The 57,671-nt window shown below is 48.8% G+C and carries 34 protein-coding genes (1 of these 34 running past the window's edge); 21 read left to right on the plus strand and 13 right to left on the minus strand.

Translation table 11 applies throughout. From position 1 onward, the window contains the following. Positions 1 to 365 precede the first annotated feature (365 nt). Complete coding sequence (locus CRENPOLYSF2_RS16540) at positions 366 to 1,913, plus strand: radical SAM protein (RefSeq protein ID WP_176371153.1); 1,548 nt, start codon at positions 366 to 368, stop codon at positions 1,911 to 1,913. A 79-nt stretch (positions 1,914 to 1,992) separates the two neighbouring features. Here the strand turns inward: CRENPOLYSF2_RS16540 and egtD are convergent, their stop codons facing one another. The 3 genes from egtD to CRENPOLYSF2_RS16555 all read right to left on the minus strand — a co-directional run bounded on the left by egtD (position 1,993) and on the right by CRENPOLYSF2_RS16555 (position 6,376). Beyond that, positions 1,993 to 2,940, minus strand: a complete 948-nt coding sequence (gene egtD, locus CRENPOLYSF2_RS16545; RefSeq protein WP_087145057.1) for an L-histidine N(alpha)-methyltransferase — start codon at positions 2,938 to 2,940, stop codon at positions 1,993 to 1,995. Between the two features lie 12 nt (positions 2,941 to 2,952). Beyond that, complete coding sequence (gene egtB, locus CRENPOLYSF2_RS16550; protein ID WP_087145058.1) at positions 2,953 to 4,215, minus strand: ergothioneine biosynthesis protein EgtB; 1,263 nt, start codon at positions 4,213 to 4,215, stop codon at positions 2,953 to 2,955. Positions 4,216 to 4,297: 82 nt separating this feature from the next. After that, complete coding sequence (locus CRENPOLYSF2_RS16555; RefSeq protein WP_087145059.1) at positions 4,298 to 6,376, minus strand: heavy metal translocating P-type ATPase; 2,079 nt, start codon at positions 6,374 to 6,376, stop codon at positions 4,298 to 4,300. 156 nt (positions 6,377 to 6,532) lie between these two features. Here CRENPOLYSF2_RS16555 and CRENPOLYSF2_RS16560 point away from each other — a divergent pair, with 156 nt between their 5' ends. After that, the gene (locus CRENPOLYSF2_RS16560) at positions 6,533 to 7,663 is read left to right on the plus strand and encodes an aminotransferase class V-fold PLP-dependent enzyme (protein ID WP_087145060.1); all 1,131 of its coding nucleotides are present in this window, start codon (positions 6,533 to 6,535) and stop codon (positions 7,661 to 7,663) included. Here CRENPOLYSF2_RS16560 and CRENPOLYSF2_RS16565 read toward each other — a convergent pair. From CRENPOLYSF2_RS16565 to CRENPOLYSF2_RS16575, 3 genes are all read right to left on the minus strand, one after another. After that, complete coding sequence (locus CRENPOLYSF2_RS16565; RefSeq protein ID WP_087145061.1) at positions 7,603 to 9,015, minus strand: HAD family hydrolase; 1,413 nt, start codon at positions 9,013 to 9,015, stop codon at positions 7,603 to 7,605. The two genes, CRENPOLYSF2_RS16560 and CRENPOLYSF2_RS16565, sit on opposite strands and share 61 nt — an antisense overlap. A 642-nt stretch (positions 9,016 to 9,657) precedes the next feature. Continuing rightward, complete coding sequence (locus CRENPOLYSF2_RS16570) at positions 9,658 to 10,512, minus strand: ABC transporter six-transmembrane domain-containing protein (RefSeq protein ID WP_087145062.1); 855 nt, start codon at positions 10,510 to 10,512, stop codon at positions 9,658 to 9,660. 161 nt (positions 10,513 to 10,673) lie between these two features. Beyond that, positions 10,674 to 11,078 carry a hypothetical protein gene (locus CRENPOLYSF2_RS16575; RefSeq protein WP_087145063.1) on the minus strand — a complete coding sequence of 135 codons (405 nt, stop codon included), beginning with the start codon at positions 11,076 to 11,078 and terminating at the stop codon, positions 10,674 to 10,676. A gap of 336 nt (positions 11,079 to 11,414) precedes the next feature. Between CRENPOLYSF2_RS16575 and CRENPOLYSF2_RS16580 the strand changes: the two genes are divergently transcribed. From CRENPOLYSF2_RS16580 to CRENPOLYSF2_RS16660, 16 genes are all read left to right on the plus strand, one after another. Then, positions 11,415 to 13,064 carry a cyclic peptide export ABC transporter gene (locus CRENPOLYSF2_RS16580; RefSeq protein WP_087145064.1) on the plus strand — a complete coding sequence of 550 codons (1,650 nt, stop codon included), beginning with the start codon at positions 11,415 to 11,417 and terminating at the stop codon, positions 13,062 to 13,064. A 236-nt stretch (positions 13,065 to 13,300) separates the two neighbouring features. Then, positions 13,301 to 13,789, plus strand: coding sequence for a hypothetical protein (locus CRENPOLYSF2_RS16585; protein WP_176371154.1), 489 nt, complete (start codon positions 13,301 to 13,303; stop codon positions 13,787 to 13,789). Positions 13,790 to 13,804: 15 nt separating this feature from the next. Then, positions 13,805 to 14,908: a hypothetical protein gene (locus CRENPOLYSF2_RS16590; protein WP_087145066.1), complete on the plus strand. Its 1,104-nt coding sequence runs from the start codon at positions 13,805 to 13,807 to the stop codon at positions 14,906 to 14,908. Positions 14,909 to 14,950: 42 nt separating this feature from the next. Continuing rightward, positions 14,951 to 15,337 carry an ACT domain-containing protein gene (locus CRENPOLYSF2_RS16595; protein WP_087145067.1) on the plus strand — a complete coding sequence of 129 codons (387 nt, stop codon included), beginning with the start codon at positions 14,951 to 14,953 and terminating at the stop codon, positions 15,335 to 15,337. A 154-nt stretch (positions 15,338 to 15,491) separates the two neighbouring features. Continuing rightward, positions 15,492 to 16,724: a porin gene (locus CRENPOLYSF2_RS16600; RefSeq protein ID WP_245808037.1), complete on the plus strand. Its 1,233-nt coding sequence runs from the start codon at positions 15,492 to 15,494 to the stop codon at positions 16,722 to 16,724. 293 nt (positions 16,725 to 17,017) lie between these two features. After that, the gene (locus CRENPOLYSF2_RS16605; RefSeq protein WP_087145069.1) at positions 17,018 to 18,289 is read left to right on the plus strand and encodes a D-alanine--D-alanine ligase family protein; all 1,272 of its coding nucleotides are present in this window, start codon (positions 17,018 to 17,020) and stop codon (positions 18,287 to 18,289) included. Positions 18,290 to 18,350: 61 nt separating this feature from the next. Next, positions 18,351 to 20,375 carry a heavy metal translocating P-type ATPase gene (locus CRENPOLYSF2_RS16610; RefSeq protein ID WP_087145070.1) on the plus strand — a complete coding sequence of 675 codons (2,025 nt, stop codon included), beginning with the start codon at positions 18,351 to 18,353 and terminating at the stop codon, positions 20,373 to 20,375. Between the two features lie 341 nt (positions 20,376 to 20,716). After that, complete coding sequence (gntD, locus tag CRENPOLYSF2_RS16620; RefSeq protein WP_087145072.1) at positions 20,717 to 21,769, plus strand: guanitoxin biosynthesis L-enduracididine beta-hydroxylase GntD; 1,053 nt, start codon at positions 20,717 to 20,719, stop codon at positions 21,767 to 21,769. Positions 21,770 to 21,782: 13 nt separating this feature from the next. Next, positions 21,783 to 23,627, plus strand: coding sequence for an HAL/PAL/TAL family ammonia-lyase (locus CRENPOLYSF2_RS16625; protein ID WP_087145073.1), 1,845 nt, complete (start codon positions 21,783 to 21,785; stop codon positions 23,625 to 23,627). Positions 23,628 to 23,630: 3 nt separating this feature from the next. Further along, positions 23,631 to 30,980 carry a type I polyketide synthase gene (locus tag CRENPOLYSF2_RS16630; RefSeq protein WP_087145074.1) on the plus strand — a complete coding sequence of 2,450 codons (7,350 nt, stop codon included), beginning with the start codon at positions 23,631 to 23,633 and terminating at the stop codon, positions 30,978 to 30,980. Positions 30,981 to 30,996: 16 nt separating this feature from the next. Next, on the plus strand, positions 30,997 to 38,736 hold the full coding sequence (locus tag CRENPOLYSF2_RS16635; RefSeq protein WP_087145075.1) for a type I polyketide synthase: 7,740 nt from the start codon (positions 30,997 to 30,999) through the stop codon (positions 38,734 to 38,736). Further along, positions 38,720 to 40,870 carry a heavy metal translocating P-type ATPase gene (locus CRENPOLYSF2_RS16640; protein WP_140396890.1) on the plus strand — a complete coding sequence of 717 codons (2,151 nt, stop codon included), beginning with the start codon at positions 38,720 to 38,722 and terminating at the stop codon, positions 40,868 to 40,870. Before CRENPOLYSF2_RS16635 ends, CRENPOLYSF2_RS16640 begins: the two co-directional genes overlap by 17 nt. Continuing rightward, on the plus strand, positions 40,870 to 41,673 hold the full coding sequence (locus CRENPOLYSF2_RS16645) for an SDR family NAD(P)-dependent oxidoreductase (protein WP_087145077.1): 804 nt from the start codon (positions 40,870 to 40,872) through the stop codon (positions 41,671 to 41,673). The genes CRENPOLYSF2_RS16640 and CRENPOLYSF2_RS16645 overlap by 1 nt, the downstream gene beginning before the upstream one ends. A gap of 5 nt (positions 41,674 to 41,678) precedes the next feature. Continuing rightward, positions 41,679 to 42,563: a class I SAM-dependent methyltransferase gene (locus CRENPOLYSF2_RS16650; RefSeq protein ID WP_176371155.1), complete on the plus strand. Its 885-nt coding sequence runs from the start codon at positions 41,679 to 41,681 to the stop codon at positions 42,561 to 42,563. Positions 42,564 to 42,572: 9 nt separating this feature from the next. Next, positions 42,573 to 43,829 (plus strand): hypothetical protein, encoded by a 1,257-nt coding sequence (locus tag CRENPOLYSF2_RS16655; protein WP_140396891.1) that lies wholly within the window; start codon positions 42,573 to 42,575, stop codon positions 43,827 to 43,829. Positions 43,830 to 44,036: 207 nt separating this feature from the next. Then, the gene (locus CRENPOLYSF2_RS16660; RefSeq protein ID WP_087145080.1) at positions 44,037 to 46,175 is read left to right on the plus strand and encodes a leucine-rich repeat domain-containing protein; all 2,139 of its coding nucleotides are present in this window, start codon (positions 44,037 to 44,039) and stop codon (positions 46,173 to 46,175) included. Positions 46,176 to 46,232: 57 nt separating this feature from the next. On the opposite strand, the gene CRENPOLYSF2_RS16665 is transcribed toward CRENPOLYSF2_RS16660, so the two are convergent. From CRENPOLYSF2_RS16665 to CRENPOLYSF2_RS16675, 3 genes are all read right to left on the minus strand, one after another. Next, a complete protein-coding gene (locus CRENPOLYSF2_RS16665) occupies positions 46,233 to 46,610 on the minus strand; it encodes a DoxX family protein (RefSeq protein WP_087145081.1) in 378 nt (125 codons plus the stop codon). A gap of 72 nt (positions 46,611 to 46,682) precedes the next feature. Then, a complete protein-coding gene (locus CRENPOLYSF2_RS16670) occupies positions 46,683 to 46,988 on the minus strand; it encodes a hypothetical protein (RefSeq protein WP_087145082.1) in 306 nt (101 codons plus the stop codon). 329 nt (positions 46,989 to 47,317) lie between these two features. Next, positions 47,318 to 48,892 (minus strand): amidohydrolase family protein, encoded by a 1,575-nt coding sequence (locus CRENPOLYSF2_RS16675; protein ID WP_087145083.1) that lies wholly within the window; start codon positions 48,890 to 48,892, stop codon positions 47,318 to 47,320. 381 nt (positions 48,893 to 49,273) lie between these two features. Between CRENPOLYSF2_RS16675 and CRENPOLYSF2_RS16680 the strand changes: the two genes are divergently transcribed. From CRENPOLYSF2_RS16680 to argA, 3 genes are read left to right on the plus strand one after another with little or no spacing between them, the layout of a single operon-like run. Beyond that, positions 49,274 to 51,601 (plus strand): iron-containing redox enzyme family protein, encoded by a 2,328-nt coding sequence (locus tag CRENPOLYSF2_RS16680; protein WP_087145084.1) that lies wholly within the window; start codon positions 49,274 to 49,276, stop codon positions 51,599 to 51,601. A gap of 8 nt (positions 51,602 to 51,609) precedes the next feature. Beyond that, positions 51,610 to 52,098 (plus strand): SRPBCC family protein, encoded by a 489-nt coding sequence (locus CRENPOLYSF2_RS16685; protein WP_087145085.1) that lies wholly within the window; start codon positions 51,610 to 51,612, stop codon positions 52,096 to 52,098. Next, positions 52,091 to 52,978, plus strand: a complete 888-nt coding sequence (gene argA, locus CRENPOLYSF2_RS16690) for an amino-acid N-acetyltransferase (RefSeq protein ID WP_336469738.1) — start codon at positions 52,091 to 52,093, stop codon at positions 52,976 to 52,978. Before CRENPOLYSF2_RS16685 ends, argA begins: the two co-directional genes overlap by 8 nt. Positions 52,979 to 52,988: 10 nt before the next feature. Here argA and CRENPOLYSF2_RS16695 read toward each other — a convergent pair whose 3' ends face one another. The 4 genes from CRENPOLYSF2_RS16695 to CRENPOLYSF2_RS16710 form a co-directional block, all read right to left on the minus strand. Next, positions 52,989 to 54,389, minus strand: coding sequence for a vanadium-dependent haloperoxidase (locus tag CRENPOLYSF2_RS16695; protein ID WP_087145086.1), 1,401 nt, complete (start codon positions 54,387 to 54,389; stop codon positions 52,989 to 52,991). Positions 54,390 to 54,708: 319 nt separating this feature from the next. Continuing rightward, entirely contained in the window at positions 54,709 to 55,986 is a 1,278-nt protein-coding gene (locus CRENPOLYSF2_RS16700) for a hypothetical protein (protein ID WP_087145087.1), read from the minus strand. A gap of 15 nt (positions 55,987 to 56,001) precedes the next feature. After that, positions 56,002 to 56,487, minus strand: a complete 486-nt coding sequence (locus tag CRENPOLYSF2_RS16705) for a DUF1579 family protein (RefSeq protein ID WP_087145088.1) — start codon at positions 56,485 to 56,487, stop codon at positions 56,002 to 56,004. A 109-nt stretch (positions 56,488 to 56,596) separates the two neighbouring features. Beyond that, a protein-coding gene (locus CRENPOLYSF2_RS16710) for an aromatic ring-hydroxylating oxygenase subunit alpha (protein WP_176371156.1) crosses the window boundary here: on the minus strand, positions 56,597 to 57,671 show its 3' portion. It continues 167 nt past the right edge of the window; 1,075 of the gene's 1,242 nt are visible here — the last part of the coding sequence; its start codon lies beyond the right edge, outside the window; the stop codon is at positions 56,597 to 56,599.

A 57,671-nucleotide genomic window follows, 5' to 3' on the forward strand; every position in this document is an offset into this window, starting at 1 on the left:
CCTGCTCAGGAAACTCTTCCAAGTAGGCCAAAAGACTATCTCCGAAGAGATCCGGGAATATCTACTCAAAATTTCCGGTGATACTGACGATGATTGAATCCAATATCGCTTCATAGCGGTAATTGTTTGATAATAAATCCTATTTCCACGTTGCTGAAAACCTGGGGCATGGGTGGTTTTACACCGTGCATTTAGCGAACTTACGACTGACGAGTTCCTGATAACAGCTTAAGAGCTGCCATTTTGCCGCAAATGACAGCTGCTATGGAGGATGCGTGGCGCTATATCTCCGAAATCTAATGGCTTTGAGTTATTGAGATTAAGGAGCCAAATATTGCTAAATTTTACTAGAGAGAATATACATTATGATGCGCCGCACAGCTACAATTGGTTTAATTGAATTACCTGAACTGGGTTTATTTGATAGTTATGGTCGTAACCGCGCGTCAGTTCGCCGTGGTTCAACCCTGATTAGTAAGCAGGTATTGTTAGCCAATCTGCAAAATTACGGCTACGATGCCCAGCTTGTCAATTTAAAGGACGGCGATTATGAAGGGGCTTATGGCGAGGTAACCTGGGGCGGCACTAAACTTACCAAGGTCTATGTCGGCCGTAATATTTTTGAATTAAAAGCCGATGAATATGATATTTGGGGGGTCACCAATAATTTCTCCCAACACAGGGAAGTCGCTTGTTTTACCATCCAGCATCTGGTGCGGCAAGGAAAACCCGTTATTGTCGGTGGCTCTGATGCTATTGCTGAACCCGAAATGTATTTGCAAGCCGGTGCCAGTGCTATTATTACTGACAAATCGGGGGGGTCTAATCGCTCGGCAATCGAATACCTGCTTGGCAATATACCCAAAGAAGAATTGGGTGGGGTAATTTTAGCGGATGGCAGCCACTACAGCCAACGTGGGCATGTGCTAAGACCAGAAGACTGGGCATTACCCTCCGTAGAGGTTGCGCGGGCGTGCTTAGGGACAGAATATTGGAGCGCAGAATACCCCGGCGAACTATTGGCCATTGGCTCGGTGTTCTCTGATATTGGTTGCGACCGCAAGTGTGATTTCTGCCAAACGCCTAACTACGGCCTGGGTTACCGGCGTATGTCGCCCCAGCGTACGCTTGAATGGCTGGCAAAGCAGAAAGAAGCCGGTGCAAGGTCGGTGGTAGGATCTTCAGATCAGTTTATGGCGCGGGTGCTTCGGGAGGAAGGTCGTGATGAGATACTGGAAATTATGAAAGGGGCGCGTGAGCTTGGCTTGGCAATGCTGTGGCCCAATGGTCTGGAATTACGTAAGGCCACTATAGGCCGAGGGCTAAACCGTCCAGGCACTGATTTGACACCGGATGAGGAACTTATCAATGCCGTGTGGGGCTGGGATGGCAACGCCGGGACATTCCATGCTTACATGCCTGCCGAACGTCCTCTTGACGGGCGTGACAATTATGCCAAGTTACTGCCGTGGCAGGAACATTGTGAGCTGTTAAGAGCCATTGTTCGCTCTGGTTTACCGGCACTGTCTTATGGCATAATTATCGGTTTTGAAGATGAGACAGAGAGCAGTTTATTGCGTCTTGAGGAAGCCATTATGCAAGTCCATGCAGATTTGATGAGCATCAATCCCAACCTTATTTTTCAGGTGTCGCCTTTTGCTATTTCACCTATTCCTGGGACGGGACAAGGAAAATCTTTGCGTGAATTGGGCTTACTGCGTTTTGATGACCCTGTGCTCTATGGTGGCCTTTGGACACCCAGTGTCGATACCCGTTGCCTTAGCTATGAAAGGATTGCTGAATGGCAAATTCGGCTCTTGAATATTGGCAGCGAGAAAGGCAAGTCGGCATTTATCAATACCGATTTTTCACCCGCGCCCGATGCAGTAAGGTCGCAGCAGCGTGTCTGGTAATTTTGCCCTCCATAATTTAAAAAATAAACAGACCAAAAAACAGGGTATTTTTTAATTATGGGGGCAATGGGTTTGGTGTCTACCGACGCAATAAATGGACACTAAAATATTTTTTGGTGTCCTGCCAAACCTGCGCACTCTTCCACCCGGCCTGTTGCGCTAATGCTTTAAATTCATCCACGGTGTATTTATAAGAGTTTTCGGTATGGATGGACTCTCCCGGTTTAAAGGTGAACGTGCTGCCATTGACGCGTAATTTCTGTTCCTTGTGGCTAAACAAGTGCATTTCAATTCGACCTTCGGGTTCGTTGTAAAAAGCGTGGTGGTAGAAACCCGCGACATCGATTTCGCTGTCCAGTTCATTATCAATACGTTTTAGCAAGTTAAGGTTGAAATCGGCGGTTACCCCAGCGGCATCGTTATAGGCGCGGTTCAGCACCTCCACCGGTTTTTTGGTATCAATGCCAATTAACAAAGAACCATCTTGCCCCGCCTTATCACGAATGTCTCGCAAGAAATGAATGGCATCGCCAGGGTCAAAATTACCTAAACTGGAACCAGGGTAAAAAAACACCCGCTTATGGCAAGGTATCTCCGAGGGCAAATCATACGGTTTGGTATGGTCAACGCACACGGCATGAATGGGCAAATGCGGGTAATCTTGCGCCAGGTTCTGTGCCGAGGCGCGTAAATACTCGGCAGAAATATCCATCGGCACATACATGGCCGGCTGCATTCTATCCAACAGGAAACGGATTTTTTTGCTGCTGCCAGCCCCAGGTTCAATAATATGGCAACCCTTCCCAAGGCAGGCAATGATTTCATCGGCGTAGGTCTCGCAAATGTCGCGCTCCACATCGGGCACATAATATTCGGGCTGATCGCAAATCTGATCAAAAATGTGCGAACCTTCCTTGTCATAAAAAAACTTGGGGTGCAGTCGCTTGGGGGTTTGTTGCAGGCCACTGATAACAGCGGTATGCAAATCCTCAAACTCAGGTTGATAGTTATGAAAATAAAATTTCATAGTAGTGTTCCTTTAACAGTCATCAGCTAAACGGATACCGCTGAATTGCCAGCGGTCGTGGGGGTAAAAAAAGTTGCGGTAACTCGGTCGCATATGCTCCAATGAGGTGGCACAACAGCCACCGCGTAATACCATCTGGTTGCACATAAACTTGCCGTTGTATTCTCCCGCAGAACCCACCAAGGGTCGGAATTTTGGGTAAGGGTGATAGGCCGTTGTTGTCCACGCCCACAAATCACCATACCATTGCCCGTTTGCATTTGCCGGTTGGGGGTGCAGGCTGTCGGTATCAAAAAAATTGCCGGTCATCGGCTGGCCTGCCAGTACCACCTCGATTTCTGCTTCGGTCGGCAGGCGCTTGCCCGCCCAGCGTGCATAGGCTTCGGCTTCATAATAACTAATGTGGCACACGGGCTCATGCAAATGCAGTGGCCGCAAACCACCCAAGGTCATCTGCAGCCAGTTTGCGCCATCTCGCTCCCAGTACAAAGGCTGTTGCCAGTTGTGTTGGTTAATACAATGCCAGCCATCTGCCAGCCATAGCTCAGGCCGCTGGTAGCCCTTATCTTCCATAAAAGCCAAGTATTCACCGTTGGTGGTCAAGCGGTTTGCCAACCTAAAATCAGGCACGTAATGCGGATGGCGGGGTGCTTCATTATCATAGGAAAAACTGCCGCCACTGTGGCCAATATCATATAGGCCAGCGACCTGTTCGTGCCATTGTATAGCACAGGTATGATTGGTTGGGCTTATCGCCAAATCATTGCGATAGGCGGGTTTTAAAGGGTTGACCGAAAAATTATATTTAATGTCCATGCACAACAGTTCCTGGTGTTGTTGTTCATGGTTCAGCCCCAGTTCAATAAAAGACTGATGTTGTGCATCAGGAGATTGTTCCAAGACATTAAAAAAAGCTTCCATGCCGGCATCTACTGCACGGCGGTAAGCATAGATTTCATCAACACTCGGACGTGCTAACAAACCCCGCTTGGCGCGTGGGTGAAATTTGCCGATGGTTTCATAATATGAATTAAATAGCACCTCGTATTGAGGGTGGAGAGGACGGTAATCTGTAGCGTGCGGCTTGAGTAAAAAAGTCTCAAAAAACCAAGACACATGCGCGATATGCCACTTGGGTGGACTTGTTTCCACAATAGATTGAATTTGATAATCTTCGGTGTTCAAGGGGCTGCAAATGTTTTCGGATACCTTACGCACCCGTTGGTAACGCGCCCTAAGCTGTTGCACTGCGGTTTTCTCATCTAACATTGTCATAGATTCTCTTTTAGTAATCACTATTTGCTCCGCCTAATCTGAGGGGCTAACGTGTTGCGTAAGATATAAAAAGCAACTGGCTTCAGTTGTCATGATTTTTAAGATTGCTTAACTGAATAGGCTGTATGGCATTTCTGACACTCAATCCCATGCCTAAATAAAACATGACCGCCGCCAAAGCAAGACCGCCATGCAGTAACATAATGCCGCTAATGCTGATGGCCGCAGGAACAACCGAAATCCACATATTTTGATGCTGGGTTTTCTGGAACTGCTGCCCCATGTCGATCAAGGTGGGAAGATGGCTTAAGTCCCCATCCATAAAGATAATTTGCGCGGTGTCGGTGGCGGCCGTTGTTGCACCTTTGAGTGACACAGAGATATCGGCCTGTTTAAGCGCAATCGCATCGTTGATGCCATCGCCGATAAAACAAACGGTGCGACCTTCCGCTTGTAATCTTTGTGCAATCTGGGCTTTTTGTTCCGGCAAAGTATTGGCAAAATAGTCATCAATACCCAGTTTTTCAGCCAGGTTGCGGGTGGGCGTTTCCCGATCACCGGAAATGATGCAGGTATGGATGCCGCGCGCTTTCAAAGCCTGGACGGTTGCATGGGCGGATGGCCGCAGTTGTGGGCGCAGCTCTATTGCTCCCGCCAACAGGCCACCTATCGCCAGCATGACCACAGAATGGCCCTGGGATTCGGCTTGTGTTTGTATGTGGATGGCCATTTCAGGGAGGGCGATGCCCACACTTTCCATAAAACGAGTGCTACCAATGTGGGTGGCCTGGCCAGCAATGCAGACTTCTATGCCATAGCCTACCTGGCAATGGCTGTGTTCAGCAAGCGGTAAAGATAAGCCTTGCTGTTGTGCCGCCGTAATAATGGCACTGGCAATGGGGTGGCTCTGGCGGTGTTCGGCGGCAGCGGCAAAGGCCAGTATGTCATTGTCAGTATGTTGGGCAAAACGATGGATTAAGTGTAGTTCAGGTTGTTCTTCAGTTAACGTGCCAGTCTTGTCAAAGATAACGGTGTCAATCCCTGGCAGCACATCCAAAGCCATGCCATCCTTAATTAAAATTTGTTGCTCGGAGGCATGGCGCAAAAAATTCATCACACTCATTGGCGAGCTGATTCGCATGGTGTATCCAAAACAAGACCATAGCACACCGATAGCACCCGACATACCACTGATTGGTAAAGCTAGCACACTCAACAACAGGGTCGGTGCCACGGCACGGTCGGCTATTTGCTCGGCACGGCATTCATGCTGGTTTTTATAGTCGGCAGTTTTTTGCAAAATATCACCGATACGGGCGGCTACTGTCTGCTGACCTGATTTGCACACTTTAAGTTCAAGTCGACCACTGAGTAGCAGTGTAAAAGCAAATACGTCATCACCCCCCTGCTTTTCAGCAGGTTGGGATTCGCCGGTCAAGATACGCTGATCGACCAATGCGATACCTTGCAAAATAATGCCATCAACTGGGATAATTTCCCCAGAACGCACAACGACAACGTCATCTTCCTGCAAATCCGCTATGTTAATTTCAGTCTCTACACCACCGCGTTGTACCCACACACAGGTAGATACCCGCATAAACAGGCCGCCCAGTTGCTGACGTGATTTCTGCTTGCTGGTATTAAGCAATTTCAGGGCAACGGCATAAAGGAACAGGCCGATTGCGGTTACTTGCCAAAAACCTGCCAAAATAGCAGCACTTACGGCAATGGCATCGACTAAAGCCACTGTCATGCGACGCTCATGCACCAGACTTTGCCATGCGTCTTGAAACGGGCGGCGCACCAGGTACAAAGACAGTGGTACGGTCAGTATTAACCATAAAGGCGCTACTGCCCCTAATGCAATGGTAATACCTGCATTTAAGGCCGCTACCACTAGGTAGCGGTTATCTTGCTTGGTCGCTTCGGAAATTTGCCGAGGGGCGAAACCGTTCAGGGTTTCTAGGTGTTGTTCACGACGTGTGCCCAGTAAACTGTCTATTTTTTGTTCAAAAGCGGCATGGCAATCTTCGGCCAAAGTTTGCTGTGGTTGTGGCAAAAGATAGGCATGCAGGGGCTTTTCTTTATGATTGCTCACTTTTGCTAAGCGGGCAGTTAAATAAGAGACGGTAACAACCGCCAACAAGCTTGCTATCATGATGATGTGCCGTGCTGTTGTTATGTTTTTTTACAAAATATTATTATAAAACAGAAAATAGGACCTTATTGTTAAGAAATGTAAGTAAACATTGCTATTGCCCTTAATCCTATTGTGGCTTATAGTCAGACTTTAATACTGAATAAAAACTGAGCGATGCTGCCCTTATTTCCTGTAGTCGAAAATTGTATTTACCTAAACCATGCTGCCGTAGCACCCTGGCCGCAGCCTACTGTTGATGCCCTTCAGCAATTTGCCCAGCAAAATCTTAATTTTGGCGCGAGCTATTACCCGACCTGGTTGACAGTTGAGCAGGCATTGCGTGAAAAAGTCGTCACATTATTAAATGCCGATTCCATCGATAATATTGCCCTGGTAAAAAACACCTCCGAAGGCTTATCTTTTGTGGCCTATGGCTACCCGTGGCATTCAGGCGACAATGTGGTAGGCATCCGGCAGGAATTTCCATCCAATCGTTTCGTTTGGCAATCATTGGCCAATAAAAACGTGGCCTTTCGTCCGCTTGATCTGCAAACCTTAGGCGGGCTTACAGCTGAACACGCCTTGATGGCGTTGTGCGACAGCCACACCCGAATTTTGGCGGTCAGCTCCGTGCAATACACCACAGGCTTGCGCTTAAATCTTCCCCTGTTGGGTGAATTCTGCCGCCAACACGGCATACTGTTTTGTGTGGATGCCATACAGCAATTGGGCGTTATACCGTTTGATGTGGTGGCCTGCCAGGCGGATATTGTTGTTGCGGATGGCCATAAATGGTTGATGGGGCCAGAAGGCTTGGCTATTTTTTATGTCAGTGATGCAGCAAGAAATTGTTTGCAGTTGACGCAATACGGTTGGCACATGGTCGAGCACAGCGGCGATTATCAGGCAGAAACATTTACCCCAGCGGCATCTGCCCGCCGCTTTGAGTGTGGCAGCCCCAATATGCTCGGCATACACGCGCTCAATGCCAGTTTGGGACTGCTGCTGGATACTGGCATAGAGCGTATTTGGCGGCAAGTTTCAGCCAAGATTGACCTGCTGGCCGACCAGCTTAGGCAAGTTACTTCGGTAAGCGTGTTGAGTGATCTCGCTGTAGAACGCCGTTCTGGCATTTTAACGTTTACCGCCGGCGCAGAAAACAACACCCGTATTATGGAATCTTTTAAGCAATACCCCGTCATTGCTGCCGAACGCGGTGGCGGAATACGCTTATCGCCGCATTTTTATACGCCTGATTCGCAGTTACTGGCCACCGTAGGCGTAATCGCCGCCGCTGTGTTTTGATCTTGATAATCTTGTTTTAAATTATGGCTATTGGCCATACCCAATAGTAAGCCGCTGTAGGTAAATAATACCGAATAAATCAGGCCAAAATCCAACAACAGCGTGGTGGATATATCAATCAGATCGACACCTGTCGGCGCGATAAGGTTGAAATGCTGCTTGGCCTTAAAGCTGGCGGCGAGGTCAAAGACTTGCGGTAACGGCTGTAAGCCATTACCAAATAAAATAATATCTGGCGATGCCATCTTACCGTTCGTCAGTGGGTGCGCGGCAAACGTTAACGACAGCGTTGGCCTTGCCGCGTCGTGGCGCGTGTCGATATCGACATAACACACCGTCCGGCCTTCGGCTTGCAATTGTAAAAGCGCATCGGCTAGCGGCTGATCTGGACTTGTGCGGATATAGCCGTCCATTCCCAGATCAGCTAACCACGCCAACTGCAAAATAGTCTTATCCGCCAGGGCAATCTGTAACGATAACGGTTGTGATCCCTGTGTATTGTCTTGTACATAACGCTGCCGCAAGTCGTGCATAACGTTCATGGCCTGTGAACGGGTAATCGCGTCGTGGAACAACTGCTCGGAAAAAACCAGGGTATCGACCTGCATGGCCTGTTCCAAGCTGCTCGCTTGGGTAATTAAAATGCCTTGCTCAAGTGCCTGTAGGCTTAACTGTTGGCTGGTATAAGGACCTAACTTACGCAGGTGGGCGCCAAATGTGGTTGTTAAAAACGCGGCTGCGCGGTTAACGCCTATCATCGGCAAGGTCACCACAAAAGCGGCGAGCATCCACGGGGCCATCTGTTCGCCGTGGCGTTCGCCGTGCTGCTGGATAGCACTGGCTGCCAGTAGCGTCTGTTGCAAATCAGTAGAGTATTTATCAGCTAGCTGCAAGGTGTTGGTGCAGGCCTCTTGCAAGCTGCGGTGAAATTTTTCTTGTTGACGTATACAGTGGCGGTCACTGACGGCAAGCAACACCGCATCTAACGCCGCAATCAAGTTATATCCCATGACCACACAGACGGTAACGCGGGTGGCCGTTAGCACCTGGTCGTTAATCCGGCGTTTTGCGTACAGTTTTTGCCAGGCATTTTTAAAAGTGGGTGTGAAAATATACAATATGATAGGAATGCTGGCCGCGCCCAATAACGGTATGCGCAGTACAATACCGGTAGCCGCCAAACTGAGCGACATTGAAGCAATCGCCAACGTTTGGTCGGCTTTTTTTGTTTTGGCAGACACCACCTTTTTTTTGTGGCGATCAATGCGCTCAGATACCTTGGCCAGCACAAAAGCCTTGCTGCCCGTATAAAGCACAATGCCTGCCACAAGGGTGATAGGGAAAAATAGCATGGTTTGATCTCGGTTTTTGTTAAATTCATTATGGTCAGTCTACGCCAACGACATTTAGACAAAACAGGACGTATCAGTAAAGTATCAGCTTTATTTACAGCGTTTTCACAGTTCAATAGTTACAGCGTAACCGTTCGCACTGAGCTTGTCGAAGTGTACCGTTCATGCTTCGACAAGCTCAGCACGAACGGTGGCTGTAACTGTCCTAAGGAACGCGCACGAAATAACTTGAGCAAGTTCATGCTTCGACAGGCTCAGCACGAACGGTGGTGGCGTTTAAGTTGTTCAAGTTATTTCATGCACGTTCCTAAGTTGAAAACGCTGTATGTTGGATCTTACGCTGAATAAAACATATCCGACATTTAAAAATGACAGCTACCCACTTATAGACGGGACAATAAACTACAACTACCGTTCGGCCTGAGCTTGTCGAAGGCTGTTGTTCATGGTTCGACAAGCGCACCACGAACGGCTTAACCTGAAACTGTCCCGCCTTAAGTAAGTAGCCAAAATGACTAAGGAACGCGCACGAAATAACTTGAGCAAGTTCATGCTTCGACAGACTCAGCACGAACGGTGGTGGCGTTTAAGTTGTTCAAGTTATTTCATGCACGTTCCTAAGCACCAAGGCTATATTAAAAGTTAATCGTCCGATTGCCCTATACGGAACAAAATATCTTTGACACGGGAAACCGACTGCATGAGGATAGGCAAGCGGTCAAGACTGCCTTGAAACTCCCAGAAATAGGTGACGGTTGAAAACACTGTACCGGCTTCAATTCCTGGCATAGCGGTGGTGTACATAAACACATTGACCGAAGCCAGCACCACGAATAATTCAATCATTAACCAGGTGCGGCCTTCGATGTCGGAGTTTTTAACCCGCAAAAAACGCAAGAAACTAAAATGCCGCCATAAGCGTGTTTCCGAGCCTTGGTTAATCACCCGTGTCTGGCGTTCAAGGCTATTGTTAAGGCTACGGTTGATACGGTTAATAGGCCGCCACAAAGTGATATTTAAGGCCAGCACCGGCACCAGCATCACCACGGCAATCAGCGTGATATGCCAATCAAATAAAGTCAACATCACCAATGATCCAATGAAGGCAATCACCATCGCAAAAATATCGGGGATGTCTCGTTCAAAAAATTCCACCACTTCTCGAACCAGTATGGAACGCGCCACCAATTTACCCGCTGGTACGCCTGCTTCACGCTGTTGTTTAATGACACCAGAGACTACATCGGTATAAATACCCATAAATACGCGTGTGTCATACATTTTGCGTGCAGCGGTTAATATCGCCAAAATTACCCATAAAGCCACGAAAATCAACAGGCCGGTGTATTGGATTTTCAGCAGGTCATTAATGGCTTTGCCCATTGCCCACGGTACTAACAAGCCTAACAACTGTTCGCCCAAACTCAGGCTATAGTTAAGCCACAACTTGCTTCGATTATCGCGCAGTAAATCGGTGAATAAATTGTTGCTTTGCATTGTCAATCCTGGGGGTCATAACCTTACTTAAGTCAACATAGGCCGACTACCCGATTTCGCTCCGCCTTTAACCATGAAAACGGGTATTTTATGTGGTTATAAGGCTGGATAAGGGGATATTTTCATGCCTTGGCACACAGTTTTAAGATGGGGTATTGCGCCTATTTTGCTGGTTGCTGGTTTTGTACAGCTTTCAGGCAAATCTTGCAATAATCAATGACGGTTTCTTCGGCGGCCTGTTTTACGGCAGGGTCAATTTCTGTAGCGGGATTAATAAGCCAGTTTAGCTCAACATTCATTTCCACACAAAATTCGGCAATTTTTTCGCCCAATGCCTGTAGTCCCTCACTGGGCAAGGCTAAAAGCCAGGCCTGCAAGGCTTTGTCTTTCGTCAGCGAAGTTTCTGCCCACGCTTTTATTGGGGTAGCCCAATCTTGATTTTTAGAGGCAAACGGCGCGGCCAGCCCCGACCAGGCCTGTTGCAATTTTTCCTTGGATTGTGACAAGGTCCACATCACCATAAAAATCAAAGATAACAAGACCAAAAAAATAACCAACATGTGCATAGGGAGGGTTCTCTTAAATCAGTGGCAAACAGCTTGCTTGCCCAACATTGTAAGACAATAATCATTGCAATGTACAGCATGCGCCGCTGAAGTTGAAGGCTGCGCAACATTTCTTAACATTTATTAACGCACTATAAAAACCGGTTAGCCAAGGCTTAATTTACAATGAAACAAATATGACGGCTCCTGTTTTGGAGGCCGTCCTTCTTGCTAGTAGACAGGTCTAATGATGAAAAACCAGACAACACATTTTTACGGCAACACACACGCCTATGCCATTTTTAATCACTTGGTCGCATTGCAACGAATAGCCACTGAGACAGGTGCTAGCAAGCTATGAGATTGCTTACTTTTATAGAAAAAGAATCGCACCAATCGTACCGGCAGATCGTGGTGATTGCTGTGGTTTCCGGTATCGCCAATGGTTTGTTATTGTCCATTGTTAACCATGCCGCCGCGCGAGTCGCCAAGGGTGAAGATCTGACCGAACTTTTCCTGTTGTACATGATTGCCTTTGTGCTGTTTTTGTATGGGCAATGGTATTCCTTCACCCAGGCCGTGGTCGTCATTGAAGATGCCATGTTCAATATTCGCATCCGGCTCACTCATAAAATCAGGCAAGTGGAATTGTCTTTTATAGAAAGTACCGCCAGTCATGACTTGTATTCCAGGTTGACCCAAAACAACGCTATCATGTCACAGGCCATTCCACAGATTACCAGTGCCGTCCAGGTTGGTATGCTGCTGGTTTTCTCATTACTTTATTTGGGTTATCTGTCACCTGTCAGCTTTGTGATTGCTGCACTGGCCATTGTGGTGGGCATCAGTTTGTTCATCTCAGAATCTAAAACCATTAAAGCAGATCTGCTCCAGGTTAAACACAAGGAGGCCGGTTATTTCACCTTGATCACTCATTTAATTGATGGCTTCAAGGAAATCAGGTTAAGTCAGGCCAAAAATGATGCCATCTTAAGCCATATCAGCCAAGCCTCTAAAGAAGCACAACACATCAGAGTTGAAGCCGGACGGCAGGAAGTAAAAATGTGGGGCTTTGGGCGTATTTTTATTTACACCCTGATGCCGGTGCTGATCTTTATCATCCCGTCTTTTATCCATGAAAATCCATCGGATATTTACAAAATAACCGCCACTTTATTATTTATGGCCGGCCCCATCAATTTGCTGGCCAATGCGCTGCCTATGTTCAATCGGGTTGATTTAGCTATCCATGATTTAACACAGCTTGAGACAGAAATGGATGCGGCTATTGCCCCCGAATCGACTGCGACACAGAACAGCTGTTTTGATTTTGATGACCTTCATTTGACTGACATCAGTTTTAGCTATCCTAGCAAAAATGATGACCTGGTATTTTCAGTGGGGCCTTTTGAAGGTACGCTACACCGAGGTGAATTACTGTTTATTATTGGCGGCAATGGCAGTGGCAAATCCACCTTCCTTAAGTTGTTGACCGGGCTTTACTACCCCAGTACAGGGGCTATTCACGTAGGTACAGCGCTTGTTAAACACGGTAATTATCAGGCTTACCGCGAGTTGTTTACCACGGTATACACTGATTTTCATCTGTTTGATAAAATTTACGGGGTTAATAATTTACAAGCAGAGGATGTGACATATTGGCTGGAAAAAATGCACTTACAGCATAAAGTAAAATACCAAGACGGTGGTTTTACCAGCACCAGTTTGTCAACAGGGCAACGTAAACGCCTGGCTTTAATTGCTGCGCTACTGGAAGACAAGCCTATCTTGATTTTAGATGAGTTTGCCGCCGACCAAGACCCCAGTTTCCGAAAATATTTCTATGAAGTGTTGTTGCTGGAATTGAAAGCATTGGGCAAAACCATTATTGCCGTCACCCATGATGACCATTATTTTCACGTCGCGGATCGTGTGTTGAAAATGGATGAAGGTAAATTGCTGCCTTACGATACGCTCCACGACTTTCATCCGCCTGTAACGCCATAGCCGGTCAAGCACATTTTTGGTCAAAACCATGCAACTTATATGAACAATAATGTTAAGAAATGTTGCAGTGGCTTCACCTGATTACAGGTTTGCTGTAAATTATACAGCAACACCTTATCCTCTGTTTGTTATTGACATGAATCTTGGTTAGACCGCCATTTGTTATTGGCGGTTTTTATTGGCAGGCCACTTATGCAATCGTTCGAAAACCCTATAGAAAACACATGAACACAGGTATGGCAAGACTCCGTTTTATGCTCGGAGAATGGCATGTTGAAGCCCATGTTATGGATGAAAGTAACCAATGGCTTAGTATTCCTTTACCGGATGAAACCACTATTGTGCCGATGCTGGATGGCGCATGCCATCGCGAAGAAATGCCGGTTTTTTTTGATGGCAGTGTTAGCCGTTTGTTCTTTTCATGGTCGTACGACAACTACCGCAAGCTGTACCGAATGGTGTCGTGTGATGACAGCGAAGGCTTGATGGCTGTGCTTGAAGGCAATTTTACCGAAGGCACCGATACCGTTGTCATTAACGATGTGCATACCGGTAGCGCTGTCGTAGATGAGGCGGGTCTGGTGGTTTTTTTTAGGCAACTGGCCTCTAGCAAAACCAGTGCTGACAGTTTTACCGACATCGTTTCAGAATCTTACGATGGCGGCCAAACCTGGCTGCCGGTGTTCCGCGCTGTGCATACCCGAAAAAATGACCCTAGATTATAAGGCTTACCTCCCACTATGACACCTACTCTTTATCGCATTGCCCTGATGGGTCTTGGTAATGTTGGTTCTGCCGTATTAGCCATTTTACACCGAGAGCAAGACAGCTTACTCAAGCGCTATGGGGTCAGGTTTTGTGTGGTCGGTGTGGCGGAATGGGGCGGCTGTGCGATAGATGAAAACGGCCTTGATCTGGAATTGTTGCTGGCCACACTGCAAGCCAAACGCCCAATAGCCAGCCTTCCTGGCATTGGCAGGCCGGATATGCAAGGCATAGAACTACTCGAACTGCTAAGCCCTGATATTGTTTTGGAAGCTACCCCTGTTAACCTGCACGATGGACAACCTGGGCTTGGTATTGTCACCACCGCCTTGCAACAAGGTATACATGTGGTGTTGGCTAATAAAGGTCCTTTAGCTTTGGTTTATGGCCAACTTGCCGCGCTGAGTGATTTACGCCTAGGCTGGGGTAGTGTTTATAACGAAAAAGCTAGCGCCGATATAGCGCAAAAAATCTATCCAAAACTACGTTTCAGTGCCTGTGTTGCAGGCGCGTTACCTACCATTAACCTGGGCTGCCGCGACTTGGCGGGCTGTAATATTTTACGCCTGGAAGCGGTTTTTAATGGCACAACCCAGTACATCCTGCGTGCAATGGAAACGGGACAAAGTTATGAAACGGCGCTTTTAGATGCTCAGCGTCGTGGCATTGCTGAAACCGATCCATCTTTGGATGTAGACGGCTTAGATGCTGCGGCTAAATTGGTGATAACCGCCAATGCCGTTCTCGGACAAGCCAGCCAATTGTCTGATGTGAATGTCCAAGGTATTCGGACATTAAGTCAAGACAGTGTACAGCAACCCCTTAAAGACGGAAATCGTATGGTGTTGGTGTGTTTGGCAGAACGCATCGGGGAAAGCTATCAACTGTCCGTACAGCCCACTGTTTTACCGCTGGATCACCCTCTTGCAAGGCTCACGCCTGATGAAATGGGGGTGGTATTTTATACGCAAGATGTAGAACGGCTGTCATCCGCCAGCTCTGAACCAGGTGCTGCACCGGCAGCAGCTGCCATGTTACGCGATATGCTAGATATTATCCGCAGCGACAAACACATATAACCTCAATCTTTCCAACCGACACCGCTTATTTCTGGATATATTATGACCACCCAAAGAACGCTTACCTTATTGCCTGAAGATTTTGCGATTTGCCGATTAGACCCTGATGCAGTCATTCCAGACTGGGCAATACAAAGACCCGCCAGTTTTTTTGTCATCACTCAAACCCAAGAAGAATTGTCGGTAATTTGCCCACAACAGCGCGTGCCTGACGATGCTAAGGCGCATAGAAATTGGCGCTGTCTTAAGCTTGAAGGGACTTTCGATTTAGATGAACCGGGCATAATCGCGGCATTGGTCAACCCCTTGGCGCAAGCCGGTATTGCGGTGTTTGTTGAAGCCACCTATGACACGGATTATCTCCTCGTTAATCAAATAGATAACGCTATTTTGGCACTGGAAAAACTGGGGCATCGTATTGTGCAATAGACTGATTTTAATTAGTTTATAGCTGGGTTGTTAACAAGACTAGCTAACTGAATTATAAAAAAGGAATACGGTATTAAAACCCGTTATGTTTACTGTCTTTGCTCGTTTTCGAAGTCCCCTGTTATTTAGCGCACTGATTTTTGCGGCGACCCCAGTGGCCGCAAAAGACCGGATCGGTTTATTTAACGGACTAGCCCTGGTTAATGATGCCGCTTGGATGACATCTGCAAAGCTGCAGGTAAATGCTTGGGCAGATGCCGGTATTATCTACAATGCCAATAACCCCAGCGATAATTACAACGGCCCTGTGGTGTTTGCCGACCGCGCCAATGAATTCAATCTGCATCAGCTGGGGCTACAGGTGTTCAAAGATGTAAATACGCAAGGTGGCGCGTGGGATATAGGCGGCAAAGTCACTGTGATGTATGGCAGTGATGCCCGCTTCAACACCATCAATCCTTACGGTGACAAGACCTGGGACAACAATCTAATTGGTGCGTCCCAACGTTTTTACAAGCTGGCGATACCCAATGCTTATCTGGATGTTTTTGTGCCACTGGCCAAGGGCATAAGCGTTCGTATGGGACGGTTTTATACCATCATGGGTTACGAAACCGGCCTGTCGCCGGATAATTTCTTTTATACTCATCCCTATACGTTTCAATATGGCGAGCCATTTACCCATACGGGACTAACGGTCACTTATCCGTTATTAAAAAACCTCACGGTTACCTTAGGGGCAGTCACCGGCGGCCACAGCTTGGTTAATGGCGTGTTGGATGGCAATGGCGGCTGGGATGGCTTTGACAACAACATGGAAAACTGGAATTTTTTGGGCGGCCTTAACTGGACATCCCAAACAGGGGCAAGCTCAGTCGCCCTGTCTGTTATCACCGGCGATGTTAACAGCGACAACAATCTGCGGGCGTTCCAGCGCCAAACAGGTCGCATCAAGCAAGACAACCGCACTTTTTATAGCCTGGTTTTACAGCACGATTTTACCGAGCGCTGGCATTTTGTTCTGCAACATGACCATGGTTTTGAACAACAACACCCACTCAACAACTTCCATTCTGCACAATGGTACGGCATACAAACGCAAACCCGCTACGACGTAACCGACAACTTAGGCCTTGGCCTACGTGCCGAATGGTTCCGTGATGCCGATGGTGTCCGTGTCGGCCAAATGTGTCCAGGTTGCGCCCAATTAGCCACGGGTCGTGCTGATTATTACACGCTTAGCCTAGGTTTAAACTGGAAAATGTTGAACTGGATAACTGTACGCCCCGAACTTCGATATGATTGGTCTGATGGCGTTAAAGCGTTTGATAGTCGCAATAAGGATCATCAATTCATTGTCGGCGCGGATGTCGTCATTGCATTTTAACTGTCTTTAAAACAAGACAGCTTTAAATAAAACTGTTCGTGGTGCGCTTGTCGAACCATGAACCACAAGTTCTTCGATAGGCTCAGTACGAACGGATGCCCCGTCATAGTTGGTAGTCTCTAATTATGTAAACGATTTAACTTTTCTTAACAAAACGGGTGTTGAGTTATTTAGCTTAGATGGCTATCTTGTCGATCTAAGCTCTGTATTAGCAGGTATTTTTTAGGGTATTGACATCAAGAACAATTTTAAGGATGTCGTCCTATTCACAAGATCAGGAAGGAATCGTCAGTATGGTCGATCAACAACTCAAAACCCTTACCGCCATAAAATCCAATCCGCGACGTGAAACTGTGCCGAAGAGAGCTGTATTCCAATACGATTTTTGTGCCCTACCGCGCTACATTGAAATGCTCTATCCCTCACTCCGTATTGCTGTGGTTTATGGGGGAAACAAGGATAAGGATGGATCGGTCATTTTCAAAACGGTGAATCCACGCTCCTGGAAAAGCTATGAGACTGTAGCGCGTGATATTCAAAATGCCTTGCAGGAAATTGGCTTTCAGCAGGTGTATTTGATGCCGGATGATATGACGCTCCCGCAGCGTCTTAAAGACGAACGGATTCATCTGGTTTGGCTGAATACCGGAGGGGTGCAGGGCTATAATCCCATGAGCCATAGCCCAACGATGCTCGAAATGCTTGGCATTCCTTACGTGGGGCATGATCCGTTGTATTCCACCCTTCTGGATAACAAGCATGCATTCAAGCGACAACTTCAGGCACTCGGCATCAAAACCGCGCCTTTTATGACGTGGCATCCCTCTCAAGGTCCGCTGACACCTGGTACGAGTCCACATTTTTTAGCGGCTTTTGGCGATTATGCCGGTCCTTTTATTGTGAAGCCGGTTTCAGGGCGCGCATCCTTACTTGTTGAAGTGGTGAACACATTAGAAGAATTGCCGAGCGTGGCGCAAAAAATTTACGATGCTACCAGTATTACGGTTTTGGTCGAGACTTACCTGCCGGGACGTGAATTTTGTGTAGCCGTGTGTGGGGGAGTCACTCATCTGAATGGGGCTTTTTCAAAAACGCCTCGCCCCTTTACCTTGTCACCTGTTGAACGGCTATTTGAAGCCGATGAAACCATTGTCACATCGATGGATCACAAAGCCATTACCACCGAACGGTCACGTTTGCTAGACCCATCGGAGAGGGATCTCAAACAAGAATTACGCGACTTGGCAGAGAAAATCTATTGGGATTTGAACTTACAGTCGCTTATCCGCATTGATGTTCGGGCTGATTCAGAGGGTGTTCTCCATATTCTCGAGGCCAATCCCAAGCCCGATCTCAAAAAGCCGACGGCGGATGTAACCAGTTTGGTGATGATTGGTTGGCAGGAATACGGCGGAAACTATAATGATCTGATCTTGGGGTTGCTGGCTGACCGCCTGGATTATCTTTTCGTCTATAACAGGGGGGTCGCTCAGCCTATCATTAACCTACTGAAGCCATGCTCTATTATGCTGACGAATGTAAAATCGCCGTGCTCAGCAAACTGATGCCCCCGCACCTGCGTCATGCGATAACTGTCTTGAAAAACACTGCTGGTAATAAAATAACATGCTTATTGAATTAGCAGGGGTTATGGGTATCGGCCTGTATGCACGTCAGCGTCTGCAACAAAAAAAAGGGAGGTTGGCGAAGGTGCTGACAAATTCCCCACCATCGATCATGCCGTTTATGGGTGATGTCCGCAACCAGCAGTTGCAGGAGTTTTCGCCAGGAACGCTGGACGGGAAAAGCAAAGAGCAAGCATTGACCGACCGCAATATGACGATTGCACTCACGTCGATGGGGTTGGCGATAGCGGGGAAGATAATTTACGCACCCTTGGCGCTGTTGAGTTTGCCCGGAATTCTGTACATGACGCAGTATTCCGTGGTGCATACCTATAAGAATTTGCTTAAGGACAAAAAGCTCACTGTTGATCTGTTGTCGGCAGCAAATAAGGTTTTTTTTCTGCTTAACGGCTATCTGGCTCTGGCTGGTTTCTCGGTGGCACTGTTTAGTGTCAACCTGAAGTTATTAAATAAAATCAGTAACGATTCCAAAAAAAGTATCATTGATGTTTTTAAGCAGCAACAGGATTCTGTCTGGGTTGTGGTAAATGGTATTGAGCGTGAAATAGCGTTTACCGAACTGCAAACAGGGGATGTCGTCGTGGTCGGCGCGGGCGGCACTATCCCCGCCGACGGGGTGATCTGTGAGGGTTCTGCTGCTATCGATCAGCATATTTTGACAGGAGAATTTCAACCGGTGGAAAAAGGCCAGGGCGCGGAAGTATTTGCCCTGACGTTGGTACTGTCCGGCAAGATTTACATCCAGACCCATAAGACGGGGCAGGAAACAACGGCTGCCCAGATCGCCAAGATCCTCAACAATACCGTCAGTACCAAAACGGATATTCAACTGCGGACTCAGGAAATGACGGATAAAACGGTACTGCCCACCATTGTCTTATGTGGTATGGCATTACCGTTCCTGGGTCTTACAGGAGCGATAGTGATCATCAATTCCCACTTCAAATACCGAGCGACTATTGCGTCCTCGATTGGTGTGCTGAACTACCTCAATACCGCCTCGCATAATGGCATTTTGATGAAAGATGGGCATACGTTCGAGCTGTTAAAGTCGGTGGATACCGTGGTGTTCGACAAAACCGGCACCCTGACGGAAGAGCAGCCGCGTGTGGCACGCATCCATGTCTCTGAGGGCTATTCGGAGCACACGGTTCTACGTTACGCAGCCGCAGCAGAGGCCAAACAAAGTCACCCGATAGCCAGGGCTATCCTGCAATATGCCACGGATCAGCAAGTGGAACTGCCGGAAGTAGAAGAATCCGCCTATAAACTGGGTTATGGCCTCACGGTCAGTGTTGAAGGGCAGATTATCCGAGTGGGCAGTTTGCGTTTTCTGGAACAAGAAGGCATCCCCATTAGCGAATCCATCCGTCAGGTTCAGGCGCATTGCCATGCACAGGGTTTGCCGTTGGTTGCCGTCGCCTTAGCGGATGCTGTTATTGGGGTGATTGAACTCGAAGCTACTATCCGCGAGGGCACCAAGAAATATATCGATCAACTACGGGAACGTGGCATCACGTCCATGTATATCATTTCCGGCGATCACGAAGCGCCCACGCGCAAGATCGCGCAGGAATTGGGCATAGACCATTATTTTGCGGAAACACTGCCGGAACAGAAAGCGGAATTGATCGCCAAGCTGCAATCTGAAGGTAAGAACATCTGTTATATCGGTGATGGCATCAATGATTCGATAGCACTGCAACAGGCGAACGTTTCCATTTCCATCCGGGGTGCCTCCACCGTTGCCACGGATGTTGCGCAAATCGTCCTGATGGACAAAACCCTCCAGCAGTTGCCTTACCTGTTCGATATGGGTCAGCAATTCGATGGACATATAAAAAAGGTGGTGGCGGCCGTTGTCGTTCCCAGTCTCGTGTCGGTAGGCGGGGCAATTTTCTTACATATAGGCTTGCTACAATCTTTCCTACTCCCGCAGTTAGGCTTGATAGCTGGCGTGGCGATGGCCATGCGGCCACGTATCAAACACTCAAGACGTACCTAGAGAAAAATTAGGTCGCCCCAAATACGACTACTTATAATTTTTATATTATTAATAATCAATATGTTAGTCTGTATTCGTGGTTTTATTTCAGATAAAATTGATACTTGTCGTTAAGGCGGGGAAGGCAGGGGAGTTATGGGGCGGCGCTTAAACGACTTAACTTTTCTTAACAAAATGGGTGTTGAGTTATTTAGCTTAGATGGCTATCTTGTCAGCATCGACCGTGTATTAACGTGTGCTTATCATCTTCAACAAGCAAGGAAATTGTATGAATGTCTTTATTTTCGTGGGCTGGTAATTTTAGTGATGGCTAATAGAAGGGTTTTGTATTGGGTGTGGGCATGATAAATCAATTTTTACTGACTGACGACGAGATTCGGAGCATCGATGCCTTATTGGAGAGTTTAGCGGCACAATACCAGACACCCGAAGACCCCCAGTTTTTACACGAGGCCGTTATATGTGCCCATGACCTGCCCTTGCGGGCACGAAAATTTATCAATGATTTCCGCTTAAAAGAATCAGCTGACTCGGCGGTGTGTGTTATTTCCGGCTACCCGATTGACAACCAAAAAATTGGCTTGACCCCGCGTGACCGGGGCAGCAAAAGCGATACCCTGCAAACCCTTAAAGAACAGATGTTATTAGTGTTATTTGGATCCTTGTTGGGTGATCCTGTGGGTTGGTCGACCCAACAAGCGGGGCATATTGTGCATGATATCGCGCCGGTAAAAGGCCAGGAAACCGACCAGACCGGCTCCAGCAGTTTAGAGGAATTGTTCTTCCATACCGAAGATGCCTTTCACCCTTATCGCGGTGACTACCTGGGTATGATGTGTTTGCGTAATGAAGGCCAGGCGGCAACGACCTTGGTATCCAATCAAATTGTATCCCGTTTGCCCCAGCCTATTATTAATACGCTTTTTGAGCCGCGTTTTGTCATCCGTCCTGATGCCAGCCAATTTGAAAAACACCGTTTTGCTAAAGTCGATGAATTGAGTGAAGACGATTTTAAGCAATTTTTGCAACATTCAGATGCCAAAATCACCCAAATGAACAGCCAGCCTGAACCGATTGCCATCTTCTTTGGCGATCCTAAATCACCTTATATCCGTGTGGATTGCCATGTCTACATGGATGCGTTGGATGAAGAGGCAAGTGTTGCTATACAAGCTTTTAACAGTGCGGTGTATGAGGCGCAAGTTGACTTGGAACTGGAAGCAGGAGAAATCTGCTTTATAGACAACTACCGTGCCTTGCATGGCCGCAAGCCATTCAAATACCCGGCCAAGTATGACGGCACTGACCGCTGGTTAAAGCGGGTCAATATCATCAGGGACATTAGGAAATCACGCGATATGCGTATGACCAGTACCTCGCGTATTATTTTTTAAGGCCTCATTCTATATGTCGGAAAATTCCCAAAACACCGTTGACAAAGCTAACAACGATACCTTATTCCAAGTCGGCGACCAGCGTTTAAGTATAACTCAGCTCATGCAAATAGCCCGGCTAGGGCAAGCGGTTATGGCGCTTTCTCCTGATGCACTGGCGCGTGTTGAAGCCAGCAGAGCGTGGGTGATGCAAACTGTCGGTGACATCGCCGACGCGAAGGCTAACGGTAATAAGCCCTCTGCCTATTACGGCATCAATACAGGCTTTGGCGCGTTGGCAGGGCGGTCGGCACTTGATAGCACTTACTTGACTAAAGTGTTGGGGCGCAACCTGATTGCCAGCCACTCTGTTGGGGTAGGGCCGTATTTTGACGAAGAAGTGATCCGCGCCACTTTGCTGATCCGCGCACAATCTTTGGCGCAAGGCTATTCGGGTGTTCGCCCGGTCATCATTAATACCTTGGTCGCCATGCTCAATAACCGGGTGTATCCGGCTGTGCCCGAACAGGGCTCACTGGGTGCGAGTGGTGATCTGGCACCGTTATGCCATCTGTTGCTGGTGATGTGCCACGCACCACAGCCAGACTCAGCGGACGATATTGACCTAAAGCTAGACACCACCGATGGTGAAGCCTTTGTGCCGTTTGTGCCCAGTGCGGTTAATACATCACAGGATAATGCTAGCACACCGCCTTATTTTCACCTGACACAATCACCTTGTACTGGTGAGCAAACTTTGTGGCAACGGGTATCCGGCACGCAAGCGATGGCATCGGTAGGCGGTAAGATTGAATTGCAGGCCAAAGAAGCCCTGGCTTTGAGCAATGGTGCCACCGTGTCAGCGGCCATTGCGGCACTGGTGGTGCATGATGCCCAGAACCTGCTCGACAATGCCGAATTGGTGGTTGCTATGACACTGGAAGGCATACGTGGTTTCCGTGACCCGTTCTACCCGCATGTGCATAGGGCGCGTGGCCATCTTGGTGCGGAAAAAATTGCCGCCCAAATCTTGCTTTATGTAGAGGGCAGCCAAATCCTTGATCCAGGCGACTTGAAGACGCAGCCCAAACGTGTGCCGCCCCAAGACCCCTACTCTGTACGCTGTGCGCCGCAGGTGCTGGGCACGATACGCGACACCTTGGACTTGGCCAGGCAATGGGTGGAGATGGACTTAAATGCCGCCACCGACAACCCGTTAATTTTCCTCGACCTGGAACGGGATTATAAGACCGTGTCGGGTGGTAATTTTCATGGCGAGCCGATTGCGATGGCGATGGATTTTTTAAGCATTGCTTTGACCGAGCTGGGCAGTATTTCAGATCGCCGTATGTTCAATCTTATCGACTACTACCCCAGCAAGACCTATGAAGACCCTGTCCAGAAAATCAACCCCCAGCATGGCTTAAGCGGATTTTTGATCGACGAGCCGAAAATCACCGAAGGTCTAAACACCGGCCTGATGATGTTGCAGGCCACCGCCGCCGCCCTGGTATCAGATTGCAAAGTGCTGGCACATCCGGACAGTGTTGACTCTATACCCAGTTCCGCCAATCAGGAGGATCATGTCAGTATGAGCCTTAATGCCGCGCTGCATGCCCGAAAAATCGTGCAAAATGTCGAAAATATTTTGGCTCTGGAATTCCTGTGTGCCACCCAGGCCATCGGTTTGCAGCTTGCCAAGCATGGCAATGAAGACCTACAGCCTGGCACAGGCACAAAAGCCGCTTACGATTGTATGCGGGCGGCGGGCGTGGAATTTTTGACGCAAGATAGGGTGCTGTACCCTGATATCCGAAAGGCCTTGCACCTGGTGCGTAGCGGTGCTTTGGTGCAAGCCGCTCGGCAGGCGGGTGCCTAGGTTATGTTAACCCAATTATTGCTACGTGCCGCCAAGGCAACACCCAACAAAGCAGCGGTTGTTCAAGGTAAACAACGTATCAACTATGCTGGGCTGCATCGGCTGGCAGGATGTGGCAGTGTTGGCTTGCAGCGCCTGGGTATCAATCGCGCCGATTGTGTGGCGGTGGCGTTGCCCAACTGCCCTGAATTTGTCATCAGCTTGTTTGCCTGTGCCCGTTTGGGTGCGGTTTTGCTGCCGCTGAATCCGCATTACACCCAGGACGAAATGCAGCGCTTCCTGGTGGATGCCAATGCTAAAATCATTATAACCGACCTTGCCAGGGCAGCGTTGTGCCAACAAATAATTGCAGAAATGGCGTGGCCGGTTCAGTTGGTAGTCTTAGGTGAAACGCTAGGATCGACGCTGGGTTTTGACGATCTTGTCGATAATGCTGAACCGCCCCTGCCCTCTGGGATGATAACAGGGAATGCGCTTTATCTTTATACCTCAGGTTCCACCAGCGAATACAAGCGGCTTTGTTGCACTCAGGAAAACTTATATTACGAAGCCCATAACTTTGTTGAGACGGTTGGCCTTGGTGCAGATGATGCTATCTTGTGTACTGTGCCACTGTACCATTCCTACGGCTTTGGCAATGGTTTATTGGATGCGGCTTACACGGGAGCTACGCTGGTGCTGCTTGAGCCTGTCGTTGATAATGGCAAGATTGTTGATACGCCTTTTGTCAGCCGTACTGCGCGTGTGCTGGAATTGATACGCCAAGAAGCCATTCGCTTTTTTCCAGGCGTGCCTTACCAGTTTGCCGCGCTGGCCGAATTACCACCGGAGAGGGTCGTCGACTTGTCGGGGCTTAAATTATGTATTTCATCCGGCGATGTGTTGCCCCAATACACTTATACGCAATTTTTAAAGCGTTTTGGTATTGCTATTCGTTCCTTATACGGTTCCACCGAAGCCGGTTCTATTTGTGTCAATACTGACCCTACCGAACACATGGTGTTTGGTTCGTTAGGCCTGCCGTTACGCAATGTGGCTATTCAAATCCGCGATGAACACGGCCACATAATACAAGGGGATAGCGAGGGTGCCATTTGGGTAAAAAGTCCGGTTATTCCGCCCAATGGGTATGATAACCGCCCAGAATTAACTACCCAGGTTTTTCGTGACGGCTATTACGATACCGGTGATATAGGCAAACAGGATGCGCGGGGGCATTTAATTATCACCGGTCGTAAACAAACTTTTGTCGATGTGGGTGGTTATAAGGTAGATATTGGCGAGCTTGAGGAAGTGCTACACGCACACCCCAAAGTACGTGAAGCCGCAGCTTTGGGTGTAGAGATGGTACAGGGCGGGCAACTGATTAAAGCCGTCATTGTTGCCGAAGACGGGTGCGATCAGACCGATATTTTGGCGCATTGCCGGCAACACTTGGCTGCGTACAAATTGCCCCGACTCATTGAATTCCGTGACCGGCTTCCGCGTAGCCCGTTGGGCAAGGTGCTGAAAAAACACTTGCACTCCCAGCCCATAAGTCTGGATGTCCCGCCGTTATCGCAAGCCTTGCACGCAGTGGCGGGCGTGCCTAAAGCACAACAAATTGCCGTCATTGCAGATCACCTGCATGAGCAGGTTGCCGCCACTTTACACGTTGATTTAACGCAAATTTCCCGTTCGGCGGCTTTTCAAAGCTTAGGCTTTGATTCTATTCGCGCCGCCGAGCTGCAAAACCGGCTGGTGCAACTGACCGGTTTGGCACTGCCCATTACCTTATTATGGAATCATCCCAGCATTGATGAGTTGGCGGTGGTGGTATTTGAGCGGCTGTCCTTTGATGTGGCATCGGCACGAGTTGTCGAACAAACACCCCTCCCTGTAACAAAGCAAGCCACAGATGAAAGGGAAGCGATCGCCATTATTGGCATGGGCTGCCGGTTTCCAGGTGGCGTGACGACACCCGAACAGTTTTGGCAGTTTTTGCAGGACGGCGGCAATGGGGTGACCGAAATCCCCAAAGATCGTTGGGATGTCGAGCAATACTACGATGCCAACCCTGACACCCCCGGCAAAAGCTATTCGCGCTGGGGTGGTTTTTTAGCGGGCATTGACCAGTTTGATCCGGCTTTTTTTGCCATCTCACCGCGTGAGGCCGAGCAGATGGATCCGCGTCAACGCTTGCTGCTGGAAACCGCTTGGGAGGCGTTGGAAAATGCCGTACTGGCTCCTGAAAAACTCGCCGGTAGCAACACAGGGGTATTTATTGGCCACATGGTGGGTGATTACCACGCCTTACTCGGCAAACAATTACATCTGGTGGACTCTTATGTCAGTACCGGTGTACTCGATAGCCTGCTCGCCAATCGGCTATCGTACACCTTAAACTTACAGGGCCCTAGCCTGTCGGTGGATACCGCGTGTTCCTCCGCGTTAACGGCGCTGTACTTGGCCTGCCAGAACTTACGGCAACGTGAGTGTGACCTGGCACTGGTGGGCGGCGTTAATTTAATGCTGTCGCCTGAGATGCAGGTGATTGGTGCAAAAGCGGGCATATTGTCACCGGTGGGTCGATGCAGTACTTTTTCGGCGGATGCCGATGGTTTTGTGCGTGGCGAAGGCTGCGGTGTGGTGGTCGTCAAACGCCTTAACGATGCCTTACGGGATAATGACCCGATCCTGGCTGTGGTGCGCGGCGCTGCCATTAACCAGGATGGCCGCACCAATGGCATCGCCGCCCCCAATGGTTTTTCACAGCAACGGGTGATACAGCAAGCCCTCAACGCTGCCCAACTAGAGGCCGCTCAGATTACCTTTATTGAAACCCACGGCACAGGGACTTTAGTAGGCGACCCGATAGAAGTTGAAGCCTTGGCAGAAATATACGGACTGGCCAGCCCACAAGGTGCCTGTTATTTGGGCGCGGTTAAAACCAATATTGGCCATTTGGAAGGCGCGGCCGGCATTGCAGGGCTCATCAAGATGGTGCTGTGCCTGCAAAAATCAGCTATCCCTCCTAATATCAATTTCAACCGGCTTAACCCGCATATCAACCTGGACAACAGCCGCTTTCAACTGCCCTTAACCAACCAACCGTGGGGCGTTGCACAAGGCCGACGTTATGGGGCCGTCAGCTCATTTGGCATAGGTGGCACTAACGGCCATGTCATTTTGGAAGAGGCTCCACAGCACACGTTGATAACATCGACGCTGGAGCGACCACTGCATGTTGTGGCGTTATCAGCTAAAACAGCCCCCGCCTTATCAGATATGGTGCAACATTATTGGGGGTATCTAGACACGTATCCTGATTGCATCTTGCCTGATGTAGCCTACAGCCTTAATACCGGTCGTAACCATTTTGGCTATCGCTTAGCCTTAATCGCGGATAGCACGACAACATTGATCGATCAACTACAATCACAGTTAGCCCCTGCAAACGCCTACACGCTGCTGCCCGTACCCAAAATAGCTTTTTTGTTTACCGGACAAGGTTCACAGTACTTTGGCATCGGTCGGGCATTGTACGGAACCCAACCCCGCTTTAAAGAAGCACTGGATCGCTGTGCTGAGCTATTGCAGAACGAACTACAACACCCGTTACTGGAGGTTTTGTATGCCACTGATGAAACTGAATTAATTAACCAAACGGTTTATACACAACCTGCGCTGTTCGCTATCGAATACGCGCTGGCCAAATTATGGCAGTCTTTTGGTGTGCAGCCGGATTGGGTTATGGGGCACAGTGTCGGCGAATACGTCGCCGCTTGTGTCGCCGGGGTGTTCAGCCTTGAAGACGGCCTGCGCCTGATTGCCGCCCGTGGCCGATTAATGCAGGCGCTACCACAAAACGGATCAATGCTGGCGGTTATGGCTGATGAGGCAACGTTGGTCAAGATAATAGCGCCGTACAGTGTAAGCGTGGCCATTGCTGCCATCAACGGCTCACACAGTTTGGTTTTATCGGGTGAGCATCAGGTGTTGCAAACCCTAGCCGCCCACTTGCACAGCGATGGCGTAGACGTACGCCCGCTGACGGTCTCCCATGCTTTCCATTCACCGCTTATGGATCCCATGCTGGCTGAATTTGAACGTGTCGCGCAAACCATAAGCTACCATCCGCCTAGTCTTAATCTAATTGGCAACATCACTGGACAACCGGTACAGCATGAGGTGTGCCAAGCCGATTACTGGGTACGCCATGTCCGTGATACCGTGCGCTTTGCCGATGGCATGGTAACGCTACAGCAACAAGGCTGTAATGTATTCATTGAGATAGGGCCTAAACCTACCCTCATTACCATGGGGCAACACTGTATTTCTGTCAGGGATGGCCTTTGGTTATCAAGTTTACGGCCACAACAAGCCGATTGGCACTCCATGCTGGGAAGCCTGGCGGCACTGTACGAACGCGGCCTGGATATTGATTGGGTCGGTTTTGACCAAAATTATGCCCGCCGTAAACTCGCCTTGCCGACCTATACTTTTCAACGCCAAGCTTACTGGCTTAGCGGTTGCCCAGTGGTTGCCCAGAAACACAGCGCCGCCTTAAGGCCGTTGGTCAATAAAATAATGCGCTCCCCGCTCTTAAAAGACAGGCTGTTTGAAACAGAATTTAATATCACCTCATTACCTTTTTTAGCTGACCATCGGGTTTACGGTGAGTATGTCGTGCCAGGGGCGTGTTATATAGCCACTTTATTGAGCGGTATGGAGGTTATGGGACAAGCGTGCTGCCAATTGCAGGACATCCTGTTTCCAGCCGCTATGGTGTTACAAGCCGATGAGTCGCGTACCGTCCAGGTTGTGCTAAGCCCCAAAGAATCGACATCGGGCGGTGAGGGGATTACGTCATTTCAGCTCATCAGTCTGGTTGAAGGCGATTACCTCTCCCGTCCCCAAACCCATATGTTAGGCCAACTGCATGGGCAACCTGCACAACCGGCAACAAAAGATACGCTGAGCCAATTAAAAGCCCGTTGCACAACAACGGTCGACCCAGAACGGTTTTATAGCGTTTCTGCCGCACAACAGATTGTATTTGGTCCTAGTTTCCGTTGGTTACAAGGTCTTTGGCAGGGTAGTGATGAAATTCTAGCACAGTTGCGTGTACCCGATGTGCTAGGCAATATTAACGGCTACGCCTTTCATCCGGCTTTACTGGATGCCTGTTTTCAGGTGGCAGCCTGCACCCTGTTAGATCAAGATGAGCAAGAGACGTGGCTGCCATTTTTGATCCGCAATATCCGTGTACATGCCCTAACAATGGGTGACACAGTGTGGTGCCATGCCAAACAAACCGGTGAACATGTCTGGGATATCCAGCTGTTTAATGCACAAGGTGATGTGTTACTGGATATACTGGGATTTGAAGAGCGCCCCGTACCGAGTGAAGCCTTGTTGGCAAGGCCTGTGTGGAAAGACTGGCTCTACACAGTTGGCTGGCAGCCTCAAGCGATAACACAAAATATCCCCTCCCCGTTAACAGCGCATCAAGCGTGGCTGATTTTTGCTGATGACACCGGTGTTGGCTATCAGTTGGCAGGGCAATTAACCAGGCAGGGCTGTACGGTAACCTTGGTGTTCCAAGGCCTAACCTATGCCAAAATCGATACCCATAGTTACTCTATTCGGAGTGAATCTGCGCAAGACTACCAGCAATTATTTGCCGCCCAAACGGAAAAATTTGCTGTTATCCATTTATGGAATTTCCAAAGCCATAGCACTGGGGTCGAATCTGAATTCCTCAGCGCTGAAACAGACAGTATTTGCCATCAACTGTTGGTGTTGACACACGCCATGTCGGCTTGCCCTAAGGCGCGTTTAGGGCTGTGGCTGGTCACACACAACGCACAAGCCGTTATCGACAATGATCCGGTTAACGGTTTACTACAGAATACACTGTGGGGCATGGGTAAAGTGATCCACATGGAGCATCCTGAATTGCATTGCACCTTGGTGGATGTGGCCAGTGATGACAGCACGCACCTTGCCGAACAGCTGGCCAATGAAATTAATGTAGGACAACAGGTTGGGATTGAAAAGGAAAACCAAGTGGCTTATCGTGGCCTGCACCGTTATGTTGCTCGCTTAGCACGCTATCAAGAACAAATCGATAATAAGACACCACCAGACTTATCAATCACAGGCAATGCCACCTATTTAATTACGGGCGGCACCGGTGGCTTGGGGCTTGAAGTAGCGCATTGGCTGGTAGAGCAAGGTGCTAGGCATGTCGTGCTGATGGCGCGGCACAGTGCGCATGCAGAAGCCAGGCAGTCTATTAAAAACCTGGAACGACTTGGGGCGACGATTACCGTGGCTTTGGCAGATATTGCCGACTTCAATCAAGCTGCACACGTTTTTGAAAACTTGGATACGGACTATCCGCTCAAAGGCATTATCCATGCGGCGGGGGTTGTGGATGATGGTGTTATCCAACAGCAAACCCGCGACCGTTTTGCCAAGGTGTTGCGGCCTAAAATACAAGGGGCATGGAATCTTCATACTTTAAGCCAAGACGTGGCCTTAGATTTTTTTGTGCTGTTTTCATCATTGACATCAGTTATTGGCACGCCAGGGCAAGTCAATTATGCGGCGGCCAATGCCTTTCTGGATGGCTTGGCACATTACCGCCGAGCACAGGCATTGCCCGCCCTTAGCATCAACTGGGGCGGCTGGTCGCAGGTCGGTATGGCGGCACGTATGGAAGACATCGAGCGCCAGCGTTTATTTGCCCGTGGTGAAACATTAATTACCCCCGCACAAGGCATTGAGGTGCTGGCTGCCTTATTGGGGCAAACCAACCCACAAATTGGGGTGTTCCCTCTTCAATGGGAACGTTACTTTGACACCGACCACCGTCCAAGCCCATTTTTTAGCGCCGTCAGCATTGAGCCATTAACCCAGGACGAACCTCAGAAAACCACCAAAATCCGGTGGCTAGACACTTTAACCACCACGGCTAAAGACACGCAACAGACACTCTTAATTGAACACCTGCGTGGGATTATCGGCAAAATTCTACGCTTACCGACAAGCCAAAAAATAGAATTACGCCAAGGTTTACGGGATTTAGGGCTGGATTCGATTATGTCCATTGAAGTACGTGGCCGTTTGGAAATTGAACTGGAGTGCCCATTGCCTGCTACCTTGCTGTTTGACTACCCCACACTGGAAACCCTGGCTAATTATTTGGCCGCCTCCGTCCTCGGCCTAGCATTGGAAACAGCGTCTGTGCCAGCCATTGATGAGGCCGAGTTGCAAATGGACGATGATCTTGCGGCCTTTTTGTCAGGTATCGACCAAACCTCAGATGCCGATATTCAGCAGCAATTAGCCCGTATGAAACGATGAAAGGAGAAATAATTTAATGAATGCCCTAGTTCAGCAAATATCGCAGATGTCGCCGCTAAAAGTAGCCTTGGCGACACAGCAATTGGCTTCCAAAATGGCGTTGGTCAATGCAGAGCCCATTGCTGTGATTGGCATGGGTTGCCGCTTTCCAGGCGGCGCTAATAACCCTGAGCTGTATTGGCAGCTCTTAAAGGAAGGCAAAGATGCGGTGGTGGAAATGCCTGCTGACCGCTGGGACATAAAGGCCTATTACGATGCCGATCCAGAAGCGCCCGGTAAAATGTCCGTCCGCCACGGGGGGTTTTTAGATCACGTTGATACATTTGATGCCCAATTTTTTGGTATTTCACCCCGCGAAGCCGCTGTGCTTGATCCCCAGCAACGCTTGTTGCTGGAAGTCAGTTGGGAAGCCTTAGAAAATGCCCGAATTTTACCGTCGACATTGCACAATAGCCCTACGGGGGTTTATGTCGGCATCACCACCAGCGAATACGAAAAACTCTGCCTGCAATCTGACATTTCCCTGCAAACCGATAACACCCATGTTGCCTACATGGGCACAGGCAATGACACCTGTGCGGCGGCCGGTCGGTTGTCGTATTCACTAGGACTGACAGGGCCTAGCATGTCGGTCAATACCGCGTGTTCATCTTCGTTGGTGGCAACGCATTTGGCGTGTGAAAGCCTGCGGCATCGAACCAGCAACCTGGCATTGGCAGGTGGGGTGAATTTAACGCTGATCCCTGATATTTATGTGGTGTTTTCCAAGGCCGGTATGTTATCACCCGATGGCCGCTGCAAAAGTTTTGATGCCGATGCCAATGGCTATGTACGCGGCGAAGGCTGTGGCATCTTGGTGCTTAAGCGCCTGTCCGATGCAGTAGCCGACGGCGACAACGTCTTGGCTGTCATCCGAGGTTCAGCGGTCAACCAGGATGGCCGCAGCAGTGGCCTTACCGTGCCCAATGGCCCATCTCAACAGGCCGTTATCAAGCAAGCTTTGGATAACAGTGGTATTAAGCCCAGCCAAGTCAGTTATATTGAGGCGCATGGTACGGGCACGTCGTTAGGCGACCCTATTGAAGTGGGAGCTTTGGGTGCGGTGTTTCGTGAAGGGCGCGAACACCCGCTGTTGTTAGGCTCTGCAAAAACCAATATTGGCCATCTGGAATCCGGTGCAGGGGCGGCAGGGTTGATCAAAACCATCCTGGCACTTCAACACGGCGAAATCCCCCCTAACCTGCATTTTAACACCCCCAGCCCGCATATTGCCTGGGACAGTTTACCTATTAAGGTAGTCACTGAGCTGACACCGTGGCCAACAGAGCGCCGTATCGCCGGTGTCAGCTCATTTGGCTACAGCGGCACCAACGCGCATTTTGTCCTGGAGGCGGCACCAGATTTACAGCAAACACCCGAAAGTACAATGGACAGACCGAGACATCTGTTGACTTTAACGGCAAGGACAAAAGAAGCCTTGTTTGCACAGGCGCTTAATTACGGCCATTTTCTGCAATCAGAAAACAGCACGCCTTTGGCGGACATCTGCTGGACAGCCAATACCCGCCGCACCGCATTTTCGCACCGGCTTGCCGTGGCGGCGGATACTCAAGAATTATTAAGCGAGCAATTGTCGGCATTTGCAAAAGGCTCGACATCCACGGTAGTTTCTAATTCTGGCACAGACAGCCATTTAGAAAAAGTGGCTTTTTTATTTACCGGACAAGGGTCACAATACACCGGTATGGGGCGTGAGCTGTACGACAGCCAGCCCACTTTTCGCAAAGCTTTAGACCGCTGTGATGCGCTGTTAAAACCCCATCTTGAACACCGTTTATTGGATATCCTCTACCCAGACCGACCATCATCGTCTGCTGCACCGGAATTGATTAACGAGACCGCCTATACGCAGCCCGCACTGTTTGCACTGGAATACGCTTTGGCCAGTCTCTGGCAATCCTGGGGAGTGCAACCGGATGTCATGATCGGTCACAGTGTCGGCGAATATAGCGCCGCCTGTATTGCAGGGATTTTTAGCCTGGAAGATGGTTTACGCCTGATTGCCGCTCGTGGCCGCTTGATGCAGGCCTTGCCGCATAATGGCGGCATGATGGCCATCCGCGCTGATGAAGCCCGTGTGGCGGAATTGATAAAACCTTATTCTGAGACCGTTTCATTGGCCACCATCAATGGCCCACAAAGTGTCGTCATCGCTGGTGAAATACACGCCTTGCAGGCCATTGCTGAACAGTTTTCCGCCCAAGGTGTAGAAACACGCCCGCTCACCGTGTCCCATGCTTTTCATTCCCCGTTAATGGATCCCATGCTCGCCGAGTTTGAGGCCATAGCCGCCACCGTGAGCTACCATCCGCCCCAGATTGGCATCGTCTCCAATGTGACTGGGCAATTGGTCACACAGGATATGTGCCACGCCAGCTATTGGGTACAGCATATCCGTGATGCGGTGCGTTTTAATGCCGGCATGGAGACACTTGAGGCAATAGGCAGTACCATTTTCTTGGAGATAGGTCCCCAGCCCACTTTGCTGGGTATGGGCAGGCAATGCGTAACAACGGACAGTGCAGTGTGGCTACCCAGTTTACGATCAAACCGCGCTGATTGGCAGCAGATGCTGGACAGCCTTGGTGAGCTGTTTGTTCGTGGCATTGCCATCGATTGGCAGGGGTTTGATAGCGACTATGTGCGCCATAGTGTCAATCTGCCGACTTACCCGTTCCAGCGTCAACGCCATTGGTTACCAACACCTGCCACAAAAAAAGCCAGTGCAGGCCAATTACGGCCTTTGGTCGATAAACTGGTGCAGTCATCACTGATTAAAGAAACCCTGCTGGAAACTGAGTTCAGTACCGTAGCACTGCCTTTTCTGGCTGACCACCGTGTCTTTGATGAAGTGGTTGTGCCTGGAGCTTCGCATATTGCCATGCTCCTCAGCGGGGCGGAGCTTATGGGCTTGTCCGCTTGCCAACTGGAAGACGTGGTTTTCCCAGCACCGTTAATCTTGCCAGAAGCGCAAGCACGGACGGTACAGGTCGTTTTGTCACCGGAAGGTAATGTTCAAGACAGCCAAGATCGTGCTTACACTTTCCAGCTTATCAGTACGGCAGATGGCGACAGCATCACTCATGCAACAGGGCATCTGACAGCATTATTATCCGCTGATCGTGCCACTGTGGCGCTCGCCACACTACAGGCGCGTTGCCAAGACAGCATAAGCCCTGAAAGCCTGTACCAAACGGCGGCTGAGCAATACATTGTTTTTGGCCCCAGCTTCCGTTGGCTATCGGGGTTGTGGCGTGGTGATGGCGAAGCACTGGCACAATTAACATTGCCTGAAGCTATCGGCAACCTGGAAGGCTATTGCCTGCACCCAGGCTTACTGGATGCCTGTTTTCAGGCGGCTGGCGTAACGCTGGATGACAGTGCTTCTTCGGATACCTTGTTGCCTTTCATGCTCAATAGCCTGACACTCTATGCCATCCCCAAAGGTACTCTCTGGTGGTGCCACGTTGTACAGGTGGGCAAATACAGTTGGGACATTAACTTGACCGATGCGTCTGGACAGGCATTGATGGCCATCAAAGGTTTTGAAATGCGCAAAGCCCCGCGTGATGCCCTGTTGCGTAGGCAACAGGCCGATTGGCTGTATGAGTTGGCATGGCAGCCTAAACCTTTGACGGAACAAAGCGTTACTGATGCCTCTGGCCGCTGGCTTATTTTCACTGATACGGATGGCCTGGGTGACAGACTGGCCGAACAATTACGCGACAATTGGCAATCGTGTGTCTTGGTCAATGCCGGTGAGACTTACACAACATCAGCCCCCCCACAAACTTTGGCTGATGTCCATACGTTTGTCATTAACCCCACTGTAGCGCTGGACTTTCAACGTCTGCTGAATGATGCTTTTATCAGTACAGGCACGGCCTGCCGTGGCATTATTTACCTGTGGAGCACCGTTGTCCAGCAACAGGCCAGTGATATAACTAACATCGCGCAACGGTTGAGCGTAGGGGTGTTGCATTTGGTGCAAGCCGTACGTAGCCTCAATGTCGATACAAAACTCTGGTTTGTCACCCGTGGCGGCCAAGCTGTCGGTGGGGAATCATCCTTGCAGCCCGCGCAAGCCGCCGTGTGGGGATTGGGTCGCAGCCTGGCGATTGAGCAAGCTGAATTAAGTTGTGTGTGCCTGGATTTACCCCCTGAGCAAACGCTAACCTCTACGCTAACTTCTATTGCTGCTCTCATGGCTGAACTTAGCGCTAACGATGGCGAAGACCAAATCGCCTGGCGTGCCGGTACACGTTATGTGGCGCGCCTGCATAAACACCAGCCCCCTACCCCGCAAAGCCTGGAACAACCGGATACGCCATTCCGTGTGCAATTGGCAGCCTACGGGTCGCCGGATGAATTGCACCTTGTCCCCATCACCCGCCGCGAGCCTGCATTGCATGAGGTTGAAATAGCCGTCAAGGCCAGTGCATTGAACTTCCGTGATGTGCTTAATTCTTTAGGTATGCTGAAAGACTACTATGCCGATGTATTGGGCATTAATCGCGCCGAAGATGTGCCGTTGGGTTTCGAATGTGCTGGCCGCATTGTGGCTATCGGCACACAGGTAACGGGTTTTAAGGTAGGTGATGAAGTCGTTGCCGCAACCGAAGGCAGCTTTGCCAGTTTCGTCACCGTTGATGCCGCCTTGATTGCCCATAAACCCTCCATAATTAGCTTGGAAGCTGCGGCGGGTGTGCCCACCGCATTTTTGACCGCATACTATGGCTTACAGGCATTGGCTCAGCTTAAGCCTGGGGAACGGGTATTAATTCATGCCGCTTCCGGCGGTGTAGGCCAGGCGGCGGTGCAATTGGCAAAGTCACTGGGTGCCATTGTGTTTGCCACCGCAAGCCCCAGCAAATGGGCCGCCTTAAAAGCTCAGGGTATACCTTACGTCATGAATTCGCGCAGCCTGGATTTTGCTGAAGAGATACGGCAACTTACCCAGGGTGAAGGCGTACATGTCGTACTGAACAGCTTAAACGGTGATTTTATCACCAAAAGCTTCGAGGTGTTGGCGCACAATGGCCGCTTTGTCGAGATTGGTAAAATTGGTGTTTGGGCAGCGGAAAAAGTGGCTGACCTGCGACCCGATGCACAGTATTATCCGTTTGATTTAGGTGAGGTTACCACAGCCGACCCCAGTCTGATGACCACTATGCTGGCTGAGGTCATGCACGGCTTTGAAACAGGCACTTTAGTCCCGTTACCACACACGGTTTTCCCTGTCACCGAGGTGGCCGATGCTTACCGCTATATGCAGCAAACCAAGCATATCGGTAAAGTCGTGTTAAGCTTTGAAACAGCATCGGCTACCGCCATTCACCCAGAGGCCAGCTATATTATTACCGGTGGCCTAGGTGGCTTGGGACTAAAGGTTGCCCAATACCTTGCAGGGCAAGGGGCACGCCACCTTGTTTTGGCCAGCCGCACTGGCGCAACCTCGCCATCAGCACAAAGCGTACTACAGGAACTGGCTGAGCTAGGCGTGTCCGTCTCTGTTGTTAAGGCCGATGTTGCACAGGCAGATGATGTCAGCCACCTGTTGGCGACGGCACAGGCACACGCTCCGTTGAGGGGGATTATCCATGCGGCAGGCCTTATTGATGATGCGTCCGTACTCCAGCAAACACCGGAACGTTTTGCCAGCGTTATGGCGCCTAAAGTACAAGGCACTTGGCTGTTGCACACCCAAACGCAACATCTGCCCTTGGATTTCTTTATTTGTTTCTCCTCCATTGCCTCGTTGATGGGTTCACCAGGGCAAACCAATTATGCGGCGGCCAATGCGGTTGTTGACCTGCTGATGCACCAGCGCCGCACCTTAGGTTTGCCTGCGATGAGCATTAACTGGGGGCCGTGGGCAGAAACCGGTATGGCCGCCCATTTATCCTTTGACGATGAGGGGTTGGACAAAATTGCCCCCGATGCCGGTATCCAGGTGCTAGCCGATTTAATGCAGCGCCCTATGCAGCAAAGCCCCGTGCAAGTCGGCGTGTTCCCGATGAACTGGTCGGTGTTTATGCAGCAATTTTCGCAGGACAAGCTACCACCGTTTGTCAGCCAGATGCAGCGCAAACAAGTGCAACACAGCAAACCGGCTGTGGGTTCTGATGTCTTGCAACAATTGCAAAATACACCGGTTGCGGGTCGCTTAGGCTTGTTGGTTACCTATATTGGTGAACAACTTAACCAGGTACTGGGTCTGCCTAGTTCACAGGCCTTATCGTCCGAGCAACGCTGGAACGAGTTAGGTTTGGATTCGCTGATGACGGTTGAGCTTAAAAACCGCCTGAACCGCGCCTTAAGCGTTTCCATCCCGCTGGAAACCATCATGCAGGAGGCGACGACCCAGTTGTTGGCCAACATGATTTTCGATCGTCTGGACGACATCAAGCCACCCACAAAAAATCAAAGCGATACGCCGGTAGCGGGTGAAGATGGCTATGCTAAAAATGCAGCCTCTTTAGATGCCGAGGTGGCAACCTTGCGGCTAGTGCCACAAACCTATGTGACGGCGACCGAGCAGCGTGACAGGCAAGTGTTCATTGATGGCCAGTGGCGCTGTGATTTTGCCTCCTGTAATTATCTTGGCCTGGATTTGCACCCTGAGGTGATCAGTTCCATTCCGGCCGCCGTAGCGCAATGGGGTGTCCACCCTAGCTGGACACGCGCCGTGGCCTCTCCTGTGCTGTATAGCGATCTTGAACAAGGGCTGTCCGAACTGCTGGATGCGCCCAATACCCTGATTTTCCCCTCGGTACACTTGTTGCACTTTGGCGTGTTGCCGCTGCTGGCAGGTTTTAACGGTGTTATTTTCAAGGACAACGCTGCGCACCATTCCATTTACGAAGCCTGTTTAAGGGCGCAGGCCGATGGTACGCAGTGGGTGGAGTTTGGCCATAACGACCTTGCCGATCTGGAAAAAAAATTGGCGCGTTACCGGCTAGAACAAAGCAAGATCATTGCCATCGATGGCGTGTATTCCATGTCTGGCGGCTTTCCACAGCTACGGGAAATGGCACAGCTGGCCAAGCAATACAATGCAGTCATCTATATTGATGACGCACACGGCCTGGGGGTGATTGGTGAAAACCCCGATGCCGCCATGCCTTATGGCTATGGTGGCCGTGGCATCGTCAAATACTTTGGTCTGGATTACGTTGAAGACCGCATTATTTATGTGGCCGCGCTGTCCAAATCGTTTTCATCGTATGCGGCGGTCATCACCTGTTTTGACGATGCCATGAAAGCCCGTTTGGGGCTTGCCAGCACTTTCGTGTTTTCTGGGCCATCGCCGGTGGCAAGCCTTGCCAGTGCGATTGCAGGGCTTAAGGTCAACCGGGTGGAAGGCGACCAAAAACGTCGGCACATTTACCAATTGACCCATAAGCTGGTCGCGGCCGCCAAAGCCATTGGTTATGAAGTTGATAACGAAAACGATTTTCCGATCGTCAGTATTGTCATCGGCAATGTTGAGCAAGTAACTGAAGCGTGCAAGCTGTTATGGCAATACAAGCTATTGATTACACCGGCGGTGTATCCCGTTGTCCCCCTGCATCGTAACCTGGCGCGTTTCTCAATCACCGCGTCAAACACCGACGCTGAAATTGACCAGGCCATCAAAGGCCTGCAAGCCGTATGGGACATGATACACGCAACAACCAGTGGGCAGGTGGGATGATGCGTGTTATCAACTTTGCCTGGGTGCGACCATAATGGTGGGCGGGGCACTTTTAGTGCTGGCCAGCAGTTTCTATGGTGTGAAAGCCACGGGGCTGATGGCACAGAAAAAATCACCGCCGCTCATCACCCTGATTGGTGGACTGGATGGGGCAAGCGTTACGGAAAGTACAGAAATTAGTCCCGCCATTGCCATAGAAATAGATGCCAAAGCGGAAGAGCGCGAGGCTGTCGAGCATTATTTCAAGGTGTCTTCAGGGGTGGTGGGTGTAGGTACGCTGGCGATGGTCGTGTTCCCGCCCGCACATATTATTGCTATCCCTGCCTTGCTATATACCTTAGTACCCATGTTTATGGATGCCTACGATGGCCTGAAGGAGCGCCGTCTTAAGCCATCTTTAGTTGACAGCATTGCAGTCGGCGGGGCAATTACCTTAGGCCTAGCCAACCATCTCAACCCCTTCTTTTTTATGGCGGGGGCGGTGGGCACCTGGCTGTATTACCTGTCGGCCAAGCTGGTGCTTAAGACCAAGGATGACTCGATAAAAAGCTTGTCCAACTTGTTTGGTGAGCAGGCTCGCTTTGTGTGGCTGCTACGCGATGGCGTAGAAGTGGAAACCACCTTTGACGCGGTTAAAGTCGGTGATATTGTCGTGGTCAGCGCCGGTGAAATGATCCCTGTGGACGGCTCGGTGCTCCAAGGCATGGGTTCAATCGACCAGCGCATGTTGACGGGTGAGGCGCATCCTGTTGAAAAAGGCAGTGGGGAAGCGGTTTTTGCCGCCACCACCTTATTGACGGGGCATCTGCATATCCGTGTTGAAAAAGCCGGTGCCGATGCAGTGGCGGCGCAAATCGGTGAAATTTGGAGCCGTACCGCCGATTACCGGACTTCTGTTGAAACTCGTAGCGAGCAGCTCTCCAACAAGGCAGTGCTGCCGACTTTGGGGACGGGGGCGTTGGCCTTGCTGACGCTCGGCCCTATTGGGGCAACTGCGATCCTGCTGTCCAATTTCTCCGATGCCATTCAGTTGGCCGCACCCTTAAGCACCCTGAACTTCCTGCATCTCGCGGCCAAAAGCGGTATCCTTATCAAGGATGGCCGCGCGCTGGAAAGTTTAAAAAATGTCAATACCGTGGTGTTTGATAAAACAGGCACTTTAACCCTAGAACAGCCCCATGTGGGTAATATTTACCTGTGTGCTGGCTATGATGAAGACACGGTATTACGCTATGCGGCAGCGGCCGAGGTGAAACAAAGCCACCCCGTTGCCAAGGCGATTTTACTGGCGGCCAAGGAACGGAGCTTGCTGTTGCCGCCCTTGGATGATGCCACCTACCAAGTCGGTTACGGCATTAAGGCACACATTGACGGCCACTGGGTTTGGGTAGGTAGTAACCGGTTTATGGCGGCAGAAGGCATTACCATTCCAGACGAATTACAAGATCGCATCAGCGACAGCCATGCAAAGGGGCATTCGCTCATCATGGTGGCTATCGACAGGCAACTGGCGGGCGCATTGGTGATGTACCCTACCCTACGCCCAGAAGCCAAGGTACTGGTTAGCCGTTTAAAACAACGCGGCTTGTCCTTGTGCATTATCTCAGGCGACCACCATCTGCCTACCAAGGCCTTGGCGGATGAGTTGGGCATAGCGCTGTTTTTTGCTGAAACCTTACCGGAAGACAAAGCCAGCTTAATTGCCGACCTGCAACAACAAGGTCATTCCGTGTGTTTTATTGGTGACGGCATCAATGACACCATTGCCCTCAAACAGGCTAATGTGTCTATTTCCTTAAGCGGTGCCACCAGTGCTGCTGTGGATACAGCCCAAATCATCATGATGGACGGCACGTTGAACCATCTTGACCATGTTTTTGAGTTGTCGCAGGAGTTTGACAATAATCTGCACATAGGTTTCAGTACCGTGATAGGTGGCAGCGTGATGTGTGCTAGCGGGGTGTTTCTGTTGCATTTTGGTATTTTCAGTGCCCTCGCCTTGCAGACCCTCACCTTAATGGCCAGTGTCGGCAATGCCTTCCTGCCGATTATGAAAGATAAAAAAGCCATCCCCTTATTGCCTGAACCGCTAGTCGATGACGTTGTAGTAACCCTAGACAAGAAGGTGGCCTGATGCGAGTAAAAAATCTTTTTTGGCCTGCCCAATGCGTGCTGATAACTGGCGCATCCAGCGGTATTGGCAAGGCACTGGCTGAACACCTGGTGGCACAAGGCGCTAAAGTAGGCCTGATTGCCCGGCGGCAAGCCGCCCTTGAACAAATCTTAGCTGATTTGTCAGCCCCACCTAATCAAGTCGCCTATGCCTGCGCCGATGTCACCGACCAAGACGCATTGGCAAAAGCGGTACAACAGCTGGAACAACAGTTGGGGTCTTGCACGGTAATGATTGCCAATGCCGGTATCTACCATAAAACCGATGTGTTGCACTTTGATGCGGCTGTGCAAAATGCCGTGTTCGCCACCAACGTACAGGGGGTCATCAACACCATCGCCGCCGTCTTGCCGGGCATGACCTTGCGCAAGCAAGGCCATCTTGTCGCCGTGTCCAGTATTGCCGCCATGATTGGCCTGCCCGCCGCTGGTACTTACTCTGCCAGCAAAGCCGCCTTGGTGACACTGTTCCAGAGCCTACGTGTCGATTTACACCCCTTAGGGCTAAAAGCCACCGTGGTCGCTCCAGGCTTTGTTGATACCCCCATCATTACCGATGAGGAACGCGCCAGCGTCAAAGACCTGCTCAGTGCCGAACAGGCGGCGATACGTATTTGCACGGCCATTGAACGAGATCGTGCCATCGATTGGTTTCCCTGGCAAACCTGGTTGGTATGCCGTTTATTCAGCCTGCTGCCAAGTGGATTATATCGCAGGCTTATCGCCCACGTTCCCGAAATGGAAGAAGCCAACTCAAATCAGTAGAGACTATGAAACCTTTAGAAAATTACACCCAATGTGACTTATGCACAGCACCTGAAAGCTTTTCGGCGGCGACTTTGCAAGCCGTTGTCGCCTCCAGTGAGCGCGTATTTGAGCAAGAGACGTTTACCGTGTGGCAGTGTGGCAACTGCCAGTGTATTCATGCCCTAGAAGGCGTGGATCTGGGACATTATTACAGCCAATACGGCCTGCATGAATCCAATGAACCTGATCGTGTCACCCGGTTTTTCTTTGGCAAAAAATTGGCCTGGCTAAAAAAATCTGGCATCACCCAGCAGCACAGCATTTTGGATTATGGTTGTGGCGGCGGACATTTTCTGCGTTTCTTACAACAACAAGGCTACCAAGCCTATGGCTACGATCCGTTTACCGAGGAATTTGCCGATACCGGCATGCTTTCCAAACGCTATGATGTGGTGATGTCCTCCGATGTGATCGAACACGACACTTCGGTGATGGGTCATCTGGACACCCTGATTGGGCTTTGTGCAGAAAACGGTTTTATCTATATAGAAACACCGGATGCCTTGGCAATAGACCTTGCCCAAATAAGCGCCCACCGGCAAATTTTGCAGCAGCCCTTCCACCGCCATCTCCTGACCCACACCTGGCTGATTGACACCCTGGCACAAAAGGGCTGGCAAGTGGCGCAGATAGCCAGGCAGCCTTTTTTTCATAGCTGGATACCGTTTCTCAATGTGCCAGCAATGGATCATTATTGGGATACTTACGGGGGCTTGGCTACCTTAAATGAGGGTTACCGCTGGTCGGCGTTACTGTCACCCAAATACTGGTATTTAGGCTTGTTTGGCGCTTTCATTTACGGCAAGGATGAAGTGCAGTTGATTTTACGCCCCAAGCAACCTGCGTAGGATGCAATCATGATGAACCAGGCTAGGGGTATCGACAAAGTGGCCCTGTTTAACGACTTGATGCAGCGCCGTGTCCATGAGTATTTTGATGTCGATGGCCGTCCGATAGGGGAAGGCCGCTCACTGGCTTTTACCCAGGTTGAGACAACGTTCAAGTCGTGCCCGTATTCCGGTAGCCGCCACCACCATGCCAAGCCGATGAATGCCAGCGCTTTGCAAAGTATTTTACCCGAATGGCAACATAGCCTGTCGTTGCTGTCATCGCTAAGTCAGCGTTATCAGGCGTTTTATGGCACACCGGTTACCCGCTATTATGACTTGGCGCTGATTTCTGGGATGGGGGTTTTTCTCAGTGACTATTTGGTGCTGCGCCGTTTGCAGCCGTTGGCGACACACCATATCCCCATTATGGTGTCAGGGCTTTACAAAGTGTGCCTGGGCTTTCAACAAGCCACTTTTCTGGCCATGATGAATGACAGTTTCAACAGCAGTGATGATGAAAAGTCGCTGCCGGATGCGAAAGGTTTCTATGCTTACCTTGAGGAACAACAACTGTTAATTGGCCCTGATGAAGTGTGCGGCGGTTCGGAAGAAATGATCAGTAGAGCCTATGACATCATGAAAGGCCCAGCGTCAGACACTGGACAAGCCGCTCTTCTACCGGCATTGGCTAACATGGCCATTGATTGGGATGCGTGCGACCAATTTAGTTTTCATAGCTCCAATTTATGGCGCAAGGCCATTTTGTTTGTTATCCAGATGCACGGCTTTTGTCTACAGCTTAACGAGCCGTCTTTGCCGGCTGACTTGACAATTGCCATCAACACCTATCTTAAGGCCAGTTTTGCCCAATTGCTGGCTGCTCAATCAGGGCTTGCCGTGGAGATTGCCCAGATTACCCTGGCAGAAAGTGGCCACTCTCTGGATGAATGGCTGATGGTACAAGCGGCATTCCTTGAAGAAATTGACTGCCAGCCTTCTACTACACCTGACACCCAGCCACTTTCCGATGCTATTTTGCAGCAATTGGCACAGGTTTTTGAGCTATCCGGTTACCACAGCATTATAACGGCAGCGGTTACCGCGCATGTCGCAAAATATGTTGCGTTTGAGACGGCTGTGCTGCGCTCGTTTAATGACCATCTTGATGCGATTGTGTTGGCACTGGGATTTACCCCAGCAAGCGATACCTTGATGTTTACTGAGTTAACGTCTGTGTATGGCAAAACCCTGCGTAACTGGCCTGAAATAATGCAGCAACCCTAACGCGACAGTGTGTGGATACGATAACTGGGTAGATAAACACCCTGTGTATAACACGATTTACTACCCTTGCGGGTAAATAGTACCGATATTAGCCCTATACCTTAAATTAAGGGCATTCACATAAGTCACCCAGTCGTCTATCAGGAGACTTACCGATACCTCCTTTTTCAGGGAAGTATTTAATATAAAACTATAGGAGTATATCCCATGTTAGCAAAGCGATTTATAAGGTCACCTAGCTTATTACTAGCCATTAGCCTGCTGAGTTATCAGAGCCTTGCCCACGCTGAAACACAAGCGGCTCTTGATAGTCGCATGATAGCTGAAATTCAAAACAGTCTTAATGGCAGCGTGGTCGTTAAGCACGAAGGTGAAAATGGCTTGGGGCAGCAAATCACCGAGGTGTATTTACCGGAACTTCGAGTCTCCAATGCACAATTGGCACAGATTGGCGCAATAAAAAACGTGGAAGCCATTAAAATGAGCAGCAATAAATTTACTATTGCGCCTGTCCCCAAGCATGTTCTTAATTGGCTTAAAACGTTACCCGATCTAAAAATTATTCAAGTCAGTGGCTTTCAGGTGACGGATGCGGGTGTTAAAAGTCTGGCTAAAATGCCTAATTTAAAAACCTTGCAATTGCATGGCAGTAAAATCACCGATAAGAGCTTACTCACCTTAAAACGTATGCCGCAATTAGAGGAAATTAGCCTTGGACAAGCGCCTTTGCAAAGAGAATATCGGCATTATTTTAGGGGTGAAAAGATTACCGATGCAGGGTTAGAGCATTTAAAAAACTTGCCAAACTTACGTCGTTTATCGCTGTATACCACGCGCGTTACTGACAAAGGTTTTGCTGTGCTTAGAAATTTAACTCGCTTAAATGAACTTAATCTAGGTCACACACAAATAACCGATACGGGCTTGGGTTATCTTAAAGCGATGCCTTATTTACGGGTTCTAGGGCTTGATGGCACTCATGTCAGTGACAAAGGCTTGGTGGCGCTGGAAAAGATGAAACAGCTTGAGGAATTAAGTCTTAATTACACCCCTATTGGCGATGCAGGCGTTGAGCATATTAAAGCATTGACTAGCCTACAGCAATTAGGCTTACAACGTACAAACCTAACGGATACAGGTCTTAAAACGCTCAGCGGCTTAACAGATCTTAACAATCTGGATTTAGGCTATACAGGCGTTACTGATGCGGGCACGGCTTACCTAAAAACCAAACCCTATTTACAAAACTTGTATCTCGATGCCACTGCAATCACTGATAAGGGTTTAGCCAATTTAAAAGGCCTTACTGACCTGGAAGAATTGGTTCTTACCTATACAGGGGTAACCAGTGCTGGATTGCCCCAGCTTAGTGGTTTAACAAATATGTGGTCATTGGCACTTGCAGGTACAGCGGTGAATAATGACGGGCTAAAAGCACTTAAAAACTCAGCACAATTATTACAGTTGGATGTGAGTGGCACAGCGGTTACCGATGCCGGTTTAAGTTATCTGACCGATCTGAATTTGTTAGGACTGCATATTGACGGTAATAAAGTGACGGATGCAGGTTTGCAAAGCATTGGCAAAATACCCAGCTTGATCGACCTGACTATGGAAGATACTAAAATTACGGGGCCTGGCTTTAAACACTTAAAAGCGTTGAAGAACCTGCGGATTTTGAAATTTGCCGAAACAAACGTCAATGACGAAGCCATGAAAACCATTAAGGACATGCGGAAATTACAAATTATTGGCGCAACCAATGTTAAGGGCATTACCGACAAAGGCACTGCCTTGGTACAGTATTTACCCAGCATACACACTATGGAATTACGTGGCACATCCATCAGTGACGCAACCGTAAAGATGTTAAGTAAATTTAAGCATCTGCATTGCTATGACTTATCACAGACCAAAGTGACAGATAAAGGCATGGCGTATTTTAAAAACTATGCTAACGCGCAATCTTTATCACTGGATGCCAAATTGACCTCTAAACTCGGTCTTGAATCTTTAAGAAAATGGCTGCCATTGTTTCAGGAGTTTTATCTGTTTGGCCCTGAAATTAATGATGCCTATTTGAAGCGCGCCAAAGTGGGTCTTAATGGCTTACAAGAAATGAACTTGTTTGGCACTAACGTGACTGACAAAGGTTTGCAGCATATACAGGCTATTAAATCGTTGAAGACATTGCGGATTGCTAGGACGAATGTTAGCTTAAAGGCGCTTGATCAGCTCCGTAAAGCCATGCCAAATCTTGCGATTACTAAGGTGAATACCGAAACAGGTGCTTGGCACTTTATAACGCCTGCGGGTAATGCGACTGATATTGGTCCTATGCCATAGGGATGGCAACACAACCCCCAGTAAAGTCTGGGGGTTGTGTAATAACACTATCGCCTATTAACGTTTATTGGCATCTATACTAAAAGACCCTGCACCATAAACAAAGAGCAACAATAAACCGCCTGCCATAGCAAAGTCTTTCATGAACATGATCATCTGTGTCTGGTCAGCAAAATCGTGGTGAAAAATCAGCGCACCCACTATACTGAATCCCGCCAAGGCTAACGCCGCCCAACGCGTAAAAAAGCCGAGAATCAGTGCAAGACCTCCGCCAATTTCCAACGCGATAACCAGTGGCAACAGCATGCCGGGTGTGCCCATTGATGCCATATAGGCTTGCGTAGTGGCGTAGCCAGCACCCAATTTACCCAAACCCGCCAACACAAAGACAAGCGCCATAAGAATCCGTGCAATTACTAAAATGACAGTGTTCATTATTAACTCCTAATAAGCAAAAAACACCTGTAGCATAGCAATTGTGCAACAGGTGTTTGTATTTAAAACGGTTTACATAACATGGTTATGACTACCCAGTTCGGGCGTAACAGGGCCACTCACCTGAGTTGCTAACACAGCAAAATAACCATTACCTAAGGTCTTTACTGTGCTAACTAACACGCCTTTTCCCACATCTAAAGTCACCTGGGTAATACCGTCGGTTGTCCAGCCTGACCCCGTACTACGATAAAGTTTAACCGTTTGAGGATCATAGATTTCGCCACGCGATAACTCCAGCGGAAAATTAATGGTAATCGTTGCAGAACCTTTCATTGCCATTTTACTGTGCAAACCTAAGTGCAGTTTTATTTCCACAAGGCAGCTTTAGCCCACACGAATGCACGGTAGGCAGTGGCTTAAAGCGCCTGACTTTCAGTCGTATTCTCTTTCAGTCGGCGGTTTAGTTCGCTGATAGTCAATCCACCAGCTTTTAACGGGTGGGTTGTTGAGTTTGTAATCCAATGCGGACTGAAAACGTAGTCATTATTGATTAATGAAGCAGATGATATTTTATACAAAACTGTATTTTTACATTTTACAAACAAAGGATTATAGCGATTACACTTATTAGTTGAATCAACCAACTTAGCAAAGTGAAATTAGGTGGGCACAAAAATATATGCCCACTTAACTTATATTTAAGCTTAGCCCCGTTTTCTGTTATAAACCTGTCCATGATAGACATTGTCACGTTTGCCACCGGCCGCAAGGTACTGGTCTTTCATTCCTGTTAAACGGTCGCGCAATCCACTGTGATGTCCATGATGGCTATCATGATGGTGTTGGCCAATATCCAGATTATAAAGCCGTGCTGCATTGAGTCCGAAAATTGCATTTTTAACTTTACTGTTGCCTTTGCCTAAAGGCGCAAAGCCAAATTTTTCTTGTATATCTAACGGAATTTCAATACGCCGGAATGCTTCTATTTGCCATTGTGGGCCACCAAACCAAAGTGAGTCTGTTCCCCAGATAACATGGTCTGCACCCATTCCCTGAATAAGCTTGCCTAACATTGCCGCCGCTACCCTAGGATAAGTTGTTGTCGTCATAGCGAAAGACAAACCAATTTCAGCATAAACATTATTCACACCATATTGCTTTGGAATGGCTGCCAGCTCATCGACCCAAGGCAGTTTGCCAGTTGCCTCAAATTCTACAGAATACTGACTGGCATCCAATAAGGGGCGTAATGCCGAATGGAAAATAATAAAGTTGAGTTCTGGCCAATCTCTTGCTGCTTGACCCACATCATCGACTAAGGCATTTTGCCAATTTGGAAAGGACTGGTAATCACCAGCAGGCATCATACCCTTATGTATGCAGATATTTTTAATGCCATACTTCAAAGCTTTTTCATAAGCAGGGTAGGCTATATTTTCATCATCTAACCGCCAAGGAAGGAAAAGCTTGGGGTCTTCACCCAGTCGGAGACCCAAACCATCGGGATCAGAACCAGAACCCCAAGGATCACCCACTGTATAGCCTTTCCAACCATCAACTTTAAGCTCTTCAGCTTGCCGATCCATGTCATCAAGATAGCGTGGGTTACTAGGCCAAATTGTTCCGTGTGCAAGAACACGTTTTTTCTGAGCCAAAGCGTTCATATGGTCTCGGCTTGCCGCTACTTGGTTTTCAGTAATTAACTGCCGTATCGGATCCCACGTATAAGAATTGTTTAGTACGGCCATAGAGGTGTCGCTGTCAAAAAAAATGTCCTTTACATATTGGGCAAATTTTAAGTTCTTGATATCCAAAGCTACATTTTCCAATTCTTTTGCCCAACCCGCTGCTTTAGCTACGGCGAGGAAACCCAGTTGGTTTGGCCAAGCATAGTCTTCATGGACATGATGTGTATGGATATCAAATATGAATTGATCACGGAAATTAGACCTATACTCTTCTGCCGCTTCGGGTTCGCTTGCTTCTGCCGTTCCTACACCGAATAAGTCACCACCAAATACTTGATTCATCGCCCCAAAAGCAACGGCAAAAGCACTGGAAGTACGCAAGAACTCACGGCGACTCACGCCATGTGACTTGCTGATGACATCCGCTTGTTCTTTTATTAGAGCTTCTACCTGGGCTTGCTGTTTGGTTTGAGGAATCGGCATGTTTTCGCCGTCTGAAATCACTTGGGTTGGAATAGGTAGGGATAAATTTTCATCTTCTGAAGCCCTTCTCAATAGCTTCAATTGTTTTTTACTTAACCAATCGCTCATTTGTCTTCTCCATTAATTTTATTTTTTAGGCTTAGATATAACGTTCGCTTTTTTATTTCGAAAGATTGATACTTAATATTCATGCCCGATTAAAACATCAAAATACCTTCGCACAATTAAATTTGTTTGTAAAAAAAATAGGCGAATGGTAAGTGAGTAATTTACACCAAACATCTTTGAAGCTGAATAGAGCGCAACAATTCTTAACATTTTTAACTGTTGTCCAAAAATAGCTTTATATATTTGATTATTAAATGAAAATTATAAAAATTCGCTAAAAATTGCTTTGATTTACTTACCCAGATAGCCTTAATAGCCTTTTAATAGGCTTTTAATGTCCTTTATAATTTAACTTTAATTAGCAAACATGAGGGTCTGGTTATGGTCGCGGTAACTGTACAAGCCCATGCAAGCACACTGCCACCCGTGGCCTTTGGTAGCCAGGCACAGCAACATGTGCAGCACTATGCCCAGCTGTCTGATCGGGAATTATTTTATTGTTTGATTAATGCCGATGAATTTCCATCGGTTTGGGCGTATGCACAACAACGGGTTATACAGACTATGGGCAGTGTTCAGGCGCTGCTTACAGAGCCAGACAAACTAGCGCAACATCTGCACGCTTTTCACTACAGTTCAGACAGCTTTGCTGGACGTATGGCAGCCCTGCACCAACACCAGTTGGACAATACCCCCCTTGTAAATTCTCCAAGCACCGAGCAACTGCATTACCTATTAAAACAATACGCCCCCAGTGCCTTAATTGATGGCTGTTGGCTGCAAAATATTTCTTTGGCGGCCACTAACCATACCGAAATAACCGCACAGCTATTCCACATCTATGCAGAAAAAATCGGTGATGGCGACACCACAAAACATTACGGCAAATGCTTTCAAGATTTGCTGGGCAGCGCACGCATTTATCTGCCAGAGGTTAATAGCCGATTATTTAGCTTACACAGCACCCTAAACGAGCAAACGTTTTCCTACCCTGTTTTCCAACTTGCTCTGTCACTGTTTCCACGCGTTTACCTGCCGGAGTTACTGGGTTTTACCCTGGGACATTTTTTTGTCGCGCCTAACCGCTTGCTGATAAGCTTAGTGAATGAATTTAAGCAACACGGCTGGGATAGACGTTATTGCCAACATTACGACCTGTCTGACAGCCCGTCTGCTAATGCACAACGTAGCTGTGATGCCGTCATGCACTACCTTGAAAATGTGAGCGATGAAAATGAGCGCCAACAACACTGGCAGCGTATTTGGCAGGGCTTACTCAGCCATAAGGTACTCAGTGAAGCTTGGCAAAATGACCTGCAAGATGCCCTCAGTAAACCGAGGATACTGACAGCACAGCAAAAAATGCTAGCGATGGTGCGTGAAAAAGCCCCGCACGCCCGCAATATGCACCGTAACCGAAAACTGGGTGGCTGCCCTATCAACGATTGGTTCGCACAAGACCCATTTGATGCCGAAGGTTTTTTGCAGGCCTTGGCCACATCGCCGTTTATCAATGTAAAATCCCCGTTAGAAAGTGCGTTACTGACCCGATCAATCAGCTTTGGCGGCCCCATGTTTCGCATTTTTACCGAGGCTGAACAAGCCATTATGGCGGAATGGGTACACAGCTTGGCCGACGAACCAAACAGTAAGCCAACGACCCACACCTCAGTAAGCACACAGGCAGCGCCCCTCTCCCCTGTCGCGCACTATCACTCCGATGACAGTGCCGATCTTGCTACCTATGCCCGCTGTAGCAAACGCGAATTGTATTACTATTTTGTCAATGCCGACCTTTATCCTGATGTATTGCCGACTGCCCGCAAAATAGCTCAGCACTATTTTAAGCAGGCTAAAAAAAATCTGACCAAACGTAACTTGCCAGAATCATTGCGTCTGTTTCCGTATAGCCATGATGAATTTCAAACCCGCATCCAGCAAATTTACAGCGCCGAAACCAGTGCTTACGAAATCTTTGTGCCACCGTCTACCGTGCCGCGTGAAATTATGGTGTGGTTTACCCAGCAATATGCGCCCTTCCCGATGGTGGATGGCTCTTGGGTGCAGCATATTGCTAAGGCAGGGATGTCACAGACCGAGATTTCCGCACGGTTGTTTCGGATTTACTCGGATGAGGTGGGCAATGCCGATACCGTGCTGAATCACCCCAATGTGTACCGAAAATTGCTGGAAAAAGAAGGCATTCACATGCCGCCCACCGATGCGCTGGCCTTTGCCATGCAGCCCACACTGCGTAATTTTGCCTTTGATTTGCCCTTGCTCACCTTGTCGGTTTCGCTGTTTCCCAAGGCTTTTTTACCAGAAATTATCGGTGTAAACCTGGCCATTGAGTTAAGTGGATTAGGCAAAAGCTATATGCAAATTATTGATGAGTTGCGCTATTGGAAAATGGATCCGTATTTTTTTACCCTGCACCTCACCATTGACAATATTGCCTCCGGCCATACCGCCGTGGCTATGGAGACCGTGCATTTGTACCTGGATCAAGTGCTTGCCAGCCAAGGCCATCAAGTCATGCAACAAGAATGGCAACGCATCTGGATAGGCTATGTGGCGTTTAGGCAAAACATGACGCGCTTTGACACTACCCTGGAGCGGGAGGCCGGTGTACGGTTTTTGCTGCCGCTGATTCGTCTTGGCATGCAACAACGCAAGGACAAAAAACGCCAGCAAACGGCCACACCGTAAGTGCCGGTATGAAAGCGCTGGTCGATGCGGTACAGGTCTGTTGCCCTATTGATGCGGTATTTGCGTTTATAACCCATTTTTCCCATGTGACGTTAATATTCGAGCACCTCTCCGCCGTTATTCCTAGCCAGTCTGGACAACGTGTCGAGGGCAGTCGCTACCAGCAAACCCGTATTGTGCATGGTCTCCGGTATAACGAAACAGTGGAGGTTATCCGGCTGAAAAACAACAGCTGTTACACAATAAGGGTGCGTAATTTTGGTATTGAAACAGACTATGATTATCGCCTTGCAGCCCTCTCTCCTGCTGTCACTCACATTCAATTAACCAAAACAGCGCAGGCTAAAGGCTGGTCAAAACTCCTCTTGCCATTGACGCACCATGTGTTAACGCGCCCAGAACACGATGGCAAGCATTTACAGGTTTTGAAGGCGGCCATTGAAAAATACTGCCCATCGGCTATCGAAAGCCAAGCGCTTAGCAGTGGCCGTGAATAATAGCCCATTGTCACCCCAGCAGGCTTTTATCACTTGGTTTCGGGATTCATCACCCTATATACACGCGTACCGCAACAAAACCTTTGTTATTTTTTTTGAGGGGGAAGCGGTACTGGATGCCGATTTCGACCACCATATTCATGACTTTGCCTTGCTCAGCAGTTTAGGAATACGCTTGGTATTAGTGCATGGCATACGTCGCTACACCAACCAACGCCTGGCCATACTCAACCATCCTGCACATTTCCATAACCAACGCCGCATCACCGATGATGTGGCTCTGCAATGCGTAAAAGAAGCCGCAGGCCTAGTGCGTGTAGAAATTGAGGCCTTGCTGTCTATGGGGCTTGCCAACTCTCCTATGTCGGGCTATGAACTGAAAGTAGCCTCAGGCAATTTTGTGACTGCAAAACCGATTGGGGTGATTGATGGCATTGATTATGGCTACACCGGTGAAGTGCGCTCTATTGACAGCGCAGCGATACAACACAAGCTTGAGCAAAGTAATATTGTGATAATTTCGTCTATTGGCTACTCACCGAGTGGGGATATTTTTAATTTGTCGGCCAAAAAGCTGGCCACCGAAGTAGCGATTGCCTTGAAGGCCGAAAAACTCATCTTGATGACTGAACAAAGCTGTTACCATCCAGAAAATGGCCAAGAAATACGTCAAATGACCCTCGCCACCGCCGTCGATTTTTTACAAAAATACCCTCATATTTCCGAACGGGTTTATTTGCCGATGCAAGCTGCCGTGCATGCCTGCCGAAGCGGTATTAAGCGGGTACATTTGATAGATCGGTCGAAAAATGGGGTGTTGTTACTGGGGTTGTTTACACAAGATGGCACGGGTACGTTGGTCAGCTCCAAATCATCATGACCTTGTGTTTTCAATTAAATAGTTTCTGCGTTTTTTTCCACGCTATCGTAGCAATAGCCCGACCTAATTTTCGGCCTTCCAAATCACCTTTAATAAAGTGTATGCCGCCATAACGCCTGGATACCCCCGCTTCAGCAGCAGCATCACTAAACGTTGCCCAATAAAGCACCGTATCTTCTGCGGGTACAATACCCGGTTCAACTTTTGATGAGCCCGCCGGCACGGTGACACTGTAGCCGAAATTATCGTTTCTGGTGAATAAGTGTAATGTTTCTGCCGCCGCCGCACTAAAGGCGCTGTGCCCTGAAATATACTCTGGGAAAGGCGGCGTTATAACCGTTTTGGCTTGGTAAGGCCGCCATTGTCTACCGTCTATTAAGCCTTGCCACGATTTAATAGTATGACCCGCATACAATAAACGGATGGCTGTAATAGGTCTGACATAATCGAAGTAACGTTTTGCATCCCAACAGGCAATGCTGACATCAAAAAGCGTATTGCTGATGGCAAAAAACATTTTAATATCTTCATCGACTGTGTGATGATCGCGTTCAGAGACATACGTCGCAAACAGTGTCCAATGCCCTGGTGGCAATTCAGATTTTGGCCCATCTGCCCAATATTCCGCAATGACTTTTTTCTCGTCGGTTAAATGGGCGCTGTAATCTAAAATCTGCTGGGCTTGTAGTTTATATTGATTATATTCTTTGTAATAATCGGGGGGTTTCAGTAACTTTTTACGAAACTGCCCACCAGAGGTAAGTGCATAAGGCAGCACTTTGCCCCACTGGGGGGTGATAAATTTTTGTGGGCTAACCCCCATTTGTAAAGGCTGCCAATGATTGGGATTTTTGACTGATAGAGGGCTATTAGCAGGCTTATAATGCGTGTAATCAGAATAAGCGCCAGGATTCAAATCACCCAGCTGATTAGCGCCATCGTAATGACGAAAATCTAATACGGCTTTTGCAGTAACATTACCTATGCCAGCAGGTGTTGCTAAATTGGTAGTCTTGTTACCCGCCTTATAACCAAGTCTATTCATCAAAACATTGAAATGGGCACGCTCACTGGGGAACAGGTCGGATAAGCACCGGTAAGCTGCATAACTGATGGCGATGTCTTTATTCGCTTTAGTATGTTGTCTTTTGGGCAGGCGTAAGATTTTACCAAAACGGGTACCAAAGGCTTTATTGTCAAACGCCGTCCACGCATCGTACATACAGGTATGCGTGATAGCTAAAGCCCTGGCAACAATAGGTGGGCCAGGATGGGTATTTCGTATGGCTTGCAATGCAACATCATTCCATTGGGTAACCACAGTATTGCCGTTTGCTAATATGGCCTGATTGACCAAAAACAAGGCGCTAACAGGGCATAGCGTTGTTAAAATAAAGTGCCTAATTTTCATAGTGTTTTTTAATTACGCCCGTAATTTGGCGACTGCTTGTAACGGTTAGGAACGTGCATGAAATAAGTTGAACAACTTAAACGCCACTTCCGTTCGTGCTGAGCCTGTCGAAGCATGAATTTGCTCACGTTATTTCATATACAGCGTTTTCAACTTAGGACAGTTACAGCCACCGTTCGTGCTGAGCTTGTCGAAGCACGAATGGTACACTTCGACAAGCTCAGTGCTAACGGTTACGCTGTAACTATTGAACTGTGAAAACGCTGTACGTTGCTTAACTTAAGAAAGGTGTAAAATACGCCTGATCAGTACCTTCTTTTTAAGAATACCTACGATCTGTCATTCTTGAATCCATTGCTAGTAAAGCGTTAAGAAAGCTTGACCCCGGTGCAGGTGACCACGTATGCACCGACAAGGCTGGCGTTTGTCTTTGCAAGACCTGATTAAGCGCTGTTTGCTGTTGGCAGGCAAAAACCCGCATCGCTCTCTCTAACTGATGGCAGTTGGCACTGATACTTCCAATGTCCACACAGGATTGTTCATCGAAAGCGGGTAGGCTCGACAGGAAACCTTGTTCTGGCTCGTATGATTCAAATAACCCCAAAATATGCTTTATCAGTATATTAAAAGCCTGTAACGACAGGGTGTCTTCCATGCCCAGCTCGACCTCATCCAGCAAAGCCGCACGCAGTTTTGTTGGCGTATCGGAATCTTGTAACAGTGGCGCAAGATAATGGCCTAAGCTGCGCCAATACAGCAACACCATAAGGTCAATACGCACACACAGTACGCCGTAAGCAAAAGCGCGTTCAATATCATCGCCCAGATAGGTAAAACCGTTTTTTGGTGGACTGTCCGTAGGGTCAACCAATGCGCCAAGCATTTGCCGTATCATTTTGACAGGGCCTGCACACGCCCGCATTTCTGGGGAAAGCAGCAAGCTTTCATCTTCCAGATACTGCATAAAGGCCTCAACGTCAAGCTCGGAGTCCATGAGCATGGGATGCGCCTGGCTTAGCATTCGGTTGCTTGCAGCATACATACCACCAATGACCTTAAAAGCCGCTGCCACCTGCCTGGGTAACGCACCATCGGCGGTGGGTCTATCACCCCGGCGCAGCAGAAAACTTGACAGCGACACCGCTACTGAAGTCATGATATATAAATCTTTTGCCGCCAAGCGTTGCGTGCTATCCCGCTTAAAATGCTGGCAATATAGCGTCCTTAAAGTTGCTGCATCCAGCAACAGATCATCCCAGCAATGAACCATTTCGTGCATGGCATCCACGTTATAAGGATGGCCTTGCCGAATGCCCCCCCCCTTAAAAGACCGCCAATTGTCTTTTAGCGGGCTGGCACGCCATTCAGGTACAACATTGGCCTCACCCAATTGCCGTCCCAGTTCATCATAGCCAGCAAACGCCCCTACCCAAGTGCCGTATTCCCACTCCATCCATGGGGAGTGATGCAAGGGTGGGATGCAAGATTGCAGGGTTTTTGATAAGGCATTTTGCCAGATATTATGGGGGATAGGACGGCCATCAGCTTCCAACCGGTGCAGTACGCTGCCTAATAACGCATCGATTTTTGGGTTCACGGATTAACTTGATCCTTATTTACGGGTATGTTCAGCACGGTAGACCGGTAACCAGCTTTGCCCACCGTCCAATGATTCACTCATTTCATCGGTAAAGCTGTCGGCACTGGTTTTAGTGGATGACAAACGCAGGTGGACAGGCTTGCCATCGGCATCAAGCACAGCGGTATTGGTGCTGACATTGCTGACCACCATCGTATCGCTACCGGCTTCAAAATTGCCTTCAAGAATATCCATCAGGCCATCGTGGTCATCACAGGCCAACATCCGGTAAACCTGCCGGTATTTGTCATACGACCACATAATAAAAAACCGCACGGTGTTAGCGCCAATCTGCATCGGCACAACCTGTTCCTGTAAAAATGCACCGTCGAACAACGGTTCTATCTTGGTCCAGTTTGGCAACGGGCTATCTACCCATTCACCCTGCTCGCCCAAAGAGTAGGCTTTAATGTCCCACTCCCCTACCATAAAATGCAAACGTTCTATGCCTGTTGCCATATTACTCTCTTGTAAAGTCAAATCCGCCAATGCTTTACTTTAAAGGTATGTGTTCACCTCTCTCTTTGAAAAAGGGGGATTGGAGGGGGATTTATTTAAAAAATCTCCCCTAACCCCTCTTTTTCAAAGAGGGGAACTGAACGCTTACCCTTAAGGCATTGAGCACGGCATTAGAAAAGGTGTACCGCATGTTATCCCAAAACGGTGAGTAAAACTGCTGTTGATACACGGGGGAGCGCCGTGCTTTTTGTATGGCTTCAATAATGCGGCCATCTTCCCATCCTGCCTGCTGAAACTCATGCTGATGTTCAAGGCGCACTTCAAGCATATCGGGGTCGGTTGCTGAGGTGGCTTCATAAAACTGCGCTCTCAACGTCCGTGTTTGCCCCGCACTGACAGGATGCACAATAATAAAATGAATAAAATACGGGAATACCGCCATGTGCAGGTTAGGGAACAGCGAACCAATAAAAGCGCGTTCTGGCAGTACCTCTGGGCTGACACCTAACGGGGTAAACGGCAGTTCATCCAGTTGGTAGGTATCAGAAAAATCTTGCTCACGGTAAGACAGTGCCATTAAAGCGCCGTCAATAAGCTCGACGTAAGTTTTTTCGCCTTTTTCATCCACCCGTGGGATCTGCGATGATTCTGCATAAATTTCATGGGTGAAGCCCTCATGCAGCACGTTGATGGCCCAGTTTTCGTAATGGGTTTTCCAGTTAGTAGCCAAGTCTTCGCTATCAAAAAGCGATGCCCCCTCTGCATCGCGGCCTATGTCTAAATTGTCGGTACGGTAGTCAGATAATAGCGTATGCAAGGGCGCAATATGGTGGTCAAAATCATCCGCCACCCCACTTAAGTCAATAAAGATAATACCCAGCTCAATTCGACTGCGTACCTCGATAAGGTCAACCGAACGGCCTTTAAATGCCGCCAAACCGCCCTGTTCACTGCCATCCCAATAGGGCGTTGCTACCAGCTTACCGCGTAAATCATAACGCCAGCCATGATACGGAGTGACAATCTCGGTTTGCCCTTGGATCGATTCAATCACCGCTAGGCAACCATCGTAAGCGACTATATTATGAAAAACCCGTAATACACCGTCGTCGCCATGCACAACCAGTAACGGAATGCCAGCAAATTCCATAGGCGATAGGCAACCTGGTGTCGGTGTCTGCTGC

This window comes from Crenothrix polyspora, assembly GCF_900163755.1.
Taxonomy (GTDB): domain Bacteria; phylum Pseudomonadota; class Gammaproteobacteria; order Methylococcales; family Methylomonadaceae; genus Crenothrix; species Crenothrix polyspora.

Bases quoted from the DNA above. Each gene is read 5' to 3' on its own strand.
- CRENPOLYSF2_RS16560 (WP_087145060.1), top strand. From the start codon at position 6,533: ATGCTGCCCTTATTTCCTGTAGTCGAAAATTGTATTTACCTAAACCAT.
- CRENPOLYSF2_RS16540 (WP_176371153.1), top strand. From the start codon at position 366: ATGATGCGCCGCACAGCTACAATTGGTTTAATTGAATTACCTGAACTG.
- CRENPOLYSF2_RS16695 (WP_087145086.1), bottom strand. From the start codon at position 54,389: ATGAAAATTAGGCACTTTATTTTAACAACGCTATGCCCTGTTAGCGCC.
- CRENPOLYSF2_RS16660 (WP_087145080.1), top strand. From the start codon at position 44,037: ATGTTAGCAAAGCGATTTATAAGGTCACCTAGCTTATTACTAGCCATT.
- CRENPOLYSF2_RS16655 (WP_140396891.1), top strand. From the start codon at position 42,573: ATGATGAACCAGGCTAGGGGTATCGACAAAGTGGCCCTGTTTAACGAC.
- CRENPOLYSF2_RS16595 (WP_087145067.1), top strand. From the start codon at position 14,951: ATGACCACCCAAAGAACGCTTACCTTATTGCCTGAAGATTTTGCGATT.
- CRENPOLYSF2_RS16565 (WP_087145061.1), bottom strand. From the start codon at position 9,015: ATGCTATTTTTCCCTATCACCCTTGTGGCAGGCATTGTGCTTTATACG.
- CRENPOLYSF2_RS16675 (WP_087145083.1), bottom strand. From the start codon at position 48,892: ATGAGCGATTGGTTAAGTAAAAAACAATTGAAGCTATTGAGAAGGGCT.
- CRENPOLYSF2_RS16705 (WP_087145088.1), bottom strand. From the start codon at position 56,487: ATGGCAACAGGCATAGAACGTTTGCATTTTATGGTAGGGGAGTGGGAC.
- CRENPOLYSF2_RS16575 (WP_087145063.1), bottom strand. From the start codon at position 11,078: ATGCACATGTTGGTTATTTTTTTGGTCTTGTTATCTTTGATTTTTATG.
- egtB (WP_087145058.1), bottom strand. From the start codon at position 4,215: ATGACAATGTTAGATGAGAAAACCGCAGTGCAACAGCTTAGGGCGCGT.
- CRENPOLYSF2_RS16580 (WP_087145064.1), top strand. From the start codon at position 11,415: ATGAGATTGCTTACTTTTATAGAAAAAGAATCGCACCAATCGTACCGG.
- CRENPOLYSF2_RS16555 (WP_087145059.1), bottom strand. From the start codon at position 6,376: ATGATAGCAAGCTTGTTGGCGGTTGTTACCGTCTCTTATTTAACTGCC.
- egtD (WP_087145057.1), bottom strand. From the start codon at position 2,940: ATGAAATTTTATTTTCATAACTATCAACCTGAGTTTGAGGATTTGCAT.
- CRENPOLYSF2_RS16630 (WP_087145074.1), top strand. From the start codon at position 23,631: ATGTTAACCCAATTATTGCTACGTGCCGCCAAGGCAACACCCAACAAA.
- gntD (WP_087145072.1), top strand. From the start codon at position 20,717: ATGATAAATCAATTTTTACTGACTGACGACGAGATTCGGAGCATCGAT.
- CRENPOLYSF2_RS16610 (WP_087145070.1), top strand. From the start codon at position 18,351: ATGCTTATTGAATTAGCAGGGGTTATGGGTATCGGCCTGTATGCACGT.
- CRENPOLYSF2_RS16625 (WP_087145073.1), top strand. From the start codon at position 21,783: ATGTCGGAAAATTCCCAAAACACCGTTGACAAAGCTAACAACGATACC.
- CRENPOLYSF2_RS16570 (WP_087145062.1), bottom strand. From the start codon at position 10,512: ATGCAAAGCAACAATTTATTCACCGATTTACTGCGCGATAATCGAAGC.
- CRENPOLYSF2_RS16665 (WP_087145081.1), bottom strand. From the start codon at position 46,610: ATGAACACTGTCATTTTAGTAATTGCACGGATTCTTATGGCGCTTGTC.
- CRENPOLYSF2_RS16590 (WP_087145066.1), top strand. From the start codon at position 13,805: ATGACACCTACTCTTTATCGCATTGCCCTGATGGGTCTTGGTAATGTT.
- CRENPOLYSF2_RS16645 (WP_087145077.1), top strand. From the start codon at position 40,870: ATGCGAGTAAAAAATCTTTTTTGGCCTGCCCAATGCGTGCTGATAACT.
- CRENPOLYSF2_RS16685 (WP_087145085.1), top strand. From the start codon at position 51,610: ATGAAAGCGCTGGTCGATGCGGTACAGGTCTGTTGCCCTATTGATGCG.
- CRENPOLYSF2_RS16650 (WP_176371155.1), top strand. From the start codon at position 41,679: ATGAAACCTTTAGAAAATTACACCCAATGTGACTTATGCACAGCACCT.
- CRENPOLYSF2_RS16585 (WP_176371154.1), top strand. From the start codon at position 13,301: ATGGCAAGACTCCGTTTTATGCTCGGAGAATGGCATGTTGAAGCCCAT.
- CRENPOLYSF2_RS16680 (WP_087145084.1), top strand. From the start codon at position 49,274: ATGGTCGCGGTAACTGTACAAGCCCATGCAAGCACACTGCCACCCGTG.
- CRENPOLYSF2_RS16605 (WP_087145069.1), top strand. From the start codon at position 17,018: ATGGTCGATCAACAACTCAAAACCCTTACCGCCATAAAATCCAATCCG.
- CRENPOLYSF2_RS16635 (WP_087145075.1), top strand. From the start codon at position 30,997: ATGAATGCCCTAGTTCAGCAAATATCGCAGATGTCGCCGCTAAAAGTA.